This is a genomic window from Streptomyces sp. NPDC048106 (assembly GCF_040706415.1).
Classification (GTDB): domain Bacteria; phylum Actinomycetota; class Actinomycetes; order Streptomycetales; family Streptomycetaceae; genus Streptomyces.
This window is the reverse complement of record NZ_JBEZND010000004.1, coordinates 1-56,274: the sequence shown is the minus strand read 5'-3', so window position 1 is coordinate 56,274 and position 56,274 is coordinate 1. Positions and strand designations below refer to the sequence as shown.

Sequence of the window (56,274 nt, the reverse complement as noted above, 5' to 3'; positions counted from 1 at the left end):
ATCGCCCTGTGCTGCCTGATCTTCGTACTGGGCCCCGCCTCCGGGATCGTCCCCGGGTACGGCACCGGATATGTGCTGCTGGACGCGCAGCGGGTGTACTTCCGGCACTGGGGGGTGGTCCCGGCCGAGCTGCTCGCCGGGCCCTGGGCGCACGCGCTGACCCCGGTCACGGCGCTGTTCGTGCACGGCAACTGGGTGCATCTGCTCGGCAACATGCTCTTCCTCCTCGTCTTCGGCGTGCTGACCGAGGAGCGGATGGGCCGTGTGGAGTTCACCCTCTTCTACGTCGGCTGCGGATATCTGGCCCTGCTGGGGTACGCGGTCGCCAACGACACGTCCGAGCAGTCGCTGGTCGGGGCCTCCGGGGCGATCTCGGCGGTGCTCGGCGCGTTTCTCTTCCTGTTCCCGCGGGCCCGTGTCACCAGTCTCCTGCCGTTCCTCTTCTTCCTGCCGCTGCGCTTCCCGGCGTGGGTGGTCCTGCCGTTCTGGGTGACGCTGCAATGGCTCGCGGCGGGGCGCTCGGCGCAGGGTCCGGGGGTGGCGTACCTGGCGCACCTGGTGGGGTTCGGGGCCGGGTTCGTCTACGCGTGGGTGCGCTACGGGCGGCGGGGGAGCCCGCAGGGCGGCCTCGGCGCGGCGGCGGCAGCGGGAGACGGGCGGGCTAGAGTGAAATGCGCACCTGAACCGGTACCCGAGGGAGAGAACCAGCCGTGATCACCGCGATCGTCCTCATCAAGACCAGCGTGGACCGGATCCCCGAGATCGCCGAGCAGATCGCTTCGCTGGAGTCGGTGAGCGAGGTCTTCTCCGTGACCGGCACGTACGACCTGATCGCCATGGTGCGGGTGCGCGAGCACGAGGACCTGGCCGACGTGATCCCGGGGCGGATCAGCAAGATCCCCGGCGTCGAGGCGACCGACACGCACGTGGCGTTCCGCACCTACTCCCAGCACGACCTGGAGGCGGCCTTCGCGATCGGTCTGGACTCCTGACCGCCTGAAAGCCGCCCCACCGGCCGGTCACCCGCTCACGCCACCGGGACGCAGCGCCCGCCCTCCGTCCGGTACGTCCACTGCGCGCCCTCGGTCACCAGCCGTCGTACCGCGGTGACGAAGCGGTCCACGTGCTCGTCCGGGGTGCCCGCGCCGAAGCTCGCGCGGATGGCGTTCAGGGACGGGGCGCCGCACTCGGCCGGGGCCTCGGGGGCAGTACCGAGCAGGGTGCGCAGCAGGGGGTGGGCGCAGAAGAGGCCGTCGCGGACGCCGATGCCGTACTCGGCGGAGAGGGCGGCGGCGAAGTGGGAGCTGTTCCAGCCGTCCACCACGAAGGAGATCACGCCGACCCGCGGGGCGTCGTCGCCGAACAGCGACAGGACCCTGACCTGGGGGATCCCGGCGAGACCCGTGCGCACCCGGTCGATCAGGTACCGCTCACGGGCGACCAGCGACTCCCAGCCGGCCTCGGTGAGGGCGGCGCAGGCGGAGGCGACGGCGTAGGCGCCGATGACGTTCGGGGAGCCCGCCTCGTGCCGGGCGGCGTCCTCGTGCCACTCCACCTCCACTCCCCCGTCCGCGCGCCGGGCGACCCGGCGGCTGGCGCCGCCGCCCGCGAGGTAGGGCTCGGCGTCCCGCAGCCAGTCGGCGCGGCCGGCCAGCACACCCGCGCCGAACGGGGCGTACAGCTTGTGCCCGGAGAAGGCGACCCAGTCGACGTCCAGGTCCACCAGGGACACCGGGTGGTGCGGGACCAGCTGGGCGGCGTCCAGGACGATCCGGGCGCCGTGGGCGTGCGCGGCGGCGGCCAGCTCGCGCACCGGCCACAGCTCCCCGGTGACGTTGGAGGCGCCGGTGACGCAGACCAGGGCCGGGCCGTACGGGTCCCGGTCGGCGAGGGCCCGCTCCAGCGTCTCGACGGCCTGCCGCGGGCTGCGCGGCGCGTCCAGGTAGGTGACCTGGGCGTCCTGCCAGGGCAGCAGCGAGGCGTGGTGCTCGGTCTCGAAGACGAAGACCCGGCAGCCGGCCGGGACCGCCCGGGCCAGCAGGTTCAGCGAGTCCGTGGTCGAGCGGGTGAAGACCACCTGGTCGTCGGCGCGGCAGCCGAGGAACTCCGCGACCGTGCGGCGGGCCTTCTCGAACAGGTCGGTGGAGAACTGGGAGAGGTACCCGGCGCCCCGGTGGACGCTGCCGTAGTACGGCGCGTAGGCGGCCACGTCGTCCCAGACGCGCTGGAGGGCGGGGGCGCTGGCCGCGTAGTCGAGGGCCGCGTAGGTGATGCTGCCACCGGTGACGAGCGGGACGGTGACATCCCGCCCCAGAACGGGCAGCGGCGGACAGATCGACTGGTCGGCGGCAACGGCGGAGACAGGCGTGGCGACAGACATGGGGTGACTCCCGTGAAGGACGTACGCCGAAGGGACGGCGCACGGAAAAGGTGAAAAGGGTGCGCGGAAGCGGGGCTCGGCGGCCCTAGCGCATTCGCTTGCTCACGGGGGGCTCCCTCGTACGACCAGGATCCCTGGCCCGACGCCGCTGGAAGCGTCCGAGGGATCCGCGCTTGCCGTAGACCTCGCTGCCTACGGCCTGGTCCTCACCCGGGGCACCCCGCCACGGACGGAGGGTTGCCGGACAGTCGGCCGGGGCCTCATGACTGTCACTCATGACCTGGTACGGAACGTACGCGAGAAGATCGACGTCCCGCAACCCGTGTCCGGATCGCGGGACGATCGACCGTCGAGCGGGGGCCGTCACGCGTGGCTGGCGGCCACCCAGCGCTCCAGGGACCGCTTCGCCGCGCCCGAGTCGATGGACTCCGCGGCCTTCGCCATCCCCGCGCGCAACTGCTCGGTGAGCGGGGCGTCGGCCGGCTCCAGGGCAGTCAGGGCCGCCGCCGAGTTCAGCAGCACCGCGTCCCGTACGGCGCCCCGCTCGCCGTCCAGCAGCCGGCGGGCCACCTCCGCGTTGTACGCGGCGTCCGCGCCGCGCAGGGCCTCCACGGGGGCCAGCTCGATGCCGACGTCCCGCGGGTCGAAGACCTCCTCCGAGACCTTGCCGTCCCGCACCACCCACACCCGGGAGGTGGCGGTGACGGTCAGCTCGTCCAGACCGTCGTCGCCCCGGAAGACCAGCGCGGAGTTGCCGCGCTCGGCGAAGACGCCGGCCACCACGGGCGCCATGCGCGGGTCGGCGACGCCCACCGCCTGGGCGCGCACCTTGGCCGGGTTGGTCAGCGGACCGAGCACGTTGAAGGTCGTACGGATGCCCAACTGACCGCGGGCGGCGGCGACATGGCGCAGCGAGGGGTGGAACTTCACCGCGAAGCAGATGGTGATGCCGGCCTCCTCGGCGACCTCGGCGACGCGCTTCGGGGTCAGCTGGAGGTTGATGCCGAGCTTCTCCAGGACGTCGGAGGAGCCGGAGGCGGAGGACGCGGCGCGGTTGCCGTGCTTGACCACCTTGGCGCCGGTGCCCGCGACCACGATCGCGGACATGGTGGAGATGTTCACCGTCTTGGCGCCGTCGCCGCCGGTGCCGACGATGTCGACGGCCGGACCCGGCACCTCGATCACGTTCGCGTGCTCGTACATGGTGCGCACGAGCCCGGAGATCTCCTCGACGGTCTCGCCCTTGGCGCGCAGCGCCACCATGAACCCGGCGATCTGGGCGTCCGTCGCCTCGCCGCGCATGATCAGGTCCATCGCCCACGCGGTGTCGTCGGCGGACAGGTTCTCGCCGGTCAGCAGGCCGTTCAGCAGGGCGGGCCAGGAGCGGCCCGCCGCGGTGTCGCCGCCAGCGGGGGTCACAGCGCTCATCAGCCGCTCCTTGGTGTACACGATGGTGGAAACTCGTTCACCACCTTATCGAGCCCCGGACACGGGGAAGGGCCCCGTCCGGGGTGCGGACGGGGCCCTTCTGTGGCGTGGCGACGCGGGGATCAGTGGTGGCCGTGGCCGCTCGTGATCTCCCTGTACTCCTCCGTGGTCGGCTTCGGGATCTGGTTGTCCTCGCCGTAGTAGGCGTTGGACATCTTCGCCCGGAGCTTCTCCGAGGCCTTCACCTTGCGCTCGACACCGTTCTCGTCGACCAGCGGGCCGATCTCGGCGGGCGCGTACTGCGTGTGCGCGGTGAGCGTGTGCAGCTGCTCCTGGCTCAGCGGCTCGTGCACCTCGATGAACTCACCGTGCGGCAGCCGCTTGATGATGCCGGTCTCGCGACCGTGCAGCACCTTGTCGCGGTCGCGGCGCTGGAGGCCGAGGCAGATCCGCTTGGTGACGAGGAACATGATGACCGGGCCGACGAAGAAGAAGATCCGGACGAACCAGGTCACGGCGTTGATCGACAGGTGGAAGTGGGTGGCCCACAGGTCGTTGCCACCGCCGACCAGCAGCGTCAGGTACACCGTCATCCAGGCGACACCGAGCGCGGTACGCGTCGGGGCGTTGCGCGGGCGGTCCAGGATGTGGTGCTCGCGCTTGTCGCCGGTGACCCACGCCTCGATGAAGGGGTAGACCGCGATGGCCGCGAGGACCAGCGGGAAGATCACCAGCGGGATGAACACGCCCAGGACGAGCGTGTGGCCCGCGGCGTTGATCTCCCAGCCCGGCATGAAGCGGATCAGGCCCTCGGAGAAGCCCATGTACCAGTCGGGCTGGGCGCCGGTGGACACCTGGTCCGGACGGTAGGGGCCCATGGCCCAGATCGGGTTGATCTGCGCGACCGCGGCGATGGCCGCGATGACACCGAAGACCAGGAAGAAGAAGCCTCCGGCCTTGGCCATGTAGACCGGCAGCAGCGGCATGCCGACGACGTTGTTGTTGGTCTTGCCCGGACCCGCGAACTGCGTGTGCTTGTGGTAGAAGACCAGGATCAGGTGGCCCACCATCAGGCCGAGCATGATGCCCGGCAGCAGCAGGATGTGGATCGAGTAGAACCGGGCGACGAAGTCGTGGCCGGGGAACTGACCGCCGAAGAGGAAGTACGACAGGTACGTGCCGACGATCGGCACGGACAGGATCGCGCCCTCCATGAAGCGGACACCGGTGCCGGAGAGCAGGTCGTCCGGGAGCGAGTAACCGGTGAAGCCGGTGAACATGCCGAGGACGAACAGCAGGAAGCCGAACAGCCAGTTGATCTCACGCGGCTTGCGGAACGCGCCGGTGAAGAAGACGCGCATCATGTGCACGAACATGCCCGCGAGGAAGATCAGGGCGGCCCAGTGGTGGATCTGCCGCATGAGCAGACCACCGCGCACGTCGAAGGAGATGTGCAGGGTCGAGCTGAACGCCTCCGACATCATCTGCCCCTGGAGCGGGACATAGCTGCCGTGGTACTGCACCTCGTTCATCGACGGGTGGAAGAACAGTGTCAGATAGACACCCGTCAGGATGATGATGATGAAGCTGTACATGCACACTTCGCCCAACATGAACGACCAGTGGTCGGGGAAGATCTTGCGCATGTTGGACTTGGCCAGGGAGTAGATCCCGAGCCGTCCGTCGGCCCAGTCGGCGATGCGCTCGCCGGCCGGTGCCTTCCCGCGCGCGCGGGTGTTCTCGTTCGCTGCAGTACTCATCCGCGCTCCCAGAATGCAGGACCGACGGGCTCCTCGAAGTCGCCGAGCGCCTGGAGGTAACCCTCACTGTCCACACCGATGCGCAGCTGCGGCAGGGCGTGGCCGGCGGGGCCGAAGATCACTCGGGCACCGTCGGAGAGGTCGAAGGTGGACTGGTGGCACGGGCACAGCACGTGGTGCGTCTGCTGCTCGTACAGCGAGATCGGGCAGCCGACGTGGGTGCAGATCTTGGAGAACGCGACGACGCCCTCGTGGGACCAGTCGAGCTCGCGCTTGTCCTTGATGTTGTCGGGCTGGAGCCGGACGATCATCAGCGCGGCCTTGGCCAGCTCCGTCTGGAACTCCTCGTCCGTCTCCTCCAGGCCGTCCGGCTTGGCGAAGGTGAGGGAGCCGACGGCGACGTCCTCGGGACGCAGCGGCAGGTTGGTGTTCATGTTGACCAGGCGCTTGCCCTTGGCCCACAGGGTGTGCCGCAGGGAGTTGCCGGGCAGCGGACCGAGGTCGCGCAGCAGCATGACGCCGGACAGCGGCACCAGGGCCAGCGCGCCGAACATCGTGTTGCGGATCAGCTTGCGGCGGCCGAGCACCGACTCCTTGGCGCCCTGGCGGAAGTCCGCGTGGACCTTGGCCCGGACCTCGGGGGAGGCCTCGATCGGGTGACGCTCGTCGGCGACCTCGACGTCGGACATCAGGGTGCGGGCCCAGTGGACCGCGCCCGCGCCGATGCAGAACAGCGCCACGCCCAGGGTCAGGCCGAGCGCGAAGTTCAGGGCGCTGACGTGCCCGATCGGGAACACGAAGATGTTCCGGTCGTGCGGGATCGTCACGTACGAGACGATGAAGCCGACGGTGGCCAGCATCGACACCGTGAACAGCAGGGCGACCATCCGCTCGGACCGCTTGGCGGCCCGCTCGTCGATGTCCTGGATCCGGTGCTCGTGGGGCGGCAGCCCCGGGTCGGCGAACGGGTTCTCCTCGTCCGCGATCCCTACCGCGCCGTGCGCGTGGTCCTGCTCAGCGGGCAGGTTCTCTTCTGGCATGTCTTGGCTACTCATGACTTCTTGGCCTTTGCGGTCCGAGCGGCGACCCAGACGGCGACGGCGATCAGCGCGCCGAGACCGAAGATCCAGGCGAACAGGCCCTCACTGACCGGCCCGAGGCCGCCCAGCTCCAGACCGCCCGGGTTCGTCGTCTCGCTGCTGTCGACCGCGTGCAGGTACGCGATGATGTCCTTCTTGTTCTGGGACGGCATCGTGGTGTCCGGGAAGGACGGCATGTTCTGCGGGCCGGTCTGCATGGCCTCGTAGATGTGCTTCGGGTCGACGCCCTCCAGCGTGGGGGCGAACTTGCCCTTGGTGAGGGCACCACCCTTGCCGGTGAAGTTGTGGCACTGCGCGCAGTTGGTGCGGAACAGCTCGCCACCCTTGGCGATGTCCCCGCCTGCCGGACCGTACTGCTGCTTGGTCGGCACGACCGGACCGGCGCCCAGCGACGCGATGTACGCGGCGAGCTGGTCGATCTGGGCCTGCGTGTACACGACCTTCTTGCGCGGGACCTGGGCGCCCTGCGAGGTCGCGGCCGGCATACGGCCGGTGCCGACCTGGAAGTCGACGGCCGCGGCGCCCACGCCGACCAGGCTCGGCCCGTCGGAGGATCCCTGTCCACCGGTGCCGTGGCAGCTTGCGCAGCCGACCTCGAAGAGCTTCCTACCCTCCTTGATGGTCAGGGACTGGGAGCTTGCATCGGCCTGCGCCTTGCCCGCGGGCGCGAACGCGGCGTACAGCCCCCCAGTGGCCGCCAGCGCGAGGAGTAGGACGACGACCGCCGCCAGCGGATGGCGTCGTCGTGCGGAGAGCTTTTTCACGGATTACCCCGGTGTCAGGATCTTCTGCGTCGGTGCTTCTGGACTTAGCGGGAGCGGTCCCGGCTACTTGATCAAATAGATCGTGGCGAAGAGGCCGATCCAGACGACATCGACGAAGTGCCAGTAGTAGGACACGACGATGGCGGCCGTCGCCTGCTCGTGGGTGAACCTCTTGGCCATATAGGTGCGGCCGAGGACCAGCAGGAAGGCGATGAGACCGCCCGTCACATGCAGGCCGTGGAAGCCGGTGGTCAGGTAGAACACCGAGCCGTACGGGTCGGAGGAGAGCGAGAGGCCGTCCTCCTTCACCAGGCTCGTGTACTCGTAGATCTGACCGCCGATGAAGATCGCACCCATGATGAAGGTGAGGATGAACCAGCCACGGAGCTTCTTCACGTCGCCGCGCTCGGCCGCGAACACGCCGAGCTGACAGGTGAGGGACGAGAGCACCAGGATCGTGGTGTTCGTCGCGGAGAAAGGCACATTGAGGCTCGAGGCCATGTGCTTCCAGTGAGCCGGTCCGGTCACCGACCGGAGGGTGAAGTACATCGCGAAGAGGGCCGCGAAGAACATCAGCTCGGAACTCAGCCAGATGATGGTTCCGACGCTGGTGAGGTTCGGCCGGTTGACCGACGGGTGCGCGTGCCCGGTTTCTACTGTCGTTGCTGTCGCCACGACCGACATTATGTCGGTCGCTTATCTCGCCCTCACTCCGGGGGGTGCCGTTCGGAGTGTTGCTCCCCTCCGAAGCGGTGCTGACGTGGTGTTCATGGGAGTAACATCCGCCCGAACGGCCCTGTCCGTCCTGTCCGTACGACGTCGACGTCGACCCGGAGGAACAATGCAGCCGACCGCCACCGTGCTGGTCTACAGCGACGACTCCAACACCCGCGAGCAAGTACGGCTGGCCACCGGGCGGCGTCCCGCACCGGACGTGCCCCAGGTGGAGTTCGTGGAATGCGCCACCCCCGCGGCGGTACTGCGCGAGCTGGACCGTGGGGGCATCGATGTGTGTGTGCTCGACGGCGAGGCCGTGCCCATGGGGGGCATGGGGATGTGCCGGCAGATCAAGGACGAGGTGTTCCGGTGCCCGCCCGTGCTGCTGCTCATCGGCCGGCCGCAGGACGCCTGGCTGGCCACGTGGAGCCGTGCGGACGCCGCGGTGACGTCGCCGGTGGACCCGGTGGAGTTCGCCGCCTCCCTGGCCTCCCTGCTGCGTCAGAAGCGGCTCGTGAGCGCCTAGGGGGTGTCCGGCGGATCTTGGCGCAGACGCGGGGTCCGGCACGCCGATCTGCGGCGTTGTCGTCGGTCGCCGACTCCCCCACGCTCGGCTTCGCTCGCGCGGGGGCACCCCCATGCGTCGACTCCCTCCTCCGCCTCGCATCTCGACGCACCAGACCCCGCTCACCTGGGTCAAAACCGTGCCGTGACTTCCCTCCACCAAGACCCGCCGGACACCCCCTAGCAGGCCGGGGCGCGGGGCGCGGACCGGCACGGTCCCGCGCCCCCGCCGGGCGCTGTTCACACGGCCGTTGGCTGGAGGCGGACCGCGTCCGAGGCGGACTGGCCGTTGGCCGGGGTGCCCGTCAGGGCGGAGCCCGTGCGCCACTTCTTCCAGCTGAGGTTCCAGTCCCCGAAGCCGTTGCCGAAGGGTTCCATCTGCTGGCCGTTGGAGTGGACGACCCGGACGATGTCACCCTCGTGGACGGTGTCGAAGAACCACCGCGCGTTGGACGTGCTCATACCGGTGCAGCCGTGGCTGACGTTGGCGTAGCCCTGTGAGCCGACCGACCAGGGCGCCGCGTGGACGTACTCGCCGGACCACGTGACCCGGGTGGCGTAGTACACCGGCAGGTCGTACGAGTCCCGGCTGCCCTCGGCGATGCCGACGGTGATCCCGCGCATGCGTACGAAGTACTGCTTCTCCAGGACCACCTTGACGCCGTTGCGGGTCTCGTAGCCGGGCTTGCCCGTGGTGACCGGGATGGTGTTGATCACGGCGCCGTCCTTGAACACCGTCAACTCGTGCGCGGCGGCGTCCGTCACGGCCTCGACGCGGTCGCCGGTGGTGAGCTTCACCGGTTTGGCCCTGCCGCCCCACAGCCGGTCGCCGATCTTCACGCCCTCCAGGTTGCTGTGCACCTGGATGGTGGCGTGGGCGGGCCAGTAGTCCTTGGGCCGGTAGTGGAGTTCCTTGTCGCTCACCCAGTACCAGGAGCCGGGCACGGCGGGTACGGAGTCCACGCGCAGGGCGCGCTCCACGACGGCCCGCTGCGTCTTGTCCTTGACGTCCTCGCTGAGTTGGGCGGTGATGATCTGCCCGACGCCGTACTCGCCCGCGTCCGGCCCGAAGGTGACGCCCAGCTGCTTCTTGGCGGCCGGCTGGGTGGTGTCGAAGCTGAGGACCTTGCGGCCGGGCGCCCCGTCGTCGTCCTCGGTGCTCACCGTGACCGTGTAGTGGGCGCTCGCGGCCAGTGGGGTGGTGCTGTGCCAGCGACTGCCGTCGGCGGAGAGTTCGCCCGCCACATGGCGTCCTGTGGAGTCCTGGGCGGTCACGTCGGTGATGCGCCCCTCGTCCTTGACGGTGACCTCCAGGGGCTTGTCCGGATCGGCCCGCTTCCCCACCCCGGTGGGGCCGCTGAAGGAGATCAGGCCCGCTGCGTCATACGGCGTAGCGGACAGGAGGTCGCCGTCCGGACCGCAGGCGGTGGTGCCCGCGCCCAGGGCGGTCACCAGCAGCACACAGCTGACGACGGTACGGGTCCGCGGAGTGTGATTCATACGATCACGCTATGAGATGGAGACCCTACTAGCGCGGTGCGTAACCCATACGAGGGAACGGCGTTACGGCATCCGAAGGACGCCCGTACGGCCGCGGAAAAGCCGGGAGCCCGGACTCTCCTGACGGAGGGTCCGGGCTCCCGGTGCGGTGCTCGGTGTCTTACTGGGTGCGGTTCTCACCGTGGTAGTACTCGAACACCCAGCCGAACAGGCCGATCACGATGAACGGCGCGGAGAAGTAGATCAGCCACCAGCCGACCGCGATGCTGAGGAAGGCGATCGCACCGCCGAAGCCCAGCATGAGCGGCTGCCAGCTGTGCGGGCTGAAGAAGCCCAGCTCGCCCGCGTCGTCCGCGACGTCCGCTTCCTTGTCGTCCTGCGCACCGGCGTCCACCCGGCGGGCGGTGAAGCCCAGGTAGAAGCCGATCATGATCGACAGGCCGAAGGCCAGGAAGAGCGCCGTGGTGCCGGCCGGCTCCTTCGACCACACGCCGTACACGACGGCCATGATCAGGATGAAGAAGCTCAGCCAGATGAACATCCGGCCCTGGATCTTCACTTGCCGGCCTCCTTGCTGCCCGCGACGGCGGGCGCGTGACCGGCGTGCTCAAGCTGCTCGAGCGCGGCGATCTCGGGGTGGTGCAGGTCGAACGCCGGGGATTCGCTGCGGATCCGCGGCAGGGTGGTGAAGTTGTGCCGCGGCGGCGGGCAGGAGGTCGCCCACTCCAGCGAGCGGCCGTAGCCCCACGGGTCGTCCACGTCGACCGGCTTGCCGTACTTGGCCGTCTTCCAGATGTTGTACAGGAAGGGCAGCATCGAGGCGCCGAGCAGGAACGAACCGATGGTGGACACCGTGTTCAGCGCGGTGAAGCCCTCGTTGGCCAGGTAGTCGGCGTAGCGACGCGGCATGCCCTCGGCGCCCAGCCAGTGCTGGACGAGGAAGGTGGTGTGGAAGCCGATGAACAGCGTCCAGAAGGTGATCTTGCCGAGGCGCTCGTCCAGCATCTTGCCGGTGAACTTCGGCCACCAGAAGTGGAAGCCGGCGAACATGGCGAACACGACCGTACCGAAGACCACGTAGTGGAAGTGGGCCACCACGAAGTACGAGTCGGAGACGTGGAAGTCCATCGGCGGCGCGGCCAGGATGACACCGGTCAGACCACCGAACGTGAAGGTGATCAGGAAGCCGGTCGCCCAGAGCATCGGCGTCTCGAAGGACAGTGAGCCCTTCCACATGGTGCCGATCCAGTTGAAGAACTTCACACCGGTCGGTACCGCGATCAGGAAGGTCATGAAGGAGAAGAACGGCAGCAGCACACCGCCGGTGACGTACATGTGGTGCGCCCACACCGTCACGGACAGGCCGGCGATCGAGATCGTCGCGGCGATCAGGCCCATGTAGCCGAACATCGGCTTACGGGAGAAGACCGGAATGATCTCGGAGATGATGCCGAAGAACGGCAGGGCGATGATGTACACCTCTGGATGGCCGAAGAACCAGAAGAGGTGTTGCCACAGCAACGCGCCACCGTTTGCCGCGTCGAACACATGCGCACCGAATTTGCGGTCCACCTCCAGGGCGAACAGCGCGGCGGCCAGCACCGGGAAGGCGAGCAGGACCAGCACACCGGTCAGCAGCACGTTCCACACGAAGATCGGCATGCGGAACATGGTCATGCCCGGAGCACGCATGCAGATGATCGTGGTGATGAAGTTGACCGAGCCGAGGATCGTGCCGAAGCCGGACATGCACAGACCCATGATCCACATGTCGGCACCGGCGCCCGGCGAGCGGACCGCGTCCGACAGCGGGGAGTAGGCGAACCAGCCGAAGTCGGCCGCGCCCTCGGGGGTGAGGAAGCCACCCACCGCGATCATCGAGCCGAACAGGTACAGCCAGTAGGCGAACATGTTCAGCCGGGGGAACGCCACGTCGGGCGCGCCGATCTGCAGCGGCATGATCCAGTTCGCGAAGCCCGCGAACAGCGGCGTCGCGAACATCAGCAGCATGATCGTGCCGTGCATCGTGAACGCCTGGTTGAACTGCTCGTTCGTCATGATCTGCAGGCCCGGACGGGCCAGCTCGGCGCGCATGAGCAGCGCCATGACGCCGCCGATCAGGAAGAACGCGAACGACGTGACGAGGTACATCGTCCCGATCGTCTTGTGGTCGGTGGTCGTCAGCCACTTCACCACGGCATTGCCGGGCTGCTTGCGCCGAACCGGCAGCTCGTCCACGTACGAGCCTTCAGCGGCCGCGGCACCCTGGGGTTCGTTGAGGATGCTCACAGGTTGTTCGTCTCCCGGTTCTTCTCGTGGCTCGTCTGCGCGATGCCGGCGGGAATGTAACCGGTCTGCCCCTTCTTGGCGAGGTCCTTGAGGTGCTGCTCGTACGCCGCCGGGGAGACGACCTTCACGTTGAACAGCATCCGCGAGTGGTCGACGCCGCAGAGCTCGGCGCACTTGCCGAGGAAGGTGCCCTCCTTGTTGGGGGTCACCTGGAAGGCATTGGTGTGGCCCGGGATGACGTCCTGCTTCATGAGGAACGGCACCACCCAGAAGGAGTGGATGACGTCACGCGAGGTCAGGACGAAACGGACCGTCTTGCCCTTGGGGAGCCAGAGCGTCGGACCAGGGTTGCCGGTCTGCGGGTTGCGCGTGCCCGGGGTGCCGACGTCGTAGACGCCGCCGGCGTTCGCCGGGAAGGCGGCCTTGAACCGGTCGGGAATCGCGGACAGGTTGGTGTCCGTCTTGGCGTCGCCCGAGACACCGGGGACGCTCTCGATGTAGTTGAAGCCCCAGCTCCACTGGAAGCCGACCACGTTGACCGTGACGTCGGGCTTCTTGTCGAGGCTCATGAGCTTCGTCTCGTCCCGGGCCGTGAAGTAGAACAGCACCGAGATGATGATGATCGGGACCACCGTGTACAGGGCCTCGATCGGCATGTTGTACCGGGTCTGCGGAGGTACCTCGACCTTGGTGCGGCTGCGCCGGTGGAACATGGCGCTCCACAGGATCAGGCCCCACACCAGCACGCCGACGGCGAGCGCGGCAGCCCAGGAACCCTGCCACAGGGAGAGGATCCGCGGAGCCTCTTCCGTGGTCGGGGTGGGCATGCCAAGGCGGGGGAAGTCCTTGTATGTGCAACCGGTAGCGGTCGCCAGGACCAGGCCCGCGGTCAGTGCCTGCAGCAGCTTCCGCCGCATCGGGCGCCGCGGCGAGCGGTCGGAGCCGTTGGGACTCACGTAGCGCCTTCCCGAGAGTCTCGCCCGCGCGGTCGGCTGCGGCCTTCTCGCTGGTCGGTCGCCGCCCTGCGTCGGGCAGGGGTTTGGATGTTTATGCGGACCAAACCCTAGCCGACGCCCTCCGGGGGTTCGCGGGGAGGGGGGCATACGCGTGGCGCCTCACTCAGTTGCACTGTGGACGGGCCCCCAATAGCTCGGGTTGTGGGGATTTGGGGAGCGGGTACGGGTGGTGGGAGGCCCCCGCGCGCTTCCCCGTGCCCCTCTTCTCCCACCTGCGTCTTACCGTTGTTGTGTGGCCTACTTCGACGCTGCTTCCGCCGCTCCCCTCCATCCCGTCGCCCGTCAGGCGCTGTTGGCCGCCCTGGACGACGGCTGGGCCGACCCCGCCCGGCTGTACCGGGAGGGGCGCAAGGCGCGGATGCTGCTGGACGCGGCGCGGGAGGCGGCGGCCGAGGCGGTCGGGTGCCGGGCCGACGAACTGGTCTTCACGCCCTCGGGGACCCGGGCCGTACACGCGGGTGTCGCGGGCGCGTTGGCGGGAAGGCGGCGGACAGGACGCCACCTGATCGTGTCAGCCGTCGAACACTCCTCCGTCCTCCATTCGGCGGAGGTGTTCGAGGCGGAGGGCGGCTCGGTGACCCGGGTGCCGGTGAGCCGGACGGGTGCCGTGGACCCCGACGGCTACGCGTCCGCGCTCCGCCCCGACACCGCGCTGGCCGTGCTCCAGTCGGCCAACCACGAGGTGGGGACCGTACAGCCGGTGGCCGAGGTGGCCGAGGTCTGCGGGGCGGCCGGGGTGCCGCTGCTGGTGGACGCGGCGCAGTCGCTGGGGTGGGGGCCCGTCGGGGGCGGCTGGTCGCTGCTCGCGGCCAGTGCGCACAAGTGGGGCGGCCCGTCGGGGGTCGGGCTGCTCGTCGTGCGCAAGGGCGCCCGGTTCGCCGCCCAAGGCCCGGCGGACGAACGGGAGTCGGGGCGCGCCCCCGGGTTCGAGAACATCCCGGCCGTCGTGGCGGCGGTCGCGTCCCTGCGCGCGGTGCGGGCCGAGGCGGCCCAGGAGTCGGTACGGCTGCGGGAGCTGACGGAGCGGATCCGGGCGCGGGTGCCACGGCTGGTGCCGGACGTGGAGGTGGTGGGCGACCCGGAGCGGCGGCTGCCGGGGACCGTCACCTTCTCGTGTCTCTATGTCGACGGGGAGACCCTGCTGCACGAGCTGGACCGCGAGGGCTTCGCCGTCTCCTCCGGCTCCTCCTGCACCAGCGGGACCCTGACCCCCAGCCACGTCCTGAAGGCCATGGGCGTCCTCAGCGAGGGCAACGTCCGCGTGTCGCTGCCGCCGGGCACGGCGGAGGAGGACGTGGAGCGGTTCCTGGCGGTGCTGCCGGGTGTCGTCCGCGAGGTGCGGGACAAGCTGGGCGCGCCCGCGCCCGTCACGGTGGCCGAGGCGGACGCCCTCGTCGTCGACGCCCTCGGCAAGCGCTGCCCCCTCCCGGTCATCGAACTGGCCAAGGTGTTCCCCGGCGTCCCGGTGGGCGGGACCGTCCGCGTCCTGTCGGACGACGAGGCGGCCCGCCTGGACATCCCCGCGTGGTGCGAGATGCGGGGGCAGGAGTACGCGGGGGAGGAACCGGCGGAGAGGGGAACGGCCTACCTGGTCCGCCGGCTCAGCTGACCGGCGGCCTCAGCGCAGGTGCGCCCGCACTTCCTCGCCCGCCTCGTCGCCGTACGCCTTCACGAACCGCTCCATGAAGTGCGCGCGCCGAAGCTGGTACTCCTGGGTGCCCACGGTCTCGATGACGAGCGTCGCCATCATGCAGCCCACCTGGGCGGCCCGCTCCAGCGAGACGCCCCACGCCAGGCCGGACAGGAAGCCCGCGCGGAAGGCGTCGCCGACACCGGTCGGGTCGGCCTTGCGCTCCTCCTCGGCGCACCCGACCTCGATCGGGTCCGCTCCGGCCCGCTCGATCCGCACGCCGCGCGAGCCGAGGGTGGTCACCCGGTGCCCGACCTTCGCGAGGATCTCCTCGTCGGTGAGCCCGGTCTTGGTCTGGATGAGGCCCTTCTCGTACTCGTTCGAGAAGAGGTACGTCGCGCCCTCCAGCAGGATCCGGATCTCCTCGCCCTCCATCCGGGCGATCTGCTGCGAGAAGTCGGCGGCGAACGGGATCGAACGGGAGCGGCACTCCTCCGTGTGGCGGAGCATCGCCTCGGGGTCGTCGGCGCCGATCAGCACCAGGTCGAGGCCGCCCACGCGGTCGGCGACCGTCTTGAGCTCGATCAGCCGGGCCTCGCTCATCGCGCCGGTGTAGAAGGAGCCGATCTGGTTGTGGTCGGCGTCGGTGGTGCACACGAAGCGCGCGGTGTGCAGGGTGTCGGAGATGCGGACCGACTCGGTGTCGACGCCGTGCCGGTCGAGCCAGGCGCGGTAGTCGTCGAAGTCGAAGCCGGCCGCGCCGGCCAGGATCGGCCGGGTGCCGAGCTGGCCCATGCCGAAGGCGATGTTCGCGGCGACACCGCCGCGGCGCACGTCGAGGTTGTCGACGAGGAAGGAGAGCGAAACCGTGTGCAGCTGGTCCGCGACGAGCTGGTCGGCGAACCGACCGGGGAAGGTCATGAGGTGGTCGGTGGCGATGGAGCCGGTGACTGCGATGCGCACGACGGGGATTCTCCTGCGGGAGGCTGCAATGACAGTTCACGCTACCGGGTCGGAGACCCGCGCTGTAGTTGACGAAACTACCCGATAGTAGATCTTTCTTCGCGGGCTCGACCGTGTCTACGGTTCCGTCATGACGAACCTCAAGGGCTCCTCGTCCGCCGAATCCGGCACTCCGGTCTGCCCCGCCCCCGGCGATCTCGAAGGCGGCCTCGACACCCTGCGCGGCGACTGCGCCCGGATGGCCCAGCGCTGGCCCGCGCCCGAGCACTCCGCCGCCCGCCCGGTGCCGCCGTCCCGCATCCGCAAGGTGTCCGTGTCGCAGCGTTCCGTCCGGCTGCTCGACGGCATGTCCGACTACGGCGACTGATCCCGCTCACCCGGATGGCGTAGGCGCGGGAACCTCCCGCCGCCGCCCCTCGTCCCACCGTCGTCCCCCGGAACGGGACACGCGGGACACGGACCGGCGAGGAGCGATGCGGTGAACACAAAGCGGCCTGAGAACCCAGGGGAAGTCCCCGAGGCGCCGGACGGGCGGGAGGCACCCGCGGTCCGCTCCCGCCGGCGTTCGCGCGCCGCCGTCCTGTGCGTCGCGGCCGCCGTCCTGCTGGTCGGCGGCGGCGGCGCGTACGTAGCGGCGTCCGACGCACAGGGCGGTCACGCGACCCCCGCCGCGTCGGACACCACCCCTCCCCCGCCGCTCGCCCTCGACGACCGGTCGGATCCCTACGGCGCCCACTACGCGGCGCGGGGCGCGCTGCCGGAGGGGCCCGGCTCGGCGCCGGTGTACGGGGGTGCCGAGGTCGGCAGGGACCAGGTGGTCCGGCTGGCGAAGGCGCTCGGGGTGACCGGGACACCGGTGACCGAGGGCCACGGCTGGCGGATCGGCGGCAAGGACGGCTCCGGGCCGACCCTCCAGGTGGACCGGGACGCGCCGGGCGAGTGGACCTTCAGCCGGTACGCGCCGGGTACGGACGACTGCGGCAAGGGTCCCTCGTGCGTGCCCGATCCGGTGGGCCCCACCGGGGCGCCGGTGAGCATGGCGGCGGCCGAGAAGGCGGCGGCGCCCGTGCTGCGGGCGGTGGGCCTGGACGGCGCGAAGACCGATGCCCGCCAGGTCATGGGCCGGCAGCGGGTGGTGACCGCCGACCCGGTGGTGGGCGGGCTGCCCACCACCGGCTGGACGACCGGGCTGACGATCGGCGGCCAGGGCGAGCTGGTCGGCGGCCACGGGTCGCTGTCGACGCCGGTGAAGGGGGCGGCGTACCCCGTCCTGGGCGCGGAGAAGACCCTCGCGCTGATGAACGCGGCGCCGAAGGGCGACCACCGGATGGGGGCCGGGGGCTGCGCGAGTCCGGCGCGGTTCGCGACGCGGCTGGAGCAGCCGTGCGGACCGGCCGCGTCCGGGGCGTCCGGGACGGTCGTGGTGGACAAGGCGGTGTTCGGGCTGGCCGCGCACTCGGTCGGCGGGCGGGCGGCCCTGGTGCCGTCCTGGCTGTTCGAGACGCAGGGGTCGGGGACGGTGTCGTACCCGGCGATCGACCCCCGCTATCTGGCGCCGTCGGCGTCCTCGGCCCCCTCGTCGCCGCCGAGCGCCGGGAACCCGGTCAAGGTCACCGGCTACACGGCCGACGACCGGAACATCACCGTGAGCTTCTACGGCGGCCTGTGCGCCGACTACACGGCGGCGGCACGGGAGACCGCCACCCGGGTGACGGTCACGGTCACCGAGCACCGGCACGAGGGCGAGGTCTGCCCGATGATCGCCAAGGAGTTGGTGCGGACCGTCCGGCTGAAGGCCCCGGTGGACGGCCGGACGGTGGTCGGCGCGGACGGCGCGCGCATCCCGCGGGCGAAGCCGGGGGCACTGCGGCCCGGGGCGTCGGCGCGGTAGCGCGGACACGCCAGAGGCGGCGAGCCCCGTTCGGGGTCGCCGCCTCTGGCTTCGGCGTCTTGGCGACGGCTTAGCTGAAGGAGTCGCCGCAGGCGCAGGAGCCGGTGGCGTTCGGGTTGTCGATCGTGAAGCCCTGCTTCTCGATCGTGTCCACGAAGTCGACGGTGGCGCCGCCCAGGTACGGGGCGCTCATGCGGTCGGTGACGACCTTGACCCCGCCGAAGTCCTTCTCCACGTCGCCGTCGAGCGTGCGCTCGTCGAAGAACAGCTGGTACCGCAGGCCGGAGCAGCCGCCGGGCTGGACGGCGACGCGCAGCGCGAGGTCGTCGCGGCCTTCCTGGTCGAGCAGGGCCTTGACCTTGGCCGCGGCGGCGTCGGTCAGGATGATGCCGTCGCTGACGGTTTTGGTCTCGTCCGATACGGACATCTACATCTCTCCCGGGTTTGTACGGAGACTGCTTGCCGACGAGTGCAACCGGCGCTTCCGCGGATTCATTCCGGGCCGGGCGTCACGCGGTCGCGATTTCGCTTTGTGCCCCTTCATGCTCGCACACGCGCGCGGAGGCGCACAGCGGCCCGCGGAGGGATCCGGGACACCCGCGCGATGCCAGCCACCGGGATTCCCGTCACATAGACGCTATGGCCATCGTCAAACTGACGTGAAGCGTTTATGATAGATAGCGTCAGATAGACGAGAAATAGAAAGGGTGCGTGCCGTGACCACCGCCCAGACCCCGGAGCTCGACGTACAGCCGACTCCGCTCGCCCTGTTGCTGCTCGGCCGCGAGGCCGACCCGAAGAGCGAGCGGGGTGTCGAGTGCCCCGGTGATCTGCCCTCGGCGTCGGACCCCGCCCTGGTGGAGCGCGCCCGCGCCGCCAAGGAGAAGCTCGGCGACAAGGTCTTCGTGCTCGGTCACCACTACCAGCGCGACGAGGTGATCCAGTTCGCCGACGTCACGGGCGACTCCTTCAAGCTGGCCCGGGACGCGGCCGCGCGCCCGGGGGCGGAGTACATCGTCTTCTGCGGTGTGCACTTCATGGCCGAGTCGGCGGACATCCTCACCACCGCCGACCAGAAGGTGGTCCTGCCCGACCTCGCGGCCGGCTGCTCCATGGCCGACATGGCCACGGCGGAGCAGGTCGCGGAGTGCTGGGACGTGCTGACCGAGGCCGGGGTGGCCGACCAGGTCGTCCCCGTCTCCTACATGAACTCCTCGGCCGACATCAAGGCGTTCACCGGCAAGCACGGCGGCACCATCTGCACCTCCTCCAACGCCAAGCGCGCGCTGGACTGGGCGTTCGAACAGGGCGAGAAGGTGCTCTTCCTGCCCGACCAGCACCTGGGCCGCAACACCGCCGTGCGCGACATGGGGATGTCCCTGGACGACTGCGTCGTCTACAACCCGCACAAGCCGAACGGCGGCCTGACGGCGGACGAGCTGCGCGCCGCGAAGATGATCCTGTGGCGCGGCCACTGCTCGGTCCACGGCCGCTTCAGCCTGGAGTCGGTCAACGACGTGCGCGCCCGCATCCCCGGCGTGAACGTCCTGGTCCACCCGGAGTGCAAGCACGAGGTCGTGGCCGCGGCGGACTACGTCGGCTCGACGGAGTACATCATCAAGGCCCTGGAGGCGGCCCCGGCCGGCTCCAAGTGGGCCATCGGCACGGAGCTGAACCTGGTCCGCCGCCTGGCGAACCGTTTCGCGCCCGAGGGCAAGGAGATCGTCTTCCTCGACCGCACGGTCTGCTTCTGCTCCACCATGAACCGCATCGACCTGCCCCACCTGGTCTGGACCCTGGAATCCCTCGCCGAGGGCAACCTGGTCAACCGCATCCAGGTCGACGAGGAGACCGAGGCGTTCGCGAAGCTGGCGCTGGAGCGGATGCTGGCGCTGCCGTAACCGCCGGCGGTCCGCGCACGACGACGCCCCGCACCCGGTACGAACCGGATGCGGGGCGTCGTCGTGTGCCGTCGTCAGACCTGGGCCAGGTCCGGCTGGGCGGGGGTCGTCGGCTGGTGCTTCGCCGCCTTCTTCCTCGCCCGGCGCTCCTTGCGGAGTTCGAGCATGGCGTAGAGGGTCGGGACCAGCAGCAGCGTGAGCAGGGTCGAGGTGATCAGGCCGCCGATCACGACCACGGCCAGCGGCTGGGCGATGAATCCGCCCTCGCCCGTGACGCCGAGGGCCATCGGCAGCAGGGCGAAGATCGTGGCCAGGGCCGTCATCAGGATGGGGCGCAGCCGGTGCCGGCCGCCCTCCACCACGGCTTCCACGACGCCGTAGCCCTGGGCCCGGTACTGGTTGATCAGGTCGATCAGCACGATCGCGTTCGTCACCACGATGCCGATCAGCATCAGCATGCCGATCATGGCGGGGACGCCCATCGGGGTGCCCGTGACGACCAGGAGGCCGAGGGCGCCCGTCGCCGCGAAGGGGATGGAGACCAGGAGGATCAGCGGCTGGGCCAGGGAGCGGAAGGTGGCGACCAGGAGCATGAAGACGATCGCGATCGCGGCCAGCATGGCGAGGCCGAGGTTCTTGAAGGCGTCGCTCTGGTCGGAGGTGACACCGCCGATCTGGGCCTGGGCGCCCGCGGGGAGCTTCAGGGCCTTGATCTTCGACTGGAGCCGGGAGCTGACCGCGCCCGTGTTGTCGCCGGTCGGCTTGGCGGTGATGGTGGCGGCGCGCTGGCCGTCGATCCGGGTCAGCGAGACCGGGCCGTCCACCAGCTTCACCGTGGCGATGTCGCCGAGCTTCACCGGGCCGAGGCGCAGGTTCTGCAACTGGGCCACCGTGGTCGCGGGCTTGGCCGACTTGACGACGACGTCGCGCTCGGTGTCGTCGAGGGTCGCCTTCGCCGCCGTCGTACCGCGCACCGCCTGGGCCACCGCCGCGCCGAGCTTCTGGTTGTCGAACCCGGCCGCGGCCGCCTTGGCGTTGGCCGTCACCGAGATCCGCGGCACGCTGGTGGCGAGGTCGCTGCTCACGTCGGTGACGCCGTCGAGCCCGGCCACGGTGGCGCGGACCTGCTCGGCCGCCGTGCGCAGCGCCTGCGGGTCGGAGGCCTTCACCACGACGCTGAGGTTCTGGCTGCCGAAGCCGCCACCGGTGGACACCGTGGTCGTACCGATGCCCTTGAGGTCCTTGAGGCCGCTCTCCAGGCGCTTCTGCACGGCGTCGGACGACTTCGAGTCCTTCAGCATCACCTGGTAGGACGCCTGGTTGGTGTTCGTGCCGCCGCCGAAGGCCGCCATGAAGCCGGAGGAGCCGACGGTGACCTGGTAGTCCTTGACGCCGTCGGTGGCCGCGAGGAGCTTCTCGACCTTCCTGGCCTGCGCGTCGGTGCCGGCCAGGCTGGTGCCGGGCTTCAGCTCCTGCTTGATCGTGATGACCTCCTGCTCGCCCTGGTCGAAGAGGTTGGTCTTGAGCAGTCCGGACATGCCGAACGTGACGACCAGGACGACGACCGCGATCAGCACGCTGCCGAGGCGGCGGCGCGTCGCGAAGCGCAGCACGGGGACGTACGCGCGCTGGAGGCGGCTGTTCGCCTCCTTCTCCTCGGCCCTGCGGCGGGCCTCCGCCGCGTCCTCGGGGGTGCCCTTGGGGGCGCGCAGGAACCAGTACGACAGCACGGGCACGACCGTCAGCGAGACCAGCAGCGAGGCCAGCAGGGACGCCGTGACCGTGATGCTGAAGGAGCCGAACAGCGCGCCCACCATGCCGCCGACCAGGCCGATCGGCAGGAACACCGCGACCGTGGTGAGGGTGGAGGAGGTGACCGCGCCGGCCACCTCGCGCACCGCGTCGATGATCGCCGACCGGCGCTCCTCGCCGTAGCCGAGGTGCCGCTTGATGTTCTCCAGGACCACGATCGAGTCGTCCACGACGCGGCCGATGGCGATGGTCAGGGCGCCCAGCGTGAGCATGTTCAGGGACAGGCCGCCGGTCCACAGCACGATCAGCGCGAGGACGACGGACAGCGGGATGGAGACCGCGGTGACCAGCGTCGAGCGCAGCGAGCCGAGGAAGAGCAGGATGACCAGGACCGCGAAGAGCAGGCCGAGCGCGCCCTCGGTGGTCAGGCCCTTGATGGACTTGGAGACGGCCGGCCCCTGGTCGCTGACGACGGTGAGCTTCGCGCCGGTGCCGAGCTGTTCGCGCAGGCCGGGCAGCTTGTCCTTGACCGCGTCGGAGATGGTGACGGCGCTGCCGTCGTGGTCCATCGTCACGTTGACGGCGAGGCTGGGCCGTCCGTCGGTGCGGGTGAGGGAGTCGGCCGGGGCCGGCTGCTCCTTGACGGTGGCCACGTCACCGAGGCGTACGGCCTTGTGGACGCTCCCGCCGGCGACCCTGAGGTCCTTGATCTGCTCCAGCGTGGTGAACCCGCCGCCGACCTGGACGGTGCGGTTGGCGCCGTTCTCGTCGAAGGAGCCGGCCGGGACGCTCGCGCCGCCCGCCTGGAGGGCCTGGGCGAGGGCGGCGGGGGTGAGGCCGTCCCGCGCCAGCTCGGCGGTGTCCGGGGTGACCGCGACCTGGAGGTCGCGCACGCCGGTGACCTGGACGCGGCCGACGCCGTCGATGTCCTTCAGCGCCGGGACGACCGTCTTGTCGAGCTGGTCGGCCAGCGCCTGCTGGTCCTTGTCGGAGGTGACGGCGAGCACGACGGTCGGCATGTCGTCGGTGGAACCGGAGACCACCTGCGGGTCGACCTCGGCCGGGAGCTGGTTGCGGGCCCGGTTCACGGCCTGCTGCACGTCCGCGACGATCTGCTGGGAGCCGTTGCCGTAGTCGAAGGACGCCATGATCACGGCGTTGCCCTCGCCCGCGGTGGAGGTGACCGAGGTGACGCCGTCGACGCCCTGGAGGCTGTTCTCGATCGGCTCCACCACCTGCTTCTCGACCGCGTCGGGCGCGGCGCCCTGGTACGGCGCGATCACCGACACCATGGGCAGGTCGATGGTGGGCAGCAGCTGCTGCTTGATCTGGGGTATCGCGATCGCCCCGAAGACCAGGGCGACGATCGAGACGAGCCCGATGAGGGCCCGTTGCGCGAGGCTGAATCTGGACAGCCAGGACATGGGTGAGGGTCTCTCTTCTGTGAGCGGCAGAAGCGCTTCCGGTCACGGAGGGTTCGCCGAGGTTCCACGGAGGGTCGCCGAGGGCCCGCCGGGAGTACGCCGGGGAAGCGACGACGGACGCCCAGGAGCGTCCACCCCACCACCCTCGGCCATCCGGGACGCCCGGACCGTAGGCCCCAGGTCCCGTTTCCCCACCCGTCTCCTACTCCGCGCGCAGTACACGCGGGTGGAGATCAGTCCATCCGCGGACGGACCAGCCCGGACTCGTACGCGATCACCACGAGCTGGGCGCGGTCGCGCGCGCCGAGCTTGGCCATGGCCCGGTTGACGTGGGTCTTCACGGTCAGCGGGCTGACCGCGAGGCGCTCGGCGATCTCGTCGTTGGAGTGGCCGCCGGCGACCTGGACGAGCACCTCGCGCTCGCGGCCGGTGAGCGCGTCGAGCCGCTCGGAGCCGACGGGGGCGCGGCCGTCGTCGTCGCCCTGGGCGAGGAAGCGGGCGATCAGGCCCTTGGTGGCGGCCGGGGACAGCAGGGCGTCGCCGGCCGCGGCGATCCGGATGGCGCTGAGCAGTTCCTCCGGTTCGCTGCCCTTGCCGAGGAAGCCGGAGGCGCCGGCGCGCAGCGACCGCACGACGTAGTCGTCCACCTCGAAGGTGGTCAGGATGACCACGCGGACGTGCGCGAGTTCGGGGTCCTCGCTGATCAGGCGGGTGGCGGCGAGGCCGTCGGTGCCGGGCATGCGGATGTCCATGAGGACGACGTCGGCGCGCCGCTCCTTGGCCAGCCGGGCCGCCTGGGCACCGTCGGAGGCCTCCCCCACCACCTCCATGTCGGGCTCGGAGTCGACCAGCACCCGGAACGCGCTGCGCAGCAGTGCCTGGTCGTCGGCGAGCAGGACACGGATCGTCATACGAGCTCCCCCGGTGCCGTCGTACGGCCCTCGATACGGGTGTCGGTGGTGGTGACCGGCAGGATCGCATGGACGCGGAAGCCGCCGCCGTAGCGGGGGCCGGTGGTGAGGGTGCCGCCGAGGGCGCTGACGCGTTCGCGCATGCCGAGCAGGCCATGGCCGCCGCCGGTCCCGGGGTCGGCCTCCGGGACGGCGTCGGGGGCGGTGCCGGGGACGGTTTCGGGGGCTGGCGGCCCGGCGGAGCCGTTGTCCACGACCGTGATCTCGATGTCCGCTCCGACGCGTACCACGCTGACCTCGGCGCGGGCGCCCTCGCCCGCGTGTTTGCGCACGTTGGTCAGGGCCTCCTGGACGATCCGGTAGGCGGCGAGGTCCACCGACGCGGGCAGATGGGTGCCCTGGTCGGCGCGGGCGACCTCCACGGGGAGCCCGGCGCTGCGGAAGGTGCCGGCCAGCTCTTCGAGGAGGCTGAGTCCGGGGGCCGGTTCAGTGGGGGCCTCGGGGTCGCCGGACTGGCGGAGCAGGCCGACGGTCGCGCGCAGTTCGTTCAGCGCGCTGCGGCTGGCCTCGCGGACGTGGGCGAGGGCCTCCTTGGCCTGGTCGGGGCGCTTGTCCATGACGTGGGCCGCGACCCCGGCCTGCACGTTGACCAGGGCGATGTGGTGGGCGACGACGTCGTGCAGGTCGCGGGCGATGCGCAGGCGTTCCTCGGCGACCCTTCTGCGGGCCTCCTCCTCGCGGGTGCGCTCCGCGCGCTCGGCGCGTTCCCGGATGGCCTGGACGACGGCCCTGCGGCTGCGGACCGCGTCACCCGCGGTGGCGCCGATGCCGGTCCAGGCGAGGACGCCCAGGTTCTCCTGCGCGTACCAGGGCAGCGGGCCGGCGAGCATCGCGGCGGCGGTCAGCACCGTCATGGTGAGCAGGCCGACGCGGAAGGTGGTGGTGCGGTCGGTGGTGGCGGCGACGGTGTACAGGGCGATGACGGCGGACATCGCGACGGGGGCACGGGGGTCGCCGGTGACGCACTCCACGACGGAGAGGGTGCCGGTGAGGGTGAGGACGGTGCGGGGGGCGCGGCGGCGGAAGACGAGGACGGCCGCGGCGAGGAACATCAGCAGGAGGCTGAGGGGGGCGGGGGTGCGAAGGCCCCAGGTGATGCCGTTGACGTCGCGGGGGACGGCGAAGGAGCCGGCGACCATGCAGACGAGGACGGCCGCGGCGAGGGTCGCGTCAAGGGCGAGGGGATGGGCCCTGAGCTCGCAGCGGGCACGTTCGAGAGTGGTCACGGTAGGAACAGTACGGCGCGCCACGGCGGGCCCGCGCCGCCGCGTGGCCACCCTGGACCGGCCCTGACGCGTCCCCGGCCCGGCCCTGATCTTCCCCGGGTCCGATGACGGTCCGCTCCCGGACGGCCGGTCCGGGGCGGTGCGGGGTCAGTGCGGGGTCAATCCGGGATCAGGCCGTCTTCGCTGAGCATCGTCCGGACCTCGTCCAGCGACGCGTCCGGCGCCGGCAGGATCAGGTCCGAGGGCTCCAGCACGTCGTCCGCGAGGGGTGCGCCCAGCCGGCGGACGGCGTCGAGCAGGGCGCCGAGGGTGCGCCGGAAGCCCTCCTCGTCACCGCTCTCCGTCTCGGCCAGCAGCTCGTCGTCCAGCTTGTTCAGCTCGGCGAAGTGGGAGTCGTCCAGCCTGACCTGGCCCTCCCCCATGATCCGTACGATCACGTCGGCCTCCTCGGCTCGCTCGTCTCCCGGCGGCGCCCCGCTGCCGCTACTGCTTGTCGAAGCGCGGGGTGTCCTGCGGCTGCTGCTGGGCCTGGGGCTGCCCCTGTCCGGCGCCGCCCTCGATGGCCTGCTGCTGGGTGCCTCCGGCCAGCTCGGCCTTCATGCGCTGAAGCTCCAGCTCTACATCACTACCACCGGAGAGCCGGTCCAGCTCGGCCGCGATGTCGTCCTTGGCCATGCCGGTCGGGTCGTCCAGGGCGCCGGAGGCGAGCAGTTCGTCGATGGCGCCGGCGCGGGCCTGGAGCTGCTGCGTCTTGTCCTCGGCGCGCTGGATCGCGAGGCCGACGTCGCCCATCTCCTCGGAGATGCCGGAGAAGGCCTCGCCGATGCGGGTCTGGGCCTGGGCGGCGGTGTAGGTGGCCTTGATGGTCTCCTTCTTGGTGCGGAAGGCGTCCACCTTGGCCTGGAGGCGCTGGGCCGCCAGGGTGAGCTTCTCCTCCTCGCCCTGGAGGGTGGCGTGCTGCGTCTCCAGGTCGGTCACCTGCTGCTGGAGGGCGGCGCGCCGGGACAGCGCCTCGCGGGCCAGGTCCTCGCGGCCGAGCGCGAGCGCCTTGCGGCCCTGGTCCTCCAGCTTCCCGGACTGCTGCTGCAACTGGTTGAGCTGGAGTTCCAGGCGCTTGCGGCTGGTCGCCACGTCGGCGACGCCGCGGCGCACCTTCTGGAGCAGCTCAAGCTGCTTCTGGTACGAGTAATCGAGGGTCTCGCGCGGGTCCTCGGCCCGGTCAAGGGCTTTGTTCGCCTTCGCGCGGAAGATCATCCCCATACGCTTCATGACACCGCTCATGGGCTTCGCGCGCCCCCTTCTGACGGACTCCAGCTCACCGATCCTGCGACAAGACCCACAGTACGGGCCCTGCCTCCATTACCGCACTGTCCGGGGCGTGATGCGCTCATCCCCGAGGACGACTGCGGAGAGTACCGATCCGGCGCAGGGAGGAGACGGCCCCTCACCCGGCCCCCCGCACGTCGTATCCGTGTCGTAGAGACGCCGGGTGTTGCCGGATCGTTCCCGGCCGGGCTGGGGTCCGTGCCCCGGATGCCCTTACCCTTGGTCTTTGTGTTCCGTAGCCGTGCCAAGGAAGAGAAGTCCCAGGCCGACAAGCCGGTGAACTTCGCCAAGCAGCCCCGTGACCCGCAGGCCCCGAAGGGCAGGCCCACTCCCAAGCGGAGTGAGGCCCAGTCCCAGCGCCGCAGCGTCGCCAGCACCCCGACGACGCGCAAGGACGCCGCCAAGCGGCAGCGCGAGGAGCGCCGCCAGGCGCTCCAGAGGCAGCGCCAGGCGCTGGCCGGGGGCGACGAGCGCTATCTGCCGGCCAGGGACCGGGGCCCGGTCCGCAAGTTCGCCCGTGACTGGGTGGACTCGCGGTTCAACGTGGCGGAGTTCTTCCTGCCGCTCGCCATCGTGATCCTCGTGCTCAGCGTGGTGCGGGTGTCGTCGATCCAGAGCATCGCGCTGCTGCTGTGGGCCGCGGTGATCGTCCTGATCGTGGTGGACGCCGCCATCAGCGGTTTCCGGCTGAAGAAGCGCCTCAAGGAGCGCTTCCCGGACGGCAACACGCGCGGCGCGGTGGCCTACGCCCTGATGCGCTCGCTCCAGATGCGCCGGCTCCGGCTGCCGAAGCCGCAGGTCAAGCGCGGAGAGCGGCCCTGAGCGCAGACGCTTTCACCGGGGGTGCGGCGCACTCCTGGCTGGACAAGGTGGGCAGGCTCCGGGACGTCGTACGCCAGGAACTGGTGGCGCGGCAGCTGGACGAGCAGATAGCCGGGCGGTTCCCGGTCGGGCAGCGGCTGCGGGTGCTCGACGTGGGGATAGGCCAGGGCACCCAGGCGCTGCGGCTCGCCCGCCTCGGGCATCAGGTGACCGGGGTGGAGCAGGACCCGGTGATGGTCGCGGCGGCGCGCGCGGCGCTGGCCCGGGAGCCGCAGGGCGTCCGGGAGCGGGTGCGGCTGGTGCAGGGCGACGGCCGGGACACCGGGGTGCACTTCCTGCCGGGCGGCTTCGACCTGGTGCTGTGCCACGGCGTGCTGATGTACGTCCCCGATCCCGACCCGATGGTGGCGGGCCTCGCGCGGATGCTCGCGCCGGGCGGGCTGCTCTCGCTGCTGGTGCGCAACGGCGACGCGCTCGCCATGCGGCCCGGCCTCGCCGGGGACGCGGCGGGCGCGCTGGCCGCCTTCGACACCACCGCGTACACCAACCGCCTCGGCCTGCACGTGCGGGCCGACCGGCTGTCCAAGCTCACCGCCACCCTCGCCGGCATCGCGGCCCCGCTGCACGCCTGGTACGGGGTGCGGGTCTTCACGGACCTGGCGTCGGACGACGCGCCGCTGCCGGACGACCTGGAGACGCTGCTCGCGGCCGAGGAGCGGGCGGGCCGCACGGACCCGTACCGCGGGGTCGCGGCGCTGCTGCATCTGTGCGGGGTACGGGGCTGAGCCCGATCGGGGCAACCCGGCGGGCCCGCTGATCACCGGGCGGACAGACTCGGTCCATGGACGCTTCCGCTCGCGCTTCCCGTACCCCCCTCCTGCGCCACGTCGTCCTGACCGTCCTCCTGGTGTGCTGCACGGCGCTCACCGCGGGCTGCGAGGGCGCCGGCGCCCCGAGCGCCCGGCGGCACGACACGGCGACGGCGGCGGCGAGCCCGGCGACCGTGCCGATGGCGGCGGGCGATCTCCAGAGCGCCTACCAGCGGGTCATCAAGCAGGCGCTGCCCTCCGTCGTACAGATCGAGGCGAGCCGTGACCTGGGCTCCGGGATCGTGTACGACGACCGGGGGCACATCGTCACCAACGCGCACGTGGTCGGCGACGAGAAGACCTTCCGGGTGACCACGGCGGGCAACGAGGAGCCGCTCACCGCGAGCCTGGTCTACTCCTACCCCCAGCAGGACCTCGCCGTGATCAAGCTGGACCGGGTGCCGGACGGGCTGCGGCCGGCGGTGTTCGGGGACTCCGAGAAGGTGGAGGTCGGGCAGATCGTGCTGGCCATGGGCTCGCCGCTCGGGCTGTCGTCCAGCGTGACCCAGGGGATCGTCTCGGCGACCGGGCGGACCGTCAGCGAGGGCAGCGCCGACGGGGGTACCGGTGCCACCATCGCCAACATGGTGCAGACCTCGGCGGCCATCAACCCGGGCAACAGCGGCGGCGCCCTGGTCAACCTCGACGGGCAGGTCATCGGCATCCCGACGCTCGCCGCGGCCGACCCCAGCCTCGGCAACGCGGCGGCCGGGATCGGCTTCGCCATCCCGGCGTCGATGGCGCGGACCATCGCCGGTCAGATCGTGCGCGAGGGCCGGGTGGTGGACTCGGGGCGGGCCGCGCTCGGCATCACCGGGCGGACCGTGGTGGACGACCGCCTCCAGCCGGCCGGGGTCGCCATCGCGACCATCCAGAGCGGGGGTCCCGCGGCGCGGGCCGGGCTGCGCACCGGCGACATCATCACCAGGGTCGACCGGCAGTCCATCACCACCATCACCTCGTTGCAGGAGGCCCTGGCGTCGAGCCAGCCGGGCCGGCGCACCACGGTGACGTACCAGCGGGACGGGACGGAGCGGACGGCGGAGGTGACGCTGGGCGAGCAGTGAGGGGAGGCACGTGGAGGGGCGCGGGGCGCGCCCCTCCTCGCCGGGGGGCCTCGCCGGGGGTCAGGAGGCGTCGGCGTGCAGGCTCATCGGGCCGTAGATCTCGGTGGCCTCCTCGAACAGCCGCACCTGGTCCGCGCCGCCCTCCAGCAGCGCCTTCCAGTGCTCCCCCACCCAGGACTCGGCGTCCCCCTGGGTGCCGAACTCCTCGGGCTGGACCGCGGGCTGGACCTCGGTCCCGTCGGCCTTCTCGAACCGCCACGTCCATGCCGTCATGTGGGCCTCCTTGTGATCCGACACCTGCTGGAAGAGTAGACGGAAGCGCAATACCCGATCGGACAGGCGAAAATCGTTCCGTGGAAGTGACTCTGCTCGGTACCGGTGCCCCCGCCGGACTGCCCCGCCCCGACTGTTCCTGTGCCGCCTGCGCGACGGCGCTGGGCCCGGACGCGCGGGCGGCCACCGCGCTCCTGGTGGACGGCGCGCTGCTGCTCGACCTCACCCCGGGCGCGGCCTTCGCGGCGGCGCGGGCCGGGCACTCGCTGGGCGGGGTGCGTCAGGTGCTCCTGTCCCACCCGCACGACGGGCCGCCGGTGGAGGTACCGGCCGGGCTGCCGCATCCGGTGCGGGTGCCGGACGGGCGGGAGCTGGCGCTGCTGACGGGGCATCGGGTGCGGGCGGTGGCAGTGGACGCGGGCGGCACGGGGTACGCGGTGACCGGTCCGGACGGCCAGCGGCTGCTGTACCTGCCGCCGGGCGGGGCGCCGGCGGGTCTGGAGACGGCGACGGCGGAGTCGTACCACATGGTCCTCGCGGACGTCGTCGGCCGCCCCGACGCGCTGGCCCGGCTGCGGGCGGTCGGCTCCGCCGGGCCGACGACGGACGTGCTCGCGGTCCATCTCGACCACGATGTGGCGCCCGGCGCCGAGTTGCGGCGGCGCCTGGCCGCGGCGGGCGCGCGGGCCGTGCCCGACGGTACGACGCTGGTGGTCGGCGCGTACGAGGACGTGCCGGACGTGCCGCGGCGCACGCTGGTGCTCGGCGGGGCGCGTTCCGGGAAGTCCGTGGAGGCCGAACGGCGGCTGGAGTCCTTCCCCGACGTGCTGTACGTCGCGACGGGCGGGACGCGGAGCGGGGACACCGAGTGGGCGGCCCGGGTGGCGGCGCACCGCGACCGGCGACCCGGGTCGTGGCGCACGTCCGAGACGACCGACCTGGTGCCGGTGCTGGCGCAGGACGGGCCGCCGGTGCTGATCGACTGTCTGTCGCTGTGGCTGACGGACGCGATGGACGAAGTGGGGGCGTGGGACGACGCCGAGTGGGCGGGCGGCGGCGAGAAGGCCCTGCGCGAGCGGGTACGGGAGCTGACGGAAGCGGTCCGCCGCACCCGGCGGACCGTGGTCGCCGTGTCCAACGAGGTGGGCTCGGGCATCGTCCCCGCCACCGCCTCCGGACGACGCTACCGCGACGAACTGGGCCGCCTGAACGCGGCGTTCGCGACGGAGTGCGAACAGGTGCTGCTGATCGTGGCGGGACAGGCGATGGTGCTGCGGGGCTGAGCCCCGATGCGGACGGCGGTCGCGCCGCGGTCAGGCCGCGTCCTTGCGGGCCAGGAGTCTTCGGGTGCCGGGGAAGGGGAAGGCGCGGCGGGCGGTGAGGAGGACGCAGGGCAGGGTGGCCAGTTCGGCGCGGAGGTGGGGGGCGGGCGCGTGGAGTTCGAGGACGAGGTGGCCGCCGGGGCGCAGGACCGTGAGGGCGCCGCGGAGTTCGGCGGCGGGGTCCGGGACGTGCTCCAGGTGGCCGAGCATGCTCACCACGTCGTAGCGGGCGCGCAGCCGGTCCGCCAGGCCCGGCGTCGCGAGGTGGCCGCGGTACGCCTCCTCGATCCGGCCCGCCAGCAACGCCTGCGCCACCCGCGCCGTCGGCTCCAGCCCGTCGAAGCTGGTGTAGGGGAAGTACCTCTTCGCCGCCTCGGGGAAGCGGCCGTCCCCCGTGCCCACGTCCAGCCAGCTCTCCGGTTCGGGCAGGGCCGACAGGGCGCGGGCGGTGGTCCGGTACCGGATCGTCTCCACGTGCGGCTCCCTGTGCGACATTCTACTGCAAACCGGAACGTATGGGATGCCGATCCTGGGTGCAACGACATCGCCGGGGCGTGGTGGCGATGTGGCGCGGAACCCTCCGCCCGCTGGCGGTACTGTTCGGCGAATGAGCAGGCTTAATCTGGACGACTTCACCGACCTGATCGAGCGCCCGGACGGGGGCGTGCGCCGTGACGCCGAGGCCCGCCGGGAGCGCCAGATGGTGCCGCCCGGGGCGCTGGGGCGCCTGGACGAGCTGGGCGAGTGGCTCGCCGCCGCGCAGAACGCCGTACCGGTACGGACCGTCGAACGGCCGCGGCTGGTCCTCTTCGCCGGTGACCACGGCGTCGCCGCGCTGGACGTCTCGGCGCGGCCCGCCGGCGGTGCCCGGCAACTGGTCGCGGACGTGCTGGAGGGCGCGAGTCCCGCCGCGGTACTGGCGCGCAGGCTCCAGGTGCCGGTACGGGTCGTGGACATGTCCCTGGACTGCGACCCGGACACCTTCCCCGAGGAGGTGGGGCGCCACCGGGTGCGGCGCGGCAGCGGCCGTATCGACATCGAGGACGCGCTCACCCTGGAGGAGGCGGAGACCGCGCTGCGGGCCGGGATCGCGGTGGCCGACGAGGAGGCCGACTCCGGCACGGACCTCGTGGTGCTCGGCGACGTCAGCGTGGGCGGGACCACCGCGGCGGCCGTGCTGGTCGCGGCGCTGTGCGGGACCGACGCGTCGGTGGTGACCGGGCGGGGCGGGGCCGCGATCGACGACCTGGCGTGGATGCGCAAGTGCGCGGCGATCCGGGACGCGCTGCGCCGGGCGCGGCCGGTGCTCGGGGACCAGGCGCAACTGCTGGCGACGGTCGGCGGGGCGGACCTCGCGGCGATGACCGGGTTCCTGTTGCAGTGCGCGGTGCGGAAGTTGCCGGTGATCCTGGACGGCGTGGTGAGCGCGGCCTGTGCGCTGGTCGCGCAGCGGGTCGCGTTCCGGGCGCCGGACTGGTGGCTGGCGGCGCACGACAGCGGGGAGCCGGGGCAGGCGAAGGCGCTGGACCGGATGGCCCTGGAACCGCTGCTGAAGCAGGGCGTGAAGGTCGGCGAGGGCATGGGCGCGCTCCTGGCGCTGCCCCTGGTGCAGGCCGCGGCCGCGCTCGCCGCGGAGCTGCCGGAGGAGCCGGAGCGGCCGGAGCCCGAAAAGGAGCCGGACGCCGGGGCGGAGCCGGACGCCGGGGCGGAGCCGGACGCCGGGGCGGAGTAGCCGGTGGGGAAACGGGCGGCCAGGGAAGCGATAAGCGCAGTTCGTCAAGATGGCACCCATATGATCCGTCATCATGGGAGATGCCCGGATTGCCGTCCCGCCGCGCGTCGAGGCGGAGCGGTCGAGTGAGGTCGGGCGGCGGGCCGGCGGGGTGTCCCGGAAGGCCGCCGCCTTCGCCGTCTGGTATCTGCGGGTCGTCGCGTTCATCAACTTCCTCACCGCGGTGTGGGTCTCGCTGTACAGGGACGTGCGCCGGCACAACCAGGACGACTTCTTCACGCCGTACCTGCTGACCGCCGGCTTCGCCTCCGGTGTGTTCACCGCGTTCCTGGCGATCACCATGCGGCGCCGCAAGCGCGCGGCGTGGATCCTCAACCTCGTACTCAGCGGCGTCTTCCTCGCGCTGTTCGCGTTCGCCATGGCGTTCCCGGAGATCCACCGGTACGCGCAGAACTGGGTGTCGCTGGTGCTGACGGCCGCGTTCACCGGGGCGTTGCTGGTGGGGCGGCGGGAGTTCTACGCGAAGGGCGACCGGTCCAACCCCCGGCTCGCGGCCACGGTGGCCGTCGGCGGCGGGCTGGTCGCCAGCCTGCTGGCCGCCCTGCTGGTGACGGTCACCAACCAGGCGCCGGACGCGGCCCGTTCGACGTTCCCGGAGCGCTGGCACTACGGCACCCTGCGCCTGGTGTCGGTCTCCGCCGACGAGCGCCACTTCCCCGGCATCACCCCGCCCACCTGGGCCAACGTCGCCATCAACGTGCTCAGCACGGCCCTGGTCCTCGCCGTGTTCTACGCCGCCTTCCGCTCCCGGCGCGCCGTGGACCCGCTCACCGCGGACGACGAGAAGCGGCTGCGGGCGCTGCTGGAACGGCACGGCGAGCGCGACTCGCTGGGCTACTTCGCGCTGCGCCGGGAGAAGAGCGTGGTGTGGTCGCCGACCGGCAAGGCGGCCGTCGCCTATCGCGTGGTCGGCGGCGTGAGCCTCGCCTCCGGGGATCCGCTCGGCGACCCGGAGGCCTGGCCGGGGGCGATCGTGCCGTGGCTCGCCCAGGCGCGGGCGCACGGGTGGATCCCGGCGGTGATGGGGGCGAGCGAGGAGGCGGGCACCGTCTACCGGCGGCACGGCCTGGACGCGCTGGAACTCGGCGACGAGGCCATCGTGGAGGTCGCCGACTTCACCCTGGAGGGACGGGCGATGCGCACCGTGCGGCAGGCGTACAACCGGGTGCGGCGGGCCGGGTACGCGGTGCGCGTGCGGCGCCACGAGGACATCCCGGCAGCCGAGATGGCGCTCCTGGTGGAGCGCGCGGACGACTGGCGGGACGGGGCGACCGAGCGCGGGTTCAGCATGGCGCTCGGGCGGCTCGGGGACCCGGAGGACGGCCGCTGCGTGATGCTGGAGTGCACGGACGCCGCGGGCCGGCCGCGCGCGCTGCTGTCCTTCGTGCCGTGGGGGCCCCACGGGCTGTCGCTGGACCTGATGCGGCGTGACCGCGACGCGGAGAACGGGCTGATGGAGTTCATGGTCCTCGAACTGCTGCGGCGCGCCGGGGAGATCGGGGTCACGCAGGTCTCGCTGAACTTCGCGATGTTCCGCTCGGTCTTCGAACGGGGCGCCCGGCTCGGCGCCGGACCGGTGCTGCGGCTGTGGCGCTCGCTGCTCAGCTTCTTCTCCCGCTGGTGGCAGATCGAGTCGCTGTACCGCGCCAACGCCAAGTACCGGCCCATCTGGGAGCCGAGGTTCCTGCTCTTCGAGAAGAGCGCCGACCTGCCGCGCATCGGGCTCGCCTCGGCCCGCGCGGAGGGCTTCCTGGAGGCGCCGGGACTGCCCAGGTGGCTGTACCGGGGGCGGCTCGGGGCACACCGGTGACCGTACCGGGGTAGGGAACGCCGCATGGGATCGCTCGCCCGCTGGGCCCGCGCCGAGTGGGGACCGCTGTACGGCACCGTGCGCGGGCCCCTGCTCAGGCCGCGTCCGCGGGCGATGCCGATGACCGCCGTGGCGGTGACGCTGACCGCGCTGCTCCAGTTCGCGCAGAACCGCCCGTGGGGCTTCGAACTGGTGCAGAACCTCGGCGCGGTGCGGGCTCAGGACCCCCTCTGGCTGGGCCTGCTGCGCACCCCCCTGTCCCTGTTCGTGCCCGCCCTCGACCTGCCGGTGTGGGGGGCGCTGGCGCAGATCCTGTTCGTGTTCGGGATCGCCGAGCTGTGCCTGGGCTGGTGGCGGACGCTCGTCATCGCGTATCTCGCCACCCTCGCCGGGACCCTGTACGCGCGCCTCGGCATCACGCTCGGCGCGCACGCCCCCTTCGGGCTGCCGTGGACGGACGCGCAGGTGGTGGACACCGGCCCGTCGGCGGCCGTGGTGGGCCTCGCGGTGTTCGTGGCCTGGCGGTACGGCGCGTACGCCACGACGGGCGCGGTGACCGTGGCGATGGTCGCGGAGGTGCTGCTCAAGGGGAACCTGGCGGGCAAGGAGCATCTGGCCGCGCTGATGGCGGTGGGTGCGCTGTGCCTGGCGGTGGCGGGGCGCCACCGGCCGTACCGCCCGCTTCAGCGGCGGTCGTTGCCGTAGGCGCCGGGAGGGGCCGGTAACCTGCGCCGATGCGCACATCCCCGCCGTCCTCCCCGCCGCCCGGGCCGTCCCCGCTCGACGGCCTCCGGTTCGCCTTCGGCACGCTCACCGTGCTGCCCGTACGGGTGCGCCGCTGGGACCGCGGGGCCGCGCGCGGCGGCATGCTCGCCGCCGCCCTCGTGGGCCTGGTCGCCGGCGCCCTCGCGGCCGGCCTCGCGCTGGTCCTGCTCTTCCTGGGCGCGGGCCCGCTGCTCGCCGCCGTCGGCTCGGTCGCCGTACCCGCCGTCCTCACCCGCGGGCTGCACCTGGACGGGCTCGCCGACACCGCCGACGGGCTGGGCAGCGGCAAGCCGGCCGAGGAGGCGCTGCGCATCATGAAGCGGTCGGACATCGGCCCGTTCGGGGTGCTCACCCTCGTGCTGGCCCTGCTGGCCCAGGTGGCCGCGCTGGCACAGATATACGACGACTCGTGGGCGCGCGGCACCGCGGCGGCGGTGACGGCCGCGGTGACCGCCCGGCTCGCGCTCACCCTGGCCGCCCGCGGCGGGGTGCCGGCCGCGCGGCCCGAGGGGCTCGGGGCGGCCGTCGCGGGAGTGGTGCCGGTGCCGGGCGCGCTCGCGCTGACCGTCCTGTGCGCCGCGGGCGCGGCCGCCTGGGGCGCCGAGTCCGGCCCGCCCGGCGCCCTGCGCGCCGCGGCCGCCGTGCTGTGCGCCCTCGCCGCCGCCGAACTCCTGCTGCGCCGCTGCGTGCGCCGGTTCGGCGGGGTGACCGGGGACGTGTTCGGCGCGCTCGCGGAGACGGCCGCGACGGCGGCACTCGTGGTGCTGGCCTTCGGCGGCTGACCGAACGGGACGCAATCTCCTTGCCTAAAGGGGTACTTGACACAAAAGGGAAGGTCACAGGCCCGGCCCCGGCGGGTCGGGGCGACCGCCGCGCCACGCACGGGTGAAGACCCGCAGGCACGAGCGAAGGGGGGCACGCGCGTACTCTTCGTCCCGGGTGACCGCCTACAAGGCGGGGCCCCCGGTTGCCACCTGCCCCCAGACCTGGACCTAGGGTCGGCTGTCGGGCGCGGTCGACCCACCTCACAGCAACTTCACATCGGAAGCGAGAATTCACCACCGTGACTGCTCTGACTCTCAGCACCGCCGCGGCGCCCGGCCTGCGGGCCGACGCGATCGTGATCGGTGTCGCCAAGGGCGCCAAGGGACCGGTCGTCGCGCCGGGCGCCGAGGCCGTGGACAAGGCGTACGACGGCAGGCTGGCCGGCGTCCTGGAGACCCTCGGCGCCTCGGGTGCCGAGGGCGAGCTGACGAAGCTGGCCTCCCCGGCGGGCTTCAAGGCCCCGCTCGTGGTGGCGGTGGGCCTGGGCGCGGAGCCCGAGGCCGAGGCCGGTTTCGACGCCGAGGCGCTGCGCAGGGCCGCGGGCGTGGCCGCGCGGGCGCTCGCCGGCGCCAAGAAGGCCGCGGTCGCGCTGCCCGTGGACGGCCCCGGCGCCCTTGAGGCGATCGGCGAGGGCATCCTCCTCGGCGCGTACTCCTTCGACGTGTACAAGGAGAACGGCGGCCAGGCGAAGGGCGCCCGCGCGAAGAACGGCAAGGCGCCGCTGGGCGAGGCCGCGCTGCTCGGCGGCAAGCCGCGCGACGCCGCCCACAAGGGCGCGCTCGCCCGCGCCGTCGCGGTGGGCGAGGAGCTGAACCGCGCCCGCGACCTGGTCAACACCCCGCCGAACGACCTCACCCCCGCGAGCTTCGCGCAGATCGCGCAGGCCGCGGCCAAGGAGCACGGCCTGAAGGTGCAGGTGCTCGACGAGAAGGCGCTGACCAAGGGCGGCTACGGCGGCATCCTCGGCGTCGGCGGCGGCTCGGCGTCGGCCCCGCGCCTGGTCAAGGTGGCGTACACGCACCCGAAGGCCGAGCGGAGCCTCGCCTTCGTCGGCAAGGGCATCACCTACGACTCGGGCGGCATCTCGCTGAAGCCGGCCGGTCACAACGAGACGATGAAGTGCGACATGGCGGGCGCCGCCGCGGTCTTCGCGGCCGTCGTCGCCGCGTCCCGGCTCGGCCTGGAGGCGAACGTCACCGGCTGGCTGGCGCTGGCCGAGAACATGCCGTCCGGCTCGGCGGTGCGCCCGGGCGACGTGCTGCGCATGTACAGCGGCAAGACGGTGGAGGTGCTCAACACCGACGCCGAGGGCCGGCTGGTGCTGGCCGACGCGCTGTGGGCGGCGTCGCTGGAGGAGCCGGACGCGATCGTGGACGTCGCGACGCTCACCGGCGCGATGATGGTGGCGCTGGGCAGCCGGACGCTGGGTGTCATCGCCAACGACGACGCGTTCCGCACCGCGGTGTACGAGGCCGCCGAGGAGACCGGCGAGCCGGCGTGGCCGATGCCGATGCCGGAGCACCTGGCCAAGGGCCTGGAGTCCCAGGTCGCCGACATGACCAACGTCGGCGAGCGGTGGGGCGGCGGCCTGCTCGCCGGCCTCTTCCTGCGCGAGTTCGTGGGCGAGGGCATCACCTGGGCGCACCTCGACATCGCCGGCCCGGCCTTCAACGAGGGCGCGCCCTTCGGGTACACGCCCAAGGGCGGCACCGGGACGGCCGTGCGCACGCTGGTCCGCCTCGTGGAGCTGACCGCCGAGGGCGAGCTGGGCTGACGCCCGCCCGCTGAGCCTGGTCGCACGTTCGTGGTACGCCCTGGGGGCGTGGGGGCTCGTCGCACGGTCCCCCGCGCCCCTCGCGCCCCTCGCGAGGGGCGTCAGTGGGACGTCTCACACACCGGCCCGGCGTCTCGTCCGCCTCCAACAAGTGCAAAGATGGAGCCCGGCAGGACAGGGCCCCCACCGAAGGGCCGAAGCATCAAGCGGCCGGACACCAGCCGCCCGCCGGTCATCGGAGATCGGCGTAAGGCGCACATGCATGGAGGACGTGACGTGGCGAACGACGCCAGCACCGTTTTCGACCTAGTGATCCTCGGCGGTGGTAGCGGTGGTTACGCCGCGGCCCTGCGCGGGGCGCAGCTGGGCCTGGACGTCGCCCTGATCGAGAAGGACAAGGTCGGCGGCACCTGCCTGCACCGGGGTTGCATCCCCACCAAGGCCCTGCTGCACGCGGGCGAGATCGCCGACCAGGCGCGCGAGAGCGAGCAGTTCGGCGTCAAGGCCACCTTCGAGGGCATCGACGTGCCGGCCGTCCACAAGTACAAGGACGGCGTGATCGCCGGCCTGTACAAGGGCCTGCAGGGTCTGATCGCGTCCCGCAAGGTGACGTACATCGAGGGTGAGGGCCGGCTGTCCTCCCCCACCTCCGTCGATGTGAACGGTCAGCGCGTCCAGGGCCGCCACGTCCTGCTGGCGACCGGCTCCGTGCCGAAGTCGCTGCCGGGCCTGGAGATCGACGGCAACCGGATCATCTCCTCCGACCACGCCCTCGTCCTGGACCGCGTGCCCAAGTCCGCGATCATCCTCGGCGGCGGTGTCATCGGCGTGGAGTTCGCCTCCGCGTGGAAGTCCTTCGGTTCCGACGTGACCGTGATCGAGGGCCTCAAGCACCTCGTCCCGGTCGAGGACGAGAACTCCTCGAAGCTGCTGGAGCGCGCGTTCCGCAAGCGCGGGATCAAGTTCAACCTCGGCACCTTCTTCCAGAAGGCCGAGTACACCCAGGACGGCGTCAAGGTCACCCTCGCCGACGGCAAGGAGTTCGAGGCCGAGGTCCTCCTCGTCGCCGTCGGCCGCGGCCCGGTCTCCCAGGGCCTCGGCTACGAGGAGCAGGGTGTCGCCATGGACCGTGGCTACGTCCTGGTCGACGAGTACATGCGGACCAACGTCCCGACCATCTCCGCCGTCGGCGACCTGGTCCCGACCCTCCAGCTCGCGCACGTCGGCTTCGCCGAGGGCATCCTGGTGGCGGAGCGCCTGGCCGGTCTGAAGGCTGTTCCGATCGACTACGACGGTGTCCCGCGGGTGACGTACTGCCACCCCGAGGTCGCCTCCGTCGGCATCACCGAGGCCAAGGCCAAGGAGATCTACGGCGCGGACAAGGTCGTCGCTCTGAAGTACAACCTGGCGGGCAACGGCAAGAGCAAGATCCTGAACACCTCGGGCGAGATCAAGCTCGTCCAGGTGAAGGACGGTGCCGTGGTCGGCGTCCACATGGTCGGCGACCGCATGGGCGAGCAGGTCGGCGAGGCCCAGCTGATCTACAACTGGGAGGCGCTGCCGGCCGAGGTGGCCCAGCTCATCCACGCCCACCCGACGCAGAACGAGGCGATGGGCGAGGCCCACCTGGCCCTGGCCGGCAAGCCCCTGCACTCCCACGACTGATCCCTCGGTCACGGACGCGACGACACAGACTTCCGCAATTCGTAAGGAGCAACCGAAACCATGGCGGTTTCCGTAACCCTTCCGGCGCTCGGTGAGAGCGTCACCGAGGGCACCGTCACCCGCTGGCTGAAGGCCGAGGGTGAGCGCGTCGAGGCCGACGAGCCGCTGCTCGAGGTCTCGACCGACAAGGTCGACACCGAGATCCCCTCGCCGGCCGCCGGCGTCCTCGCCTCCATCAAGGTCGCCGAGGACGAGACCGTCGAGGTCGGCGCCGAGCTGGCCGTGATCGACGACGGCACCGGCGCCCCCGCCGCCGCCCCGGCCCCCGCCGCCGAGGCCGCTCCGGCCCCGGTGGCCGAGCCCGCCCCGGCGCCGGTCGCCGAGGCCCCCGCCGCCCCGGCCGCCCCCGCCGCCCCGGCCGCCGCCCCCGCCGGTGGCGCCCAGGGCACCGACGTGGTCCTGCCCGCACTCGGCGAGTCCGTCACCGAGGGCACCGTCACCCGCTGGCTGAAGTCGGTCGGCGACTCCGTCGAGGCCGACGAGCCGCTGCTCGAGGTCTCCACGGACAAGGTCGACACCGAGATCCCGGCGCCCGCCTCCGGCGTGCTGCTGGAGATCGTGGTCGCCGAGGACGAGACCGCCGAGGTCGGCGCCAAGCTCGCCGTCATCGGTGCTCCGGGTGCGGCCCCGGCCGCCGCTCCGGCTCCGGCCGCCCCGGCCCCGGCCCCGGTCGCCGAGCCCACCCCGGCTCCGGCCGCCCCCGCGGCCCCGGCTCCCGCCCCGGCCCCCGCTCCGGCTCCGGCCCCCGCCGCTCCGGCGCAGCCCGCCGCCCCGGCTCCGGCGCCCGCCCCGGCTCCGGCCCCGGTCACCCCGGCCACCGCGCCGACCTCCCCGACCGCCACCCAGGCGACGGACGAGGGCGCGTACGTGACCCCGCTGGTGCGCAAGCTCGCCGCCGAGAACGGCGTCGACCTGGCCACCGTCAAGGGCACCGGCGTCGGCGGCCGTATCCGCAAGCAGGACGTCATCGCCGCCGCCGAGGCCGCGAAGGCCCCCGCCCCCGCCGCCGCTCCGGCTCCGGCCGCCGCGGCCGCCGCGGCCGCCCCGGCCGCCAAGAAGGCCCCGGCGCTGGAGGTCTCCCCGCTGCGCGGCCAGACCGTCAAGATGCCCCGCATCCGCAAGGTCATCGGCGACAACATGGTCAAGGCGCTGCACGAGCAGGCCCAGCTGTCGTCGGTCGTCGAGGTCGACGTCACGCGCCTGATGCGGCTGCGCGCCCAGGCGAAGGACTCCTTCGCGGCCCGCGAGGGCGTCAAGCTCTCCCCGATGCCGTTCTTCGTCAAGGCCGCCGCGCAGGCGCTGAAGGCCCACCCGGTCATCAACGCCAAGATCAACGAGGCCGAGGGCACCATCACCTACTTCGACGCCGAGAGCATCGGTATCGCGGTGGACTCCGAGAAGGGCCTGATGACCCCGGTCATCAAGCACGCCGGCGACCTCAACATCGCGGGCATCGCCAAGGCCACGGCGGAGCTGGCGGGCAAGGTCCGCGCCAACAAGATCACCCCGGACGAGCTGTCCGGCGCGACCTTCACCATCTCCAACACCGGTTCGCGCGGCGCCCTGTTCGACACGATCATCGTGCCGCCGGGCCAGGTCGCGATCCTCGGCATCGGTGCCACGGTCAAGCGTCCGGCCGTCATCGAGACCGAGGAGGGCACGGTCATCGGCGTCCGCGACATGACCTACCTGACCCTCTCCTACGACCACCGACTGGTCGACGGCGCCGACGCGGCCCGTTACCTGACGGCGGTCAAGGCGATCCTGGAGGCGGGCGAGTTCGAGGTCGAGCTCGGCCTCTGACCCACGGTCACCAGGAAGTACGGCGCCCCGCCCGGAGTCTCCGGGCGGGGCGCCGCCTTTCGTTCCGGGCCCCGCCGCCGGACCGAACCGCGCCGATAGGCGCTCTTTGCCCAGCTCTACGCCGTGTAAGCCTCGTCTCACCTGCGTGAAAGCACCCCCGCGCGCCCTCCCCGCGGAGCGCACGCGCCGTATCGTCTAAATGTCAGCCCCCGGGAGGAGCCCTCATGACCGCGCCCGTCGTCCACTCGCTGCGCGAGCAGATCCGCGAGCACATCGTGGAGGGGATCGTCAGCGGGCGCTGGCAGCCGGGCGAGCGCATCGTGGAGCGCCGTATCGCCACGGAGCTGGAGGTCAGCCAGACCCCGGTCCGCGAGGCCCTGCGCGAGCTGGAGACCCTGCGGCTGATCGAGTCCGCCCCGAACAAGGGCGTCCGGGTCCGCAACCTCACCGCGGCCGACCTGGAGGAGAGCTACCCGGTCAGGGCCGGCCTGGAGGCCATCGCCGCCGAGCTGGCCGCCGAGGGCCTCGCCACCGACTGCTCGGCCCTGGAGCCGCACGTGCTGGCCCTGTACGAGGCCGACCGCGCCGCCGACGGGACCGCCCAGGTCCGCCACACCGTCGCCTTCCACCGCGAACTGGTGCGCGCCGCCGACAACTCGGTGCTGCTGCACACCTGGGAGGGCCTCGGCATCGAGGTCTTCACCGCCCTGTCGATCCGCTGGCTGGGCACGGTGCAGCAGTCGTACGCCGAGGAGCACGAGGAGCTGGTGCAGGCCTTCAAGCGGCGCGACCCCCGGATCGCGGAGCTGGTGAAGGCCCACGTCCTCGGCTGCGCCCCGCGCGCCTGACCGAGGCCGGCACCGCGACGCACCCGAGCGCACCCCCCGCTCACCTGGGAAATCCCTGATCGAAAGTGGGCACCGGGTGCCCATTTCCAAGGCACCGGGTGCCGACTTTCTTGAAATCGAGAGGTTTTCCCGCTCAACCCTTTGATCGATCATCGATCAGGGAGTTACAGTCGCCGACGGACTTCCACCCGAAGTCCTCTGCCCTGTCCTGCCAAAGACCAAGGGCACCCCGAACCCTTACCGATGAGGGAACCCCCTTCGACTGAGGAAGGCGGCGACATGACCGACCCCCACGCCATCCAGCCGAGCGAGCTCGACCAGCTCCCGGACCGCGACCCTGAGGAGACCGCCGAGTGGCGGGCCTCCCTGGACGCCGTGGCCAGGGAGGCAGGCCCGCATCGTGCCGCGTACCTGATGCGGCGCACGCTGGAGCGCGCCGAGGAGGGCGGCGTCGCGCTGCCGAAGCTGCTGGAGACGGACTACGTCAACAGCATCCCCACCCCCGTCGAGCCCGAGCTGCCCGGCGACCCGGAGATGGAAGCCCGCATCACCGCCTGGAACCGCTGGAACGCGGCCGCGATGGTGACCCGGGGCAGCAAGCACGGCGTCGGCGGCCACATCGCCACCTTCGCCTCCGCCGCCTGGCTGTACGAGACCGGCTTCAACCACTTCTTCAAGGGCAAGGAGGGTGACGGCTCCGGCGACCAGCTCTACATCCAGGGCCACGCCTCCCCCGGCATCTACGCCCGCGCCTTCCTGGACGGCCGCCTCGGCGAGGCGCAGCTCGACAACTTCCGCCAGGAGGCCGGCGGCGACGGCCTGCCGTCGTACCCGCACCCGCGCCGGCTGCCCTGGCTGTGGGAGTTCCCGACCGTCTCCATGGGCCTCGGCCCACTGTCGGCGATCTACCAGGCGCGCTTCAACCGCTACCTCACCAACCGCGGCATCAAGGACGTCTCGTCCTCGCACGTGTGGGCGTTCCTCGGCGACGGCGAGATGGACGAGCCGGAGTCCACGGCGGCCCTCGCGCTCGCCGCCCGTGAGGAGCTGGACAACCTCACCTTCGTCATCAACTGCAACCTGCAGCGCCTGGACGGCCCGGTCCGCGCCAACTTCAAGATCGTGCAGGAGCTGGAGGCCCAGTTCCGGGGCGCCGGCTGGAACGTGGTCAAGACGCTGTGGGGCACCGCCTGGGACGAGCTGTTCGCGCTCGACACCACGGGCGCGCTGGTCCGGCGGCTGCGCCAGGTGCCGGACGCGCAGGTCCAGACGTACCAGACCCGCGACGCCGCCTACATCCGCCAGGACTTCTTCGGCGCCGACCCGGCGCTCGTGGAGATGGCGAAGCTCCTCAGCGACGACAAGATCCTGGAGTGCTTCCACCTCTCGCGCGGCGGTCACGAGGCGCGCAAGGTCTACGCCGCGTACAAGGCGGCCGTCGAGCACAAGGGCGCGCCGACCGTGATCCTGGCCCAGACGGTCAAGGGCCACACCCTGGGCTCCGGCTTCGCGTCGAAGAACGCCAACCACCAGATGAAGAAGCTGACGGTGGACGAGTTCAAGACGATGCGGGACCTGCTCGGCCTGCCGATCAAGGACAGCGACTTCGCCGACGGCGTGGTGCCCTACGGCCACCCGGGCGCCGACTCCCCCGAGGTCCGCTACCTCCAGGAGCGCCGCGCGGCCCTGGGCGGTCTCGCCCCGGCCCGCCGCACGCACCCGCTGGCCCCGCTGCCCGCCCCGGCCGAGAAGGCGTTCGCCTCCTTCGACAAGGGCTCCGGCACGCAGAACGTGGCCACCACGATGGCCTTCGTCCGCCTCGTCAAGGACCTGGTCCGCGACAAGGAGACGGGCAGGCGCTGGGTGCCGATCGTCCCGGACGAGGCGCGCACCTTCGGTATGGAGTCGCTCTTCCCGTCCCTCGGGATCTACTCCCCCAAGGGCCAGACGTACGAGCCGGTCGACCGCGACCAGCTGATGTACTACAAGGAGGCCAAGAACGGCCAGATCCTCAACGAGGGGATCACCGAGGCCGGTTCGATGGCCGACTTCATCGCCGCGTCCACCGCGTACGCCACGCACGGCGAGGCGATGATCCCGTTCTACATCTTCTACTCGATGTTCGGCTGGCAGCGCACCGCCGACCAGATGTGGCAGCTCGGCGACCAGCTCGGCCGCGGCTTCCTCGTCGGCGCGACGGCCGGCCGTACCACGCTGACGGGCGAGGGCCTCCAGCACGCCGACGGCCACTCGCCGGTGATCGCCGCGACCAACCCGGCGGCGCTGTCGTACGACCCCGCGTTCGCCTACGAGATCGCGGTGATCGTCCGTGAGGGCCTGCGCCGGATGTACGGCGAGGCCAGGCCGGGTGAGGACCAGAACGTCTTCTACTACCTCACCGTGTACAACGAGCCGCTGCCGCAGCCGGCCAAGCCGGGCGTCGCCGGGATCGACGAGGGCATCGTCAAGGGCCTGTACCGCTTCAACACCGCGGAGTCCGCGGGCGTGACCGTCCCGGCCAACGCCCCGCGCCTGCAGCTGCTGGGTTCCGGTACGGCGATCCACTGGACGCTCCAGGCGCAGCGCCTGCTGGCCGAGGAGTGGGGGGTCGCGGCCGACGTCTGGTCGGCGACGTCCTGGTCCGAGCTGCGCCGCGACGCGATGGAGGCCGACGCGGCCCTGCTGCGCGGCGAGGAGCGCGTGCCGTTCGTCCGCCAGGCGCTCCAGGGCGCCGAGGGCCCGGTCCTCGCGGTCTCCGACTACATGCGCCAGGTCCCGGACCAGATCGCGCAGTGGGTCGAGCAGGACTGGTCCTCCCTCGGCACCGACGGCTTCGGCATCTCCGACACCCGCCCGGCCGCCCGCCGCCACTTCGGCGTCGACGCCGAGTCCATCGTGGTCGCGGCCCTCGCCCAGCTCGCCAGGCGCGGCGAGGTGAAGGCGACGGCGGTGAAGGAGGCCCGGGAGAAGTACGGCCTGTAGTCACCACGTTTTCCGGGGAAGGGGTACGGCTGCTCGCCGTACCCCTTCTTCGTCGGTGCTCCCCGGCATGATGGCCCCATGCGTGCGGCGCGGCTCATCAAGATGGTTCTGCTTCTCCAGGCGCGGGCGTCCATGACCGCCGGCGAACTCGCGCGGGAGCTGGAGGTGTCGGAGCGGACGGTGACGCGGGACGCGCAGGCGCTGTCGGAGGCGGGGGTGCCGGTGTACGCGGACCGGGGGCGGGCCGGTGGGTACCGGCTGGTCGGGGGGTACCGGACGCGGCTGACGGGGCTCGGGCGCAGCGAGGCCGAGGCGCTGTTCCTCAGCGGGGTGCCGGGGGCGCTGCGGGAGATGGGGCTCGCGGACGCGGCGTCGGCGGCGCGGCTGAAGGTGTCGGCGGCGCTGGTGCCCGCCCTGAAGGACGCTCCGCGCACGGCGGCCCAGCGCTTCCACCTGGACGCGCCCGGCTGGTTCCACGCGCCCGTGACCCCCGCGCTGCTGCCCGCGCTCGCCGAGGCGGTGTGGGACGACCTGTGCGTCACGGCCCGCTACCGGCGCGGCGACGGCGAGGTGGAGCGGCTCCTCGAACCGTACGGGCTGGTGCTGAAGGCGGGCGCCTGGTACCTGTGCGCCCGGGTGCCGGACCCTGGGGTCTTCCGTACCTACCGCGTCGAGCGGTTCACCGCCGTCGCCGCCCGGGACACCCGTTTCCACCGCGACGAGGACTTCGACCTGGCCGCCTACTGGGCCGGTCAGGCCGAGCGGTTCGCGCGCTCGCTGCTGCGCGCCGAGGCCGTCGTACGGCTGTCGCCGGAGGGTGTCCGCAGGCTGCCGGACGCCGTCGACGCCCCGGCCGCCCGGGAGGGCCTGGCGGGTGCCGGGGAGCCGGACGGGGCGGGGTGGGTGACGGTGACGCTGCCGGTGGAGTCGGAGGAGGTGGCGTACGCCCAGCTGACCGGGCTCGGCCCGGAGGTGGAGGTGCTGGCGCCGCAGGGCCTGCGCGAGCGGTTCGTGCGGGACGCGGCGCGGCTCGCGGCGCTGTACCGGGGGGCGTGAGGCCGCCGCCGTCCGCCGTACCCCCGCGTGCGCCCCGCCGGGCGAGGCCCGATGCTGGAGCGGTGATGGACGAGACGGAGTTCTGGGAACTGGTCGACACCACACGCGCGGCCGCCTCGGGCGATCCCGAGGACCAGGCCGAGCTGCTGGTGGACCGGCTCACCCAGCTGGACCCGGAGCAGGTCCTGGACTTCGCCCGTCACTTCGAGGCCCGCTACAACCGCGCCTACCGCTGGGACCTGTGGGCCGCCGCCTGGGTGCTGCTGGACGGGGCCGGCGACGACGCGTTCGACTTCTTCCGGTGCTGGCTGATCGGCCAGGGCCGGGAGGTGTTCGAGGGCGCCCTGCACGAGCCGGACGCGCTCGCGGAGCTGCTGGGCGACTTCGACGAGGAGGTCGACGGCGACGGCGAGGAGCTGGGGTACGCGGCCGACGAGGCGTACGAGCAGCTCACCGGCACCGTGGCGGCCGACCTCGGCATCCCGCCGGCGCCCGCGGAACCGGCGGGCACCCCGGTCGACCTGGAGGACGAGGAGTCGCTCGCGCGGCTCTGTCCCCGGCTCTGGGCGCGTTTCAGGGGCTGAGCGGCGGTTGTGCCGCGGGCGGTGCCGGGGCGGTCGCCCGGCCCTGCAGCCGGGCCGCCGTCCGTCTGATCTCGGGCAGCCGGGCGGTGAGGGCCGCGCCGGGGCAGGTGGTCATGAAGCCGTCGTTGTGACCGGCGACGGCGGGCAGCGTGACGGTGGTGCCCGCGCGGAAGCGGCTGAGCCCGTTGCTGGAGACCAGCCGCACCCGCTCGCGCGGATCGACGCCGGCGAGACCCAGCTTCCAGGCGGCGAGGGCCGCGACGGCGTCGGTCATGGCGCGTGGCACCGGCACGCCCGCGGTGAAGGTGCCGATCGCGGCGATCCCGGCGGTGCGGTGGTTGAAGCCCTGCGCGTGGGCGCCGGTGACGGCCCTGTCGACGCCGCCCGCCCGGCCCTCGTAGATCGTGCCGCAGCGGTCGACGAGGAAGTTGTAGCCGATGTCGTCCCACTGCCGCGCGCCGGTCTGGCCGGCGTAGAGGCGGCGGATGATCTCGGGGGTGTCCGCGCACGCGTAGTCGTTGGGCGAGTCGGTGTGGTGCACGAAGACCGCGATCACCTTGTCGTCGTAGCGCGGCGGCGGCTGGGTGTGCGCGGTCGTGGCGTCCAGCCAGGCGGAGCGCGGCACGATCAGCGGCCGGCCCGCGAGGTGGGTGCTCCCGGTCCCCGGCGCGGCGGAGCGCAGGTCGAGCGCGGCGGGCCGGTCGAGCGGGATCCGCGCGGGACGCGCCACGCCCCGCGCGTACAGGGCGAGCGCGAGGACGGCCATCAGGCCGGGCAGGGAGCCCAGCAGCACCAGCAGCAGGCCGCGCGGCCGGGCTGTTCGCACGACGGACATGGCTCCACTCTCGAAGCGGTCACCGCTGCCCGCGATGTGCGCTGTGCCACCTGGCGGAACCATCGTCCCGGTGTGGGACGTTTCCGCGGTTGGGGCCTTTCGGGCACACGTGGCCGGTTCGCGCTCGGCGGCCGATCATGTACCTGTGACCGTTCAGCGGGCCCGACCCGCCCGTGTGAGGGGTCCGAGAGAAAGGCGGCTCCGTGGACCTGCTCGACCTGCTGCTGGTACTGGTGATCCTCCTGTACGCCGCGTCCGGTTACCGGCGCGGCCTGGTGGCCGGGTGTGTCTCGCTGGCCGGGTTCGTCGGCGGCGCGGTCGTCGGCGTGTGGGCGCTGCCGTGGGTGACCGGCCAGGTGGCCCGGGGTACGGCGACGGCGACGGTGCTCGCGGTGCTGACGGTGCTGGTGCCCGCCGCGGTGGGCCACGAGCTGGCGGGACGGCTCGCGCTGCGGCTGCGCGGCGGCCTGGACCGGGGCCCGCTGCGGGTGCTGGACGGGGTCGGGGGCGCGGCGGCCAACGCGGTCGCGGTGCTGATCGTGGCCTGGGTCGCGGCGAGCGTGCTCAGCGCCGCCCCGTCGCCCGCGCTGACCACGGCGATCCGGGACTCCTCGCTGCTCGGTGCCGTGCAGCGGGCGATGCCGGAGACCACGCCCGCCTGGTTCTCGCGGGCCACCTCGGCGCTGACGGACGCGGGGTTCCCGCAGGTCTTCAACCCGTTCGAGAACGAGTCGACGGCGCAGGTGCCGCGGCCCACCGGCGACAGCGTCACGGTGGCCGCGACGAACGCCGCCAAGGCGAGCACGGTCAAGATCGAGGGTGTCTCGGGCGGCGAGGGCCGGGAGGGCAGCGGGTTCGTGTTCGCGCCGGGGCGGGTGATGACCAACGCGCACGTGGTGGCGGGCATCGTCCGGCCGACCGTGCGGGTGGGCGGGGTCGGTCCCGTGTATCCGGCGCGGGTGGTGCTCTTCGACCCCGACCGGGACGTGGCGGTGCTGTACGTGCCGGGGCTCGACGCGCCGGTGCTGCGCTTCGACACCGGTGCCTCGCGCGGGGACTCGGCGGTGGTGGCGGGCTATCCGCAGGACGGCAGCCTGAACCTCCAGGCGGCGACCGTGGGGAACCTGGTGCGGGCTACGGGGCAGAACATCTACAGCGACGGCGCGGTCACCCGGGAGATCTACTCGATCCGCTCCATGGTCCGGCCGGGCAACTCCGGCGGCCCGCTGCTGACGACGGACGGCCGGGTGTTCGGGGTGGTGTTCGCCCGCTCCACCTCGGACGCCGAGACGGGGTACGTGCTGACGGCTTCCGAGGTGGCGGAGGACGCCCGGCGGGCGGCCACGGCGACGGCGGCGGTGGACACGGGCGCGCTGGTGGGCTGACCGGGCGTTACAGGAGGCGGCCCATGCAGACGTCGTCGACGTAGGCGCCGTCGAGGAAGAACTCCCCGGGCAGGACGCCCTCCACGGCGAAGCCCTCGGTCTCGTAGAGCTTCCTGGCCGGGGTGTTGTGGCCGAGCACGCGCAGGGTCAGGCGGCGTGCGCCGCGCGCGCGGGCCTCGGCCACGGCGGCCCGGATCAGCGCCCGCCCGAGTCCGAGACCGCGGGCCTCCTCGGCGACCACGAAGCCCTGGATCGTGAGCACGTGCGCGTGCGCGGGCAGCGGGATCATGCGGGCGAGGCGGACGTAGCCGACGAGGCGCCCGGCCAGCTCGGCGACGAGGAAGTCCTGGGCGGGATGACGCTCGTCGAAGAAGGGCGGGTACGGCGGCTCGGGGCGGGGCGTGACCGCGTGCAGGGTGGACCAGGTGGCCCGGTCGAGGTGGGCGAGTGCCTCCTCGTCGGCGGGCGTGGCGGTGCGTATGTACGGCTCGGGCATGCTGATCACCCTAAGGCGGCCGATGCACGCCTTCCCACCGGGTTTCCCTGTCCGCACTCCGGGCGCGCGCGGGCGCTTCACGGTGGCGCGCGGGGCGCCCTGCGGCGTGCGGAACGGATGTGACCGTATGCGACCTCCATGCGACCGTGCTCTGTCCATGCGCGACTCCTTACGACCGATCACGGCCCTGATACTCGACGCGAAGTCGGGTATCCCTGAAGCCGGTCGGGGGCACAACGTCTCCACCGGCCGCGCAACCACAGGAGGGGCCTCGTGCTTGAGCCCGCGAACCAGGTGGACGTCGTCATCGTGGGAGCCGGAATCGCCGGACTCTCGGCGGCCCACCGGCTCACCAGCGCAGGAGTAACGACCGCAGTCCTGGAGGCCGCCTCCTTTGTGGGCGGCCGCATGGCGACGGAGAAGGTCGACGGTTTCCGGCTCGACCGTGTCGGGCAACTGCTGTCCACGTCGTATCCCGAACTCCGGCTGACGCCGGGGCTGGACTCCCTGCCCCTGCGGACCTTCGCGCCGGGCGTGCTGCTGCACCACGACGGGCGCACCCACCGGGCGGGCGCGCCGGCGAGCGGAGGAAGCGCGAGGGGCGCACTCCATGCGGTGCGCGCCCTGGCAAGCGCCCCTAGGGGGGCGGCGGCGCCGCCCGGCCGGGGTGGTGGCGCGCCGGTGGGCGGTGCGATGGACCAGGCGCGCCTGGGCGCGGCGCTGAACCGGATCGCCGCGACACCGGTCGAACGGCTGCTCGCCCGCCCGGAACTGCCCGCCGCCCAGGCCCTCGCGGCCCGGGGCGTGCCGGCCCGCACGGTCGAGGGGTTCCTGCGCCCGCTGCTCGCCGCGCTGCTGTGCGACCCGGGGCTGACGACCTCCAGCAGGTGCGCCGACCTGGCGCTGCGCGCGTTCGCCCGGGGACGGCTGTGCGTGCCGGAAGGTGGCGCGGACGTGCTGCCGGAGCTGCTGGCCCGGGCGCTGCCGCCCGGAACCGTGCACACCGGGGTGCGGGCCACCTCGGTCTCCACGACCTCCGTGACCACCGCCGAGCACGGGGAGATCCGCTGCCGCGCGGTGCTGCTGGCGACCGACGCGCGCGCGGCGGCGGAGCTGCTGCCAGGGCTCAGGGTGCCGGAGTTCCACCCGGTGACGGTGGTCCACCACACGACGGACGAGCCCGCGGCGGCGTTCTCCACCGGCGCCTCGCTGCTGCTGGACGCGGACCGGGGCGGGCCGGTGGCGCACACCTCGGTGCTCAGCAACGTGGACCCGAGCCGGGCGCCGGCCGGGCGGGTGCTGATCTCCTCGACGGTCCTCGGCACCCCGCCGCAGGGCGTGGACACCGCGGTCCGCATCCACCTCTCGCGCCTCTACGGCACGTCCACGCGCCGCTGGGAGACGCTGGCCGTGCACCACACCCCGGAGGCGGTCCCGGTGATGCGTCCCCCGCACGACCTGCGCCGCCCGGTGCGCCTCCTGGCCGGCCTCTACGTCTGCGGCGACCACCGCGGCACCAGCACGGTCCAGGGCGCCCTGCACTCCGCCCACCGCGCCACCCGGGCCCTGCTGGCGGACCTGGGCGCGGCGGGCTCCCTGAACAGCGCGGAGCCGGCGCCCACGCTGCCGACGGCGGCCTGAACCACGACGGCGCGGCCCTCGGGCGTGTTTCGAAAGTCCCGTCTACGCCGCTTTCGAAACACGCCCTGCGCCCCCGCTCAGCCCAGGGCCGCCGCCTTCTCGTGGTACGTCCGGGCCGGCGCGGCGTCCTTGTAGGGCTCCAGGCGGCGTTCGAAGTCGCGGATGTACTCGACGGCCCGGGCGCTGCGCATGTCGGCGGCCTGGGCCGCGGCCTCGGCCGCCAGCACGCAGGCCTGGTCGAGCTCGCCGAGGCCGAGACGGGCCGTGGCGAGGACGACCCGGCAGAACAGCCGGCTGCGGGCGTACGCCGGGGCACGCAGTTGCAGGGACCGCTCGGCGTGCTGGGCGGACGCGCGGAACTGCTGGAGATCCCGGTGGCAGTGCCCCAGCTCGTCCGCGAGCTGCGCCTCGTCGAAGAACCGGGCCCAGTGCGGCACGTCGTCCCCGGGCCGCGCCGCCTCCAGCGCCCGCTCGGCCCGCACCAGCGCGGCCGTGCACGCCCGCACCTCCCCCAGCAGGGCGTGCGCCCGCGCCTCCACCGCGTGCAGCAGCGACTGCACGGCCGGCGGCCCCCCGGTGCCGATGCCCTGCTGGGCGACCCGCGCGAGCTGCACCGCCTCCCTGCCGTGCCCGAGGTAGACGGCCTGCCGGCTCATGGTGACCAGCACGAACGAGCCGTACGGCCGGTCCCCCGCCGCCTGCGCGAGCCGCAGCGCCTGCACGAAGTACCGCTGGGCCAGCCCGTGCGCGGCGATGTCGTACGACGTCCAGCCCGCGAGCCGGGTCAGGTCGGCGGCGGCCGCGAACAGCCGGCGGCCGGTGTGCTCGTCGTAGCTCCCGCGCAGCATCGGCTCGCACTCGTGCTCCAGGTAGCGCACCAGCGCCTGCCGGGCGTGCCCGCCGCCGAACCGGTCGTCCAGGGTGCGGAACAGCTCCGCCACCGAGCGCAGCGCGGCGATGTCGCCCGCGCCGACCCGGTGCCCGGGGACGCGCTCCTGGGGGCCGCGCACCCGCGGCCGCCCGGCAAGTGTCCGCAGCGCGCCGGGCCGTCCCTGCGCGGGCACCCGGGGCGCCGGTTCCCGGGCCACCCGGTCGTCGGGCTTGCCGATCAGCCAGTCCCGGCTGGGCACGACGAGCCCCGCCGGGGTGAACGCGATCTTGCGCAGCTCGGCGTGGCTGCCGGAGTCCTTGCGCCACAGCCCGCTGACGATGTCCACGGCCTCCTCCGGGGTGGCCGCGAACTCCAGCCCGGCGTACACCGGCGCGCACGCGTCCAGGCCGAGATCCTGCGCCGTGAGCCGGCGCCCGAGGCGGCGGGTGAACACCTCGGCGATCAGCGCGGGGGTCGTGCCCCGCGGCTGCTGACCGCGCAGCCAGCGGGTGACGGATGTCTTGTCGTATCTGAGATCCAGCCCGTGTTCGAGGCCGAGCTGGTCGACGCGCCGGGCCAGACCCGCGTTGGAGAACCCCGCCTCTGCGATGAGCGCGGCGAGCTGGCGGTTGGGGGTGCGCTGCGCGGGTCGGTCGGTCATCGGTGGTGCGGTCTCCTGCCTCCGGGCCTCGTTGTGCCGGGATTGCCTGTGAGCAGCCCTTTTGGCCTCATGAACGGCGCGAATGTAGCGGAGAGTGAGCACCCGCTCGGGTGGTTCGGCCTTCATTCATCCGATCGTGTGAGGATCGCCCGCCCGGCTGACGTGCCGCCGGCGGACGTACAGTGGCGTGGGCGCGTTACGTGCCTGACATCGCGAGGGAGGCGCTTGCCGTGAGTGAGTTGCGGTTCGTCCGCATGGGGTTCGGCGCGGATGCCGTCGACTACCAGGAGGCCTGGGACGAGCAGCGCCGGGTGCACGCCGCCCGGTTCGCCGACGAGATCCCGGACACCGTGCTGCTGCTGGAGCACCCCCCGGTGTACACGGCGGGCCGGCGCACGGAGGACAGCGAACGGCCGCTGGACGGCACACCGGTGATCGACGTGGACCGCGGCGGGAAGATCACCTGGCACGGTCCGGGCCAGCTGGTCGGCTACCCGATCCAGAAGCTCCCGCGTCCGGTGGACGTGGTGGCGCACGTACGGCGCCTCGAAGAGGCCCTGATCCGCACGTGCGCGGAGTTCGGCCTGGAGACCACCCGCGTCGAGGGGCGCAGCGGGGTCTGGGTGCTCGGCGACCCCGTCGAGCAGCGGCCCGCGCTCGGCGGCCTCTCCCTCGACTTCGACCCCCGGCTGACCGACGACGAGTTCGACGCCCGGCTCAACGGCCCCGAGTACGCCCCCTCCAACGCCGGTCAGCGCCGCGAGGACCGCAAGATCGCCCAGATCGGCATCCGGGTGGCCAAGGGCGTCACCATGCACGGCTTCTCGTTCAACGTCGAGCCCGACATGAAGTGGTTCGACCGCATCATCCCGTGCGGCATCCGCGACGCGGGCGTGGCCTCGCTGGCGAACGAGCTGGGCCGGGACGTCTCCATCGCGGAGGTGCTGCCCGTCGTCGAGAAGCATCTCCGGGAGGTCCTGGAGAACGCCGACCCGAGGCCGCGGCCGGTCGAGAAGGCGACGGCGTAGGGCTTCGCTCGACGGGGCGGGGCTCCGGCGCGGCCGTCGGCGGCCGTTCGGCGGGCCGGCCTCCCCCGGGATCCGCCCCGCCCCCACCCGAGCCGGGCCGCAAATCCACGGGCGTACCCTTGGGGACGCCGAAGAATCAAAGCTGAGGGAGCCGGTCGTGTCCGCAGTCGCACCCGACGGACGCAAATTGCTGCGCCTGGAGGTCCGCAACAGCCAGACCCCCATCGAGCGCAAGCCCGAGTGGATCAAGACCCGGGCGAAAATGGGCCCCGAGTACACCAAGATGCAGAACCTCGTGAAAAGCGAGGGCCTGCACACGGTCTGCCAGGAAGCCGGCTGCCCGAACATCTACGAGTGCTGGGAGGACCGCGAGGCCACCTTCCTCATCGGCGGCGACCAGTGCACCCGCCGCTGCGACTTCTGCCAGATCGACACGGGCAAGCCCGAGGCCCTGGACCGCGACGAACCCCGCCGCGTGGGCGAGTCCGTCGTCACGATGGACCTCAACTACGCCACCATCACCGGCGTCGCCCGCGACGACCTGGCGGACGGCGGTGCCTGGCTGTACGCCGAGACCGTGCGCCAGATCCACCAGCAGACCGCGCAGCGCGCGAGCGGCCGTACCAAGGTCGAACTCCTCGCCCCCGACTTCAACGCGGTCCCCGAGCAGCTGGCCGAGGTCTTCGCGTCCCGCCCCGAGGTCTTCGCGCACAACGTCGAGACCGTGCCCCGGATCTTCAAGCGGATCCGCCCCGGCTTCCGCTACGAGCGCTCCCTGAAGGTCATCACCGAGGCCCGCGACTACGGCCTGGTCACCAAGTCCAACCTGATCCTCGGCATGGGCGAGACCCGCGAGGAGATCAGCGAGGCGCTCCGGCAGCTGCACGAGGCCGGCTGCGAGCTGATCACCATCACCCAGTACCTGCGCCCCTCCCTGCGCCACCACCCCGTCGAGCGCTGGGTGAAGCCGCAGGAGTTCGTGGAGCTGAAGGAGGAGGCCGAGCAGATCGGCTTCTCCGGCGTGATGTCCGGCCCGCTGGTGCGCTCCTCGTACCGCGCCGGCCGCCTGTATCAGATGGCGATCGAGAAGCGGGGCAGCTTCGTCGCCGGCCAGGCGGTGTGAGCACCCGCGCCTCCCGGGTGTGTGAATTCGCGCACAAGTAATTACCGGCCAGTAGAAGCCGGTGCGACGCGGTCCTGACCGTCCTCCCTGATGAGGGCCCCGGTCAGGGCCGCGTCGGCGTTCACGGCCTCCACGACCCGGCTTCATCGGTGTTTGACCGGTGGGACATGCCCTGGTAACACCGATGAGTGACCCTCGTATCACGCCTCGTAGACCACCCGCTCGCAGGGGGTATCCCGACCATGCAGGCCCCGCCGGTACGCGCCACCGCCATTCCCTCCCTCACCGCCGCCCTCCGCGCCGTCGAGTCGCTGCTGATGAGCGGCGGCCAGCGCACCGCCCGCCGCAACGCCTGGACCTCCGTGCTGGAGGACCGCCGCCGGGCCAGGGACCGGGTGGAGGCGCAGCGCTTCCTGGAGCGGCCCGCGGAGCGCCCGTAGGCCTCGTCCCGTACGGCCCCTCCCCCCCGCGGGCACTGCCGTCGTCCGCGCTTCGCGGGCCACGTAGACTTCGTGGCATGGCGAGGAAGGAAACCGCGGCGGACGCCGCGAATGCCGGGCGACTGAAGCAGATCGCCCTCACGTACCAGATGACCCGCAAGGTCGACACCAAGATCGGCCTTGTGCTCGCGGCCGTCGGCCTCGGCACGCTCGCGGTGTTCCTCGTGATCGGCTTCTTGCTGGGCCACCCGGTGTACCTGGGCATCTTCGGTCTGCTGGTCGGTCTGCTGGGGGCGGCGGTCGTGTTCGGCCGCCGGGCCGAGCGGGCCGCCTTCGGCCAGATGGAGGGCCAGCCGGGCGCCGCCGCGGCGGTGCTGGACAACGTCGGCCGGGGCTGGACCACCACCCCCGCGGTGGCGATGAACCGCAGCCAGGACGTGGTGCACCGCGCGGTCGGCAAGGCCGGCATCGTGCTGGTCGCCGAGGGCAACCCGAACCGGGTGAAGAGCCTGCTGGCCGCCGAGAAGAAGAAGATGAACCGCATCGTCGCCGACGTGCCGGTGCACGACATCATCGTGGGCGACGGCGAGGGCCAGGTCGAGCTGAAGAAGCTGCGCACCACCATGCTGAAGTTCCCGCGCGTGCTCACCGGCCCCCAGGTGACGACCACCAACGACCGGCTGCGCGCGCTCGGCGACCTGATGAGCAACATGCCGGTGCCGAAGGGCCCGATGCCCAAGGGCATGCGGATGCCGAAGGGCGGCCAGCGCGGCCGCTAGGCCCACGACGCAGTACGACGAGGTCCACCGTCTCCCGCTCCGACGTCCTGGCGATCTGCCTGCTGGCCGCGTTCGTGGTGCTGGTCACGCTGGGCC

The 56,274-nt window shown here is 72.1% G+C and carries 49 protein-coding genes, 1 pseudogene and 1 riboswitch (1 of these 51 only partly in view); of the genes and pseudogenes, 28 read left to right on the top strand and 22 right to left on the bottom strand.

All coding sequences use genetic code 11. From position 1 onward, the window contains the following. Together AB0927_RS04945 and AB0927_RS04940 are read left to right on the top strand one after the other, a co-directional pair. Window positions 1-714, top strand: partial view of a rhomboid family intramembrane serine protease gene (locus tag AB0927_RS04945; RefSeq protein ID WP_366666111.1) — the 3' portion only. The gene continues 75 nt to the left of window position 1, outside the view; only the last 714 of its 789 coding nucleotides appear in the window; its start codon lies beyond the left edge, outside the window; its stop codon occupies window positions 712-714. Further along, entirely contained in the window at window positions 711-992 is a 282-nt protein-coding gene (locus AB0927_RS04940; RefSeq protein ID WP_037652980.1) for an Lrp/AsnC ligand binding domain-containing protein, read from the top strand. Before AB0927_RS04945 ends, AB0927_RS04940 begins: the two co-directional genes overlap by 4 nt. 35 nt (window positions 993-1,027) lie before the next feature. On the opposite strand, the gene AB0927_RS04935 is transcribed toward AB0927_RS04940, so the two are convergent. The 6 genes from AB0927_RS04935 to AB0927_RS04910 all read right to left on the bottom strand — a co-directional run bounded on the left by AB0927_RS04935 (window position 1,028) and on the right by AB0927_RS04910 (window position 8,116). Beyond that, on the bottom strand, window positions 1,028-2,380 hold the full coding sequence (locus tag AB0927_RS04935) for an aminotransferase class V-fold PLP-dependent enzyme (protein ID WP_366666110.1): 1,353 nt from the start codon (window positions 2,378-2,380) through the stop codon (window positions 1,028-1,030). 164 nt (window positions 2,381-2,544) lie between these two features. Next, a riboswitch (SAM riboswitch) is annotated at window positions 2,545-2,661 on the bottom strand. A gap of 82 nt (window positions 2,662-2,743) precedes the next feature. Beyond that, window positions 2,744-3,808: an anthranilate phosphoribosyltransferase gene (gene trpD / locus AB0927_RS04930; protein ID WP_366666109.1), complete on the bottom strand. Its 1,065-nt coding sequence runs from the start codon at window positions 3,806-3,808 to the stop codon at window positions 2,744-2,746. Window positions 3,809-3,930: 122 nt separating this feature from the next. Next, window positions 3,931-5,568, bottom strand: coding sequence for a cytochrome bc complex cytochrome b subunit (locus AB0927_RS04925; protein WP_366666108.1), 1,638 nt, complete (start codon window positions 5,566-5,568; stop codon window positions 3,931-3,933). Then, complete coding sequence (locus tag AB0927_RS04920) at window positions 5,565-6,623, bottom strand: Rieske 2Fe-2S domain-containing protein (RefSeq protein WP_366666107.1); 1,059 nt, start codon at window positions 6,621-6,623, stop codon at window positions 5,565-5,567. Before AB0927_RS04920 ends, AB0927_RS04925 begins: the two co-directional genes overlap by 4 nt. After that, window positions 6,620-7,432: a c-type cytochrome gene (locus AB0927_RS04915; RefSeq protein ID WP_366666106.1), complete on the bottom strand. Its 813-nt coding sequence runs from the start codon at window positions 7,430-7,432 to the stop codon at window positions 6,620-6,622. Before AB0927_RS04915 ends, AB0927_RS04920 begins: the two co-directional genes overlap by 4 nt. A 63-nt stretch (window positions 7,433-7,495) precedes the next feature. Continuing rightward, on the bottom strand, window positions 7,496-8,116 hold the full coding sequence (locus AB0927_RS04910; protein ID WP_111582346.1) for a heme-copper oxidase subunit III: 621 nt from the start codon (window positions 8,114-8,116) through the stop codon (window positions 7,496-7,498). A gap of 157 nt (window positions 8,117-8,273) precedes the next feature. Here AB0927_RS04910 and AB0927_RS04905 point away from each other — a divergent pair, with 157 nt between their 5' ends. Continuing rightward, the gene (locus AB0927_RS04905) at window positions 8,274-8,675 is read left to right on the top strand and encodes a hypothetical protein (RefSeq protein WP_366666105.1); all 402 of its coding nucleotides are present in this window, start codon (window positions 8,274-8,276) and stop codon (window positions 8,673-8,675) included. A 278-nt stretch (window positions 8,676-8,953) separates the two neighbouring features. Here the strand turns inward: AB0927_RS04905 and AB0927_RS04900 are convergent, their stop codons facing one another. The 4 genes from AB0927_RS04900 to coxB all read right to left on the bottom strand — a co-directional run bounded on the left by AB0927_RS04900 (window position 8,954) and on the right by coxB (window position 13,458). After that, entirely contained in the window at window positions 8,954-10,213 is a 1,260-nt protein-coding gene (locus AB0927_RS04900; RefSeq protein ID WP_366666104.1) for an Ig-like domain-containing protein, read from the bottom strand. 160 nt (window positions 10,214-10,373) lie between these two features. After that, on the bottom strand, window positions 10,374-10,772 hold the full coding sequence (locus AB0927_RS04895) for a cytochrome c oxidase subunit 4 (protein ID WP_046421283.1): 399 nt from the start codon (window positions 10,770-10,772) through the stop codon (window positions 10,374-10,376). Further along, window positions 10,769-12,502, bottom strand: a complete 1,734-nt coding sequence (gene ctaD, locus AB0927_RS04890) for a cytochrome c oxidase subunit I (RefSeq protein ID WP_366666103.1) — start codon at window positions 12,500-12,502, stop codon at window positions 10,769-10,771. The genes AB0927_RS04895 and ctaD overlap by 4 nt, the downstream gene beginning before the upstream one ends. Then, window positions 12,499-13,458 (bottom strand): cytochrome c oxidase subunit II, encoded by a 960-nt coding sequence (gene coxB / locus AB0927_RS04885; RefSeq protein ID WP_366666102.1) that lies wholly within the window; start codon window positions 13,456-13,458, stop codon window positions 12,499-12,501. The genes ctaD and coxB overlap by 4 nt, the downstream gene beginning before the upstream one ends. Before the next feature lie 292 nt (window positions 13,459-13,750). Between coxB and AB0927_RS04880 the strand changes: the two genes are divergently transcribed. Then, a complete protein-coding gene (locus tag AB0927_RS04880) occupies window positions 13,751-15,127 on the top strand; it encodes an aminotransferase class V-fold PLP-dependent enzyme (RefSeq protein WP_366666101.1) in 1,377 nt (458 codons plus the stop codon). A gap of 9 nt (window positions 15,128-15,136) precedes the next feature. Here AB0927_RS04880 and AB0927_RS04875 read toward each other — a convergent pair whose 3' ends face one another. Next, entirely contained in the window at window positions 15,137-16,111 is a 975-nt protein-coding gene (locus AB0927_RS04875) for a carbohydrate kinase family protein (RefSeq protein WP_366666100.1), read from the bottom strand. 130 nt (window positions 16,112-16,241) lie between these two features. Here AB0927_RS04875 and AB0927_RS04870 point away from each other — a divergent pair, with 130 nt between their 5' ends. After that, window positions 16,242-16,478 carry a hypothetical protein gene (locus AB0927_RS04870; protein ID WP_366666099.1) on the top strand — a complete coding sequence of 79 codons (237 nt, stop codon included), beginning with the start codon at window positions 16,242-16,244 and terminating at the stop codon, window positions 16,476-16,478. Between the two features lie 111 nt (window positions 16,479-16,589). After that, a complete protein-coding gene (locus tag AB0927_RS04865) occupies window positions 16,590-18,002 on the top strand; it encodes a hypothetical protein (RefSeq protein WP_366666098.1) in 1,413 nt (470 codons plus the stop codon). 70 nt (window positions 18,003-18,072) lie between these two features. On the opposite strand, the gene AB0927_RS04860 is transcribed toward AB0927_RS04865, so the two are convergent. After that, entirely contained in the window at window positions 18,073-18,429 is a 357-nt protein-coding gene (locus tag AB0927_RS04860) for an iron-sulfur cluster assembly accessory protein (RefSeq protein WP_366666097.1), read from the bottom strand. A gap of 289 nt (window positions 18,430-18,718) precedes the next feature. Here AB0927_RS04860 and nadA point away from each other — a divergent pair, with 289 nt between their 5' ends. Next, entirely contained in the window at window positions 18,719-19,903 is a 1,185-nt protein-coding gene (gene nadA / locus AB0927_RS04855; RefSeq protein WP_366666095.1) for a quinolinate synthase NadA, read from the top strand. A gap of 74 nt (window positions 19,904-19,977) precedes the next feature. Here nadA and AB0927_RS04850 read toward each other — a convergent pair whose 3' ends face one another. The 5 genes from AB0927_RS04850 to AB0927_RS04830 form a co-directional block, all read right to left on the bottom strand. Then, window positions 19,978-23,079, bottom strand: coding sequence for an efflux RND transporter permease subunit (locus tag AB0927_RS04850; RefSeq protein WP_366666094.1), 3,102 nt, complete (start codon window positions 23,077-23,079; stop codon window positions 19,978-19,980). A 233-nt stretch (window positions 23,080-23,312) separates the two neighbouring features. Further along, window positions 23,313-23,990: a response regulator transcription factor gene (locus AB0927_RS04845; RefSeq protein ID WP_366666093.1), complete on the bottom strand. Its 678-nt coding sequence runs from the start codon at window positions 23,988-23,990 to the stop codon at window positions 23,313-23,315. Beyond that, on the bottom strand, window positions 23,987-25,276 hold the full coding sequence (locus AB0927_RS04840) for a histidine kinase (RefSeq protein ID WP_366666092.1): 1,290 nt from the start codon (window positions 25,274-25,276) through the stop codon (window positions 23,987-23,989). The genes AB0927_RS04845 and AB0927_RS04840 overlap by 4 nt, the downstream gene beginning before the upstream one ends. A gap of 158 nt (window positions 25,277-25,434) precedes the next feature. Next, the gene (locus AB0927_RS04835) at window positions 25,435-25,713 is read right to left on the bottom strand and encodes a hypothetical protein (RefSeq protein WP_366666091.1); all 279 of its coding nucleotides are present in this window, start codon (window positions 25,711-25,713) and stop codon (window positions 25,435-25,437) included. Between the two features lie 46 nt (window positions 25,714-25,759). Next, entirely contained in the window at window positions 25,760-26,557 is a 798-nt protein-coding gene (locus AB0927_RS04830) for a PspA/IM30 family protein (protein ID WP_086808849.1), read from the bottom strand. Window positions 26,558-26,809: 252 nt separating this feature from the next. On the opposite strand from AB0927_RS04830, the gene AB0927_RS04825 reads away from it, so the two are divergent. The 3 genes from AB0927_RS04825 to AB0927_RS04815 all read left to right on the top strand — a co-directional run bounded on the left by AB0927_RS04825 (window position 26,810) and on the right by AB0927_RS04815 (window position 29,360). Beyond that, window positions 26,810-27,424 carry a DUF3043 domain-containing protein gene (locus tag AB0927_RS04825; RefSeq protein ID WP_366666090.1) on the top strand — a complete coding sequence of 205 codons (615 nt, stop codon included), beginning with the start codon at window positions 26,810-26,812 and terminating at the stop codon, window positions 27,422-27,424. An 83-nt stretch (window positions 27,425-27,507) separates the two neighbouring features. Next, a complete protein-coding gene (locus tag AB0927_RS04820) occupies window positions 27,508-28,209 on the top strand; it encodes a methyltransferase domain-containing protein (RefSeq protein ID WP_366666355.1) in 702 nt (233 codons plus the stop codon). A gap of 56 nt (window positions 28,210-28,265) precedes the next feature. After that, on the top strand, window positions 28,266-29,360 hold the full coding sequence (locus AB0927_RS04815; protein WP_366666089.1) for a trypsin-like peptidase domain-containing protein: 1,095 nt from the start codon (window positions 28,266-28,268) through the stop codon (window positions 29,358-29,360). Between the two features lie 60 nt (window positions 29,361-29,420). On the opposite strand, the gene AB0927_RS04810 is transcribed toward AB0927_RS04815, so the two are convergent. After that, window positions 29,421-29,633 (bottom strand): hypothetical protein, encoded by a 213-nt coding sequence (locus tag AB0927_RS04810; RefSeq protein ID WP_366666088.1) that lies wholly within the window; start codon window positions 29,631-29,633, stop codon window positions 29,421-29,423. Between the two features lie 80 nt (window positions 29,634-29,713). On the opposite strand from AB0927_RS04810, the gene AB0927_RS04805 reads away from it, so the two are divergent. Further along, window positions 29,714-30,916, top strand: coding sequence for a bifunctional adenosylcobinamide kinase/adenosylcobinamide-phosphate guanylyltransferase (locus AB0927_RS04805; protein ID WP_366666087.1), 1,203 nt, complete (start codon window positions 29,714-29,716; stop codon window positions 30,914-30,916). Between the two features lie 96 nt (window positions 30,917-31,012). Here AB0927_RS04805 and AB0927_RS04800 read toward each other — a convergent pair. Further along, window positions 31,013-31,417: pseudogene (locus tag AB0927_RS04800) on the bottom strand (class I SAM-dependent methyltransferase); the annotation flags it as partial. Between the two features lie 145 nt (window positions 31,418-31,562). Between AB0927_RS04800 and cobT the strand changes: the two are divergent. The 11 genes from cobT to AB0927_RS04745 all read left to right on the top strand — a co-directional run bounded on the left by cobT (window position 31,563) and on the right by AB0927_RS04745 (window position 46,919). Next, on the top strand, window positions 31,563-32,687 hold the full coding sequence (cobT, locus tag AB0927_RS04795) for a nicotinate-nucleotide--dimethylbenzimidazole phosphoribosyltransferase (protein WP_366666086.1): 1,125 nt from the start codon (window positions 31,563-31,565) through the stop codon (window positions 32,685-32,687). Between the two features lie 73 nt (window positions 32,688-32,760). After that, entirely contained in the window at window positions 32,761-34,557 is a 1,797-nt protein-coding gene (locus tag AB0927_RS04790) for a phosphatidylglycerol lysyltransferase domain-containing protein (RefSeq protein ID WP_366666085.1), read from the top strand. A gap of 24 nt (window positions 34,558-34,581) precedes the next feature. Beyond that, window positions 34,582-35,262, top strand: a complete 681-nt coding sequence (locus AB0927_RS04785; protein WP_366666084.1) for a hypothetical protein — start codon at window positions 34,582-34,584, stop codon at window positions 35,260-35,262. Between the two features lie 29 nt (window positions 35,263-35,291). Then, window positions 35,292-36,104 (top strand): adenosylcobinamide-GDP ribazoletransferase, encoded by an 813-nt coding sequence (locus AB0927_RS04780; RefSeq protein ID WP_366666083.1) that lies wholly within the window; start codon window positions 35,292-35,294, stop codon window positions 36,102-36,104. 281 nt (window positions 36,105-36,385) lie between these two features. After that, a complete protein-coding gene (locus tag AB0927_RS04775; protein ID WP_366666081.1) occupies window positions 36,386-37,921 on the top strand; it encodes a leucyl aminopeptidase in 1,536 nt (511 codons plus the stop codon). 276 nt (window positions 37,922-38,197) lie between these two features. Continuing rightward, window positions 38,198-39,586, top strand: a complete 1,389-nt coding sequence (gene lpdA / locus AB0927_RS04770) for a dihydrolipoyl dehydrogenase (RefSeq protein WP_365194090.1) — start codon at window positions 38,198-38,200, stop codon at window positions 39,584-39,586. 60 nt (window positions 39,587-39,646) lie between these two features. Beyond that, the gene (sucB, locus tag AB0927_RS04765) at window positions 39,647-41,449 is read left to right on the top strand and encodes a 2-oxoglutarate dehydrogenase, E2 component, dihydrolipoamide succinyltransferase (RefSeq protein ID WP_366666079.1); all 1,803 of its coding nucleotides are present in this window, start codon (window positions 39,647-39,649) and stop codon (window positions 41,447-41,449) included. Between the two features lie 224 nt (window positions 41,450-41,673). After that, complete coding sequence (locus AB0927_RS04760) at window positions 41,674-42,297, top strand: GntR family transcriptional regulator (RefSeq protein ID WP_366666078.1); 624 nt, start codon at window positions 41,674-41,676, stop codon at window positions 42,295-42,297. Window positions 42,298-42,576: 279 nt separating this feature from the next. Then, window positions 42,577-45,279: a pyruvate dehydrogenase (acetyl-transferring), homodimeric type gene (aceE, locus tag AB0927_RS04755; protein WP_366666077.1), complete on the top strand. Its 2,703-nt coding sequence runs from the start codon at window positions 42,577-42,579 to the stop codon at window positions 45,277-45,279. Between the two features lie 78 nt (window positions 45,280-45,357). Then, the gene (locus AB0927_RS04750) at window positions 45,358-46,335 is read left to right on the top strand and encodes a WYL domain-containing protein (protein ID WP_366666076.1); all 978 of its coding nucleotides are present in this window, start codon (window positions 45,358-45,360) and stop codon (window positions 46,333-46,335) included. 62 nt (window positions 46,336-46,397) lie between these two features. Further along, a complete protein-coding gene (locus tag AB0927_RS04745; protein ID WP_366666075.1) occupies window positions 46,398-46,919 on the top strand; it encodes a DUF4240 domain-containing protein in 522 nt (173 codons plus the stop codon). Here AB0927_RS04745 and AB0927_RS04740 read toward each other — a convergent pair. Then, on the bottom strand, window positions 46,909-47,754 hold the full coding sequence (locus AB0927_RS04740; protein WP_366666074.1) for a peptidoglycan recognition protein: 846 nt from the start codon (window positions 47,752-47,754) through the stop codon (window positions 46,909-46,911). The two genes, AB0927_RS04745 and AB0927_RS04740, sit on opposite strands and share 11 nt — an antisense overlap. A gap of 203 nt (window positions 47,755-47,957) precedes the next feature. Here AB0927_RS04740 and AB0927_RS04735 point away from each other — a divergent pair, with 203 nt between their 5' ends. Then, the gene (locus AB0927_RS04735; RefSeq protein WP_366666073.1) at window positions 47,958-49,139 is read left to right on the top strand and encodes a MarP family serine protease; all 1,182 of its coding nucleotides are present in this window, start codon (window positions 47,958-47,960) and stop codon (window positions 49,137-49,139) included. A 7-nt stretch (window positions 49,140-49,146) separates the two neighbouring features. Here AB0927_RS04735 and AB0927_RS04730 read toward each other — a convergent pair whose 3' ends face one another. After that, the gene (locus AB0927_RS04730; RefSeq protein WP_366666071.1) at window positions 49,147-49,635 is read right to left on the bottom strand and encodes a GNAT family N-acetyltransferase; all 489 of its coding nucleotides are present in this window, start codon (window positions 49,633-49,635) and stop codon (window positions 49,147-49,149) included. A 273-nt stretch (window positions 49,636-49,908) separates the two neighbouring features. On the opposite strand from AB0927_RS04730, the gene AB0927_RS04725 reads away from it, so the two are divergent. After that, the gene (locus AB0927_RS04725; RefSeq protein ID WP_366666070.1) at window positions 49,909-51,276 is read left to right on the top strand and encodes an NAD(P)/FAD-dependent oxidoreductase; all 1,368 of its coding nucleotides are present in this window, start codon (window positions 49,909-49,911) and stop codon (window positions 51,274-51,276) included. A gap of 77 nt (window positions 51,277-51,353) precedes the next feature. Here the strand turns inward: AB0927_RS04725 and AB0927_RS04720 are convergent, their stop codons facing one another. Further along, a complete protein-coding gene (locus tag AB0927_RS04720; protein ID WP_366666069.1) occupies window positions 51,354-52,808 on the bottom strand; it encodes a regulator in 1,455 nt (484 codons plus the stop codon). 230 nt (window positions 52,809-53,038) lie between these two features. Between AB0927_RS04720 and lipB the strand changes: the two genes are divergently transcribed. The 4 genes from lipB (at window position 53,039) to AB0927_RS04700 (ending at window position 56,178) form a co-directional block, all read left to right on the top strand. Next, window positions 53,039-53,836: a lipoyl(octanoyl) transferase LipB gene (gene lipB / locus AB0927_RS04715; protein ID WP_366666068.1), complete on the top strand. Its 798-nt coding sequence runs from the start codon at window positions 53,039-53,041 to the stop codon at window positions 53,834-53,836. Between the two features lie 157 nt (window positions 53,837-53,993). Beyond that, window positions 53,994-54,959, top strand: a complete 966-nt coding sequence (gene lipA, locus AB0927_RS04710; protein WP_366666067.1) for a lipoyl synthase — start codon at window positions 53,994-53,996, stop codon at window positions 54,957-54,959. Window positions 54,960-55,201: 242 nt separating this feature from the next. After that, window positions 55,202-55,399 carry a hypothetical protein gene (locus AB0927_RS04705; protein ID WP_366666066.1) on the top strand — a complete coding sequence of 66 codons (198 nt, stop codon included), beginning with the start codon at window positions 55,202-55,204 and terminating at the stop codon, window positions 55,397-55,399. 77 nt (window positions 55,400-55,476) lie between these two features. Then, window positions 55,477-56,178 (top strand): DUF4191 domain-containing protein, encoded by a 702-nt coding sequence (locus tag AB0927_RS04700; protein WP_366666065.1) that lies wholly within the window; start codon window positions 55,477-55,479, stop codon window positions 56,176-56,178. Window positions 56,179-56,274 lie beyond the last annotated feature (96 nt).

What these genes read in the sequence shown, in the direction of transcription:
- AB0927_RS04785 (WP_366666084.1), top strand. Translation starts at nt 34,582, where the DNA reads ATGGGATCGCTCGCCCGCTGGGCCCGCGCCGAGTGGGGACCGCTGTAC.
- AB0927_RS04740 (WP_366666074.1), bottom strand. Translation starts at nt 47,754, where the DNA reads ATGTCCGTCGTGCGAACAGCCCGGCCGCGCGGCCTGCTGCTGGTGCTG.
- AB0927_RS04900 (WP_366666104.1), bottom strand. Translation starts at nt 10,213, where the DNA reads ATGAATCACACTCCGCGGACCCGTACCGTCGTCAGCTGTGTGCTGCTG.
- AB0927_RS04830 (WP_086808849.1), bottom strand. Translation starts at nt 26,557, where the DNA reads ATGAGCGGTGTCATGAAGCGTATGGGGATGATCTTCCGCGCGAAGGCG.
- AB0927_RS04750 (WP_366666076.1), top strand. Translation starts at nt 45,358, where the DNA reads ATGCGTGCGGCGCGGCTCATCAAGATGGTTCTGCTTCTCCAGGCGCGG.
- AB0927_RS04905 (WP_366666105.1), top strand. Translation starts at nt 8,274, where the DNA reads ATGCAGCCGACCGCCACCGTGCTGGTCTACAGCGACGACTCCAACACC.
- AB0927_RS04810 (WP_366666088.1), bottom strand. Translation starts at nt 29,633, where the DNA reads ATGACGGCATGGACGTGGCGGTTCGAGAAGGCCGACGGGACCGAGGTC.
- AB0927_RS04780 (WP_366666083.1), top strand. Translation starts at nt 35,292, where the DNA reads ATGCGCACATCCCCGCCGTCCTCCCCGCCGCCCGGGCCGTCCCCGCTC.
- AB0927_RS04760 (WP_366666078.1), top strand. Translation starts at nt 41,674, where the DNA reads ATGACCGCGCCCGTCGTCCACTCGCTGCGCGAGCAGATCCGCGAGCAC.
- AB0927_RS04825 (WP_366666090.1), top strand. Translation starts at nt 26,810, where the DNA reads ATGCCCTTACCCTTGGTCTTTGTGTTCCGTAGCCGTGCCAAGGAAGAG.
- AB0927_RS04845 (WP_366666093.1), bottom strand. Translation starts at nt 23,990, where the DNA reads ATGACGATCCGTGTCCTGCTCGCCGACGACCAGGCACTGCTGCGCAGC.
- AB0927_RS04700 (WP_366666065.1), top strand. Translation starts at nt 55,477, where the DNA reads ATGGCGAGGAAGGAAACCGCGGCGGACGCCGCGAATGCCGGGCGACTG.
- AB0927_RS04705 (WP_366666066.1), top strand. Translation starts at nt 55,202, where the DNA reads ATGCAGGCCCCGCCGGTACGCGCCACCGCCATTCCCTCCCTCACCGCC.
- AB0927_RS04860 (WP_366666097.1), bottom strand. Translation starts at nt 18,429, where the DNA reads ATGTCCGTATCGGACGAGACCAAAACCGTCAGCGACGGCATCATCCTG.
- AB0927_RS04910 (WP_111582346.1), bottom strand. Translation starts at nt 8,116, where the DNA reads ATGTCGGTCGTGGCGACAGCAACGACAGTAGAAACCGGGCACGCGCAC.
- aceE (WP_366666077.1), top strand. Translation starts at nt 42,577, where the DNA reads ATGACCGACCCCCACGCCATCCAGCCGAGCGAGCTCGACCAGCTCCCG.
- AB0927_RS04850 (WP_366666094.1), bottom strand. Translation starts at nt 23,079, where the DNA reads ATGTCCTGGCTGTCCAGATTCAGCCTCGCGCAACGGGCCCTCATCGGG.
- AB0927_RS04720 (WP_366666069.1), bottom strand. Translation starts at nt 52,808, where the DNA reads ATGACCGACCGACCCGCGCAGCGCACCCCCAACCGCCAGCTCGCCGCG.
- AB0927_RS04815 (WP_366666089.1), top strand. Translation starts at nt 28,266, where the DNA reads ATGGACGCTTCCGCTCGCGCTTCCCGTACCCCCCTCCTGCGCCACGTC.
- AB0927_RS04730 (WP_366666071.1), bottom strand. Translation starts at nt 49,635, where the DNA reads ATGCCCGAGCCGTACATACGCACCGCCACGCCCGCCGACGAGGAGGCA.
- AB0927_RS04925 (WP_366666108.1), bottom strand. Translation starts at nt 5,568, where the DNA reads ATGAGTACTGCAGCGAACGAGAACACCCGCGCGCGCGGGAAGGCACCG.
- AB0927_RS04790 (WP_366666085.1), top strand. Translation starts at nt 32,761, where the DNA reads ATGGGAGATGCCCGGATTGCCGTCCCGCCGCGCGTCGAGGCGGAGCGG.
- AB0927_RS04920 (WP_366666107.1), bottom strand. Translation starts at nt 6,623, where the DNA reads ATGAGTAGCCAAGACATGCCAGAAGAGAACCTGCCCGCTGAGCAGGAC.
- cobT (WP_366666086.1), top strand. Translation starts at nt 31,563, where the DNA reads ATGAGCAGGCTTAATCTGGACGACTTCACCGACCTGATCGAGCGCCCG.
- AB0927_RS04870 (WP_366666099.1), top strand. Translation starts at nt 16,242, where the DNA reads ATGACGAACCTCAAGGGCTCCTCGTCCGCCGAATCCGGCACTCCGGTC.
- sucB (WP_366666079.1), top strand. Translation starts at nt 39,647, where the DNA reads ATGGCGGTTTCCGTAACCCTTCCGGCGCTCGGTGAGAGCGTCACCGAG.
- AB0927_RS04935 (WP_366666110.1), bottom strand. Translation starts at nt 2,380, where the DNA reads ATGTCTGTCGCCACGCCTGTCTCCGCCGTTGCCGCCGACCAGTCGATC.
- trpD (WP_366666109.1), bottom strand. Translation starts at nt 3,808, where the DNA reads ATGAGCGCTGTGACCCCCGCTGGCGGCGACACCGCGGCGGGCCGCTCC.